Here is a 57,671-nt window from a genome sequence, read left to right on the forward strand (position 1 = left end):
GGAGTGGCGGAATTGGTAGACGCGCTGGATTTAGGTTCCAGTATCTTAGGATGTGAGAGTTCAAGTCTCTCCTTCCGCACCATGTTCTTAATTAGAACTAAAACTCATCCAAATTTAAAGTTGGGATATCGCCAAGCGGTAAGGCACCAGGTTTTGATCCTGGCATTCCCAGGTTCAAATCCTGGTATCCCAGCCACTTTCTAAATTATCCTGTATTTTTCCTCATTAGCATATTTGTGTATAAATTCATTTATATTAACTGGCTTGCTAAAATAATACCCTTGTAAATAATCACAATCCATTAGCGTTAATGTTTGTTTAAGATCGTTATTTTCTATTCCTTCTGCAACTACTTTACAATTAAGCCGTGTGGCTAAAAACAATGTCGACTCAACAATCGCATAATCAGCTATTTGTGTAAGCATATCTTTTATGAATGATTGATCTATTTTTATTTGGCTTACAGGCAACTCTCGCAGTAATACTAAAGACGAAAAACCAGTACCAAAGTCATCTACACTAAATTCAAACCCTCTATTATTTAAATTTTGCATCATTGTGCGAGCGGCTTCTAGGTTTGTCATCATAGCGCATTCGGTTATTTCAAATATAATCGCGTCGCTTAGTGTTGGGTCATGCTTTACTAGCTCTTCAACAAACTCGTAAAACTCTGGGCTTTCTAAATCTTTAGTTGAAAGATTCACGTGCAACTGCCCTATAAAGCCAGCTGCTTTTAACGCTTTTAAATGTTTTATTGTTTCGAGCAGTACCCATTTTGAAATATTCAATATCAGCCCACTTTGCTCTGCAATACTAATAAACACTTCAGGGCTGATAAACGAGCCATCGCTTTGCGGCCAGCGTATTAATGCCTCTGCACCATGTACCTCGTTAGCTTTAGCATCAAAAATAGGTTGCAAGTAAAGCTCAAACTCATGGTTCTGAATCGCTTGTTTAATACGCGAGGTCATATTTGAAAGCTCGTTAGCACGAGCGCTCAGCGCCTCAAAGTAATGTACGTACAGTTGGTGCGTAGCTTTGGCTTCATGCAGTGCTAAGTCAGCTTGTTTTAATAACTCATTAGCATGCGACGAATGATTAGCAAAGGTGGTTATCCCGACAGTAACGTGGACACGTAAGCTGTGCTCGTAAATGTGAAATGGATGCTTGGTTGATTTTTTTATCGCTTCAATGCATAAATCAACAGTCTCATTAGTTGAGTCATCAATAATAAGTGCAAATTCATCGCCGCCCAAACGATATAGCTTAGCTATGCCGATAATATTATGACTGAGAGTTTTCGAAAAAATGCTGAGCAACATATCCCCTACTTTATTGCCGTATGAGTCATTAACAGACTTAAAGCGGTTTAAATCTATCAGCATTAAATAAAACGAAGGCTCGTACTTAACGTGTTTGTTAAGCACTTGGAAAAACTTTTTTCGATTAGGAAGGCCGGTTAAACTGTCGTTTTCGGCAAGGGTTCGTTGGCGCTTTGCAAAGCGGTCTATTTTTAAAATACTTTTATAACTAAGCTGAATAACTAAATATACAAAAGCCCCGCCGCCAAACAAAATGAGTGATACACTCGTTGCAATAAAGCCGTCAATATCGTTATTTACAAAATAATAAAGCACATACCAATAACCCACTATAAAGCTAAAAATAAGCGCTAGTAACAAAATCCACGATACACGGTTAGTTTTTTTACAAATTTTTATTGTAGGCACAATACTAAGCGTTAATAGCAAAGCGCCAACGATGAGTATAAAAATAAAAAAATTATCCACAAACACACTACTTTTATTTGATTAGTAGTTTGAGTATGGCAAAAAAATGTAATAACGGAATAAATTAATAGCAGATGTTCTAGTTACGTCAGAAGGGGAGTGATTGGCTGTGCATTTGTGCAGTTAGCCAATCACTTAAGTTGATTTAATTAAGCTCTCCACTAATGGCATATTTTAATACCCAGTTTTTTAAAGGACCGGTATTGTTAGCCATTTTTAAAAACTGACTACGCGCCCATTTAAGCGGCGTAATGTGATTAGAAAAACCAAAATAACACGCATCCATCATGCTCATCATTAACAGATTAGCCTTACGGCGGCTTCGCTCGTACTCTTTTAGCTTTATCGGGCAGCCAATATCATCAGCACCTTCAAGCTCCTGTGCCAGAGCAACCACATCTTGAAAACCTAAATTAACGCCCTGCCCTGCTAATGGATTAATTGTGTGTGCTGCATCACCCACTAGCACTACTCGCCCATTAGAGTAATTATTTGCATGCTGGCGAGTAAGCGGAAATACCGCATGGCTTTGTACCTCAAAATCGCCAGCAAGGGATGGAAATTTATTTAAAATATGCGCCTTAATTTGCTCAGCCGTTAATCCTTTAAACTTTTGTAAGGTGCTAGCGCTGTCGTACCAAATTAAATTTGCGTAGGGCGCCTGCATCGGTAGAAATGCTATAGGGCCTGTAGGGGTAAATTGTTGCCATGTTTTTACTTGCTGCGGCGCATCAAGCTTTATTAGTACACCCATGCAATGCTGCTGATATTGCCACCCCGTTACACCAATATTAGCTTTTGCACGTAGCTGTGATTGCCCACCATCAGCTGCTATAACTAAATCAGCAGTATAATGGGTATCGCCATAAATAAGGGTGATTGACGCACTATCTTGCTTAATAGCCGTTAAGGGAGCTGATTGCTCAATAACCTCAATGTTATAATGTGCAAACTGCTGCCAAAGGCTTGCTTGTATTAAATTGTTTTCAATTAAGTGGCCTAGGTGCGAGGTATTAATATCATCACAATCAAATAATAGGTTGTCGCCACCACGTTCAAACGCTTCTAACTGCTGATAAGGCGCTAAACGGTTTTGCCTTAAAATAGGCATAGCCCCTAGCTCATCCAGCAAGTTTTCTGAAAAACGATTAATAGCCGATACTCGAATATCTACTTGTTCACTTGCTAAAATAGCGTCGGCGTTTATCAGTTTTTTTTCTATTATTTGTACTGATTTTCCTTGCTGAGCAAGCTTTATTGCCATGGCCGCTCCGACCATCCCTGCGCCTACAACAATCACTTTGTTTTTAGTCATGTTTTTCATCATTTGGTTAATACGTGAAACTGTTTTGATTGTACCGTAACTCACAGGATGTATGCGAGAGTATATAACTATCACGCTATTAAACTGCCTATGTATTGATTTGAGATCACAAACATGAAAACTATACTTGGATCTGGGCGGGTATCCAGCTAAAATACGCGTCCTTTAAGTGAGCAACCTTGCTCCTTAATCCCGTTTTAAGCACATTTTTGTGCCACTACCGAATTGAACACGAGGCTATATTTCAATGAGCAAAAAGCTGCATATCAAAACTTGGGGTTGTCAGATGAACGAGTACGACTCTCAGAAGATGGCTGATCTTTTAGATTCAACCAACGGCTACCAGCTAACGGAAGAAGCAGCAGACGCCGACGTTATTTTACTTAATACCTGTTCAATTCGTGAAAAAGCGCAAGAAAAAGTATTTCACCAATTAGGCCGCTGGAAGTTGTTAAAAGACGACAAGCCAGATTTAATTATTGGTGTAGGTGGGTGTGTTGCCTCACAAGAAGGTGACTCTATTCGCCAGCGTGCCCCCTTTGTTGATGTTATTTTTGGCCCGCAAACTCTGCACCGTTTACCAGAAATGATTAAACAAGTGCAAGGTGACAAAGGCTCATCGGTGGTTGATATTTCGTTCCCAGAAATTGAAAAATTTGACCGCTTACCAGAGCCAAAAGCAGAAGGCCCGTCTGCATTTGTATCAATAATGGAAGGGTGTTCTAAGTACTGTACTTTTTGTGTTGTACCTTACACCCGTGGTGAAGAAGTTAGCCGCCCATTAGATGACGTATTATTAGAAGTTGCACAACTTGCTGAGCAAGGCGTACGTGAAGTAAATTTACTAGGCCAAAACGTAAATGCATACCGCGGTGAAACACACGATGGTGAAATTTGTTACTTCTCTGATTTAATTCGTTACGTAGCAGCAATTGACGGTATTGACCGTATTCGTTACACCACTTCGCACCCGGTTGAATTTACGCCAGATATTATTGATGCTTACGCCGATGTACCAGAGCTTGTAGATCACTTACACCTACCTGTGCAAAGTGGTTCAGACCGTATTCTTAATTTAATGAAACGTGGTCATACAGCGCTTGAGTACAAATCAACAATACGTAAACTACGCAAAATTCGCCCTAATTTAAGCATGTCGTCAGACTTCATTATTGGTTTCCCAGGTGAGAGCAAAGCCGACTTTGAAGCCACCATGAACCTGATTAACGACATTGGCTTTGATATGAGCTTTAGCTTTATTTACAGTGCGCGTCCAGGTACCCCTGCCGCCGACTTGCCTGATGACGTATCAGAGCAAGAGAAAAAAGAGCGCTTATACCTACTACAAAATCGCATTACGCAAATGGCACAGCAAATTAGCCGCCAAATGTTTGATACAGAGCAACGTATTTTAGTTGAAGGTCCTTCTAAAAAGAACCCAATGGAATTACGTGGCCGCACCGAAAACAACCGTGTAGTTAACTTTGTTGGCCCACACACAGTGATCGGTCAGTTTGTTGATGTACGTATCACCGAAGCGTTACCAAACTCTTTACGTGGCGATTTAATTCGTACAGAATCAGAAATGAACTTACGTCGTGATGTTGCTCCTTCAGCTATTTTAACAAAAGCGGCAAGCGTGGAGCCAAAAATCGATACAACCAACGAAATTGGCGTAGCTACTTTCGTACCGTAGTTGTATAAATTCATTGCGCCAGTAACGCTTACTGGCGCACCCGAATAGGAAGTAATTTTGAGTAATCAGTTAAAAACATTAGAGATTTATTTAGAACCTGCCGACAACAAACGCCTTTCTTCTTTATGTGGACCGTTTGACGAAAATATCAAACGAATTGAACGCCGCCTAGGTGTTGAAATAATCCACCGCGACAACTTTTTTAAAGTAACAGGTAAATTGCACTCAAGTGCCGCGGCCGTAGAAATTTTAAAAAACCTTTATGTTGATACTCAGCCTGTTCGTGGTGAAATTGGTGAAATAGAGCCCGATGACGTTCATTTAGCCATTACCGAATCAAAAGCCCTAGAACAAGACGTGCCGCAAAGTGCCTACGGCAAAGAAATGTTTATTAAAACCCGCCGTGGCGTAATTAAACCCAGAAACGATAACCAAGGTTTGTATGTTGCTAATATTTTGCACCACGACATTACCTTTGGTATTGGCCCTGCCGGTACAGGTAAAACCTACCTTGCTGTTGCCGCCGCAGTTGATGCCCTAGAGCGCCAAGAAATTCGTCGAATATTACTTACCCGCCCTGCGGTAGAGGCCGGCGAAAAACTAGGTTTTTTACCAGGCGATTTAAGCCAAAAGGTCGACCCATATCTGCGCCCGCTTTACGATGCGCTATTTGAAATGCTTGGCTTTGAAAGAGTAGAAAAACTGATTGAAAAACACATTATTGAAATTGCCCCACTTGCATACATGCGTGGACGCACATTAAATGATGCATTTATTATTTTAGATGAAAGCCAAAATACCACCGCTGAGCAAATGAAAATGTTTTTAACCCGTATAGGCTTTAACTCTAAAGCAGTAATAACGGGTGATATAACACAAGTTGATTTGCCACGCGGTGCGCGCTCAGGCCTTCGCCACGCAATAGAAGTACTTAGCGATGTTGAAGAAATTAGCTTTAACTTTTTCCAATCGCACGACATAGTTCGCCACCCTGTAGTTGGTCGTATTGTAGAAGCCTACGAGCGTAATGACGAAAGCGAGCGACTAAAGCGTATAGAAAAGCAAAAAGCCAAAGAGCAACTTGCCGCTCAACAGACGCCGTCTACTAAAGAGTAATATTGTGAGCACCGAATTAGATTTACAAATAGCCTGTGAGTTTGACAACCTCCCGAGCGAAGAACAATTTGCACTGTGGGCCGATAAAGCCCTGAGTAAGTTTCGTGATGAGTCGGAGCTGAGCATTGTTATAAGCGATGAAGCCCAATCACAACAATTAAACAACGACTACCGTGGTAAAAATAAACCCACCAATGTGTTGTCGTTCGAATTTGAAGCACCGCCAGGCATTGATTTGCCATTAGTAGGTGATTTAATAATTTGCCCAGCCATTGTATTGGCCGAGGCAATCGAGCAAGAAAAGTCATTTCATGACCACTTTGCCCATATGGTTATTCATGGATGCTTGCATTTACTTGGATTTGACCATATAAAGAGTGAAGACGCTTTTGAGATGGAAAGCATAGAAAAGCAATTACTTGCAGAGCTAAACATAGCTGACCCATACCGGGACGAAATTTAAATTAACGGAGCATTTAGACGCAATGAGCGACGATAACTCGCAATCTAGCCAGGGTTCTTCTGGCAAAACGTGGATGGGCCGCATAGCCCAAATGTTGCAAGGGGAACCCCAGAATAGAGAAGAGCTGGTTGAAGTAATTGCCGACGCGCAAGAGCGTGACGTAATCGACCCAGAAACCAAAGAAATGATTGAAGGTGTGCTTGGTGTATCCAAGCTTAAAGTGCGCGATATAATGATCCCGCGCTCACAAATGGTCACACTTGAGGTCGACAGCCCCCTTGAAGATTTGATCCCCATGATGGTCGACTCTACCCACTCGCGTTTTCCGGTGGTGTGTGAAGACAAAGACCACGTTGAAGGTATTTTGCTCGCAAAAGACTTGCTGCCGCTTATTTTAAATAAAGACGAGCACCTACCCTCACTGCGAGAATATTTACGCCCTGCCATGGTAGTGCCTGAAAGCAAGCGCGTAGATACCCTACTAAATGAGTTTCGCCAGCAACGCTATCACATGGCAATTGTCATTGACGAATACGGCGGTGTGTCGGGCCTTGTCACCATTGAAGATATTCTTGAAATAATCGTTGGCGAAATCGAAGATGAGCACGACGAAGAAGAAGATCAACAAGACATTCGCCAACTTGCTAAGCATGTATACGTAGTACAAGCGCTCACCCCTGTTGATGACTTTAACGAGTACTTTAAAACAGGTTACAGCACCGATGAAGCCGATACCATTGGCGGTACGGTACTACACGCATTTGGCCATATGCCAAGTCGCGGCGAAACAATTGAAATAGACGACTATCAGTTTAAAGTAACTAATTCTGATAACCGTCGTATTTTACAACTGCAAGTCACCGTTCCTAAGGTTGATGAAAACGACAGTGAAGAAACTACTAACTAAACTCACCCTGTTAGTAAAAGATAAAAAAGCATGGCTCGCACTGGTTGCGGGCCTTATTTTAACTTTTGGCTACGCCCCTTACCAAATTTGGCCCATCGCATTTTTTAGCATTGCCGCCATTATTTTTTGTATCAACCCAAACAACACAGGCAAAGCGCACGCAAAAAGCGCCGCTAAATATGGCTTTATATTTGGCTTAGGCTGGTTTGGCGCAGGTATTAGCTGGGTGCATGTATCTATTGCTACTTTTGGCGGCATGCCGCTTATAGCGTCGCTCTCGTTAATGGCTTTACTGTGCTCATATTTAGCGCTGTTTCCAGCACTCGCGTTTTGGGCTGCAACTCGCTTTGCAAGTGGCCCTAAAAGCATGGTTGCACTGCTCATTGCCACCATAGCCATGAGTGAATATTTACGTGGGCACTTACTAACCGGCTTTCCGTGGTTAAGTTTTGGCTATACACAAACAGATGGCCCGCTAAGGCTACTTGCGCCCTTTATTGGCGAATTTGGCTTAACGCTTACCTGTGTAGCCATTGGTTTTGCCTTATACAGGCTCACCCAAAAAGAGTTTAAAACCCCACTAATAAGCGCAGCCGCTTTAGCGTTACTCGTTATTGGCGCATTAAATACCGGTAATAATCGCTACTCTGGCAAAGAAATGTCGACCTTATTGGTGCAAGGTAATATAAAACAACACCTGCGCTTTGAACCCAGCGAGTTTTGGACCACCATGAGTAAGTACCAAGACCTAACGCGCCCACATTGGGATGCTGATCTTGTGGTATGGCCCGAAGCCGCGGTGCCCGAAATAGAAGCCCTGGCCGACACCTATTTAGCCAATTTAGACAGCGCGGCCTCGTTTAATAAAACCGCGTTAGTAACCGGTATTGTTGACTACCAGCTCGACACCAAAACCATTTACAACACCCTTATTGTGGTCGGTAATAAAGAGCACAACGACGAGCACGGCCATTACCGCTACCTAGACAAAAACCGCTACCGTAAGCACCAGTTGTTACCTATCGGCGAATTTGTACCATTTCAGGATATACTACGCCCTATAGCACCATTGTTTGATTTACCTATGTCATCGTTTACCCGTGGCGATAGAGTGCAAAACAACTTACGCGCCAATGGCTTTAACCTGCTGCCAGCCATTTGCTACGAAATCGTGTTTGCCGATTTAGTGCGCGGTAATTACCAAAGCGACTCAGACTTACTCTTTACGGTAAGTAACGATGCCTGGTTTGGCGACTCCATCGGGCCATTGCAACACATGCAAATAGCCCGCATGCGCGCATTAGAGTTACAACGCCCGCTGGTACGTGTTACCAACAATGGCGTAAGCGCCGTATACGACCCAATAAGCCACACACAGCAAACCATGCCACAGTTTGAAGCGGCGACCATGAAAGCCAATATAAAGCTTATACAAGGCGACAGCGTATACAGCCAATATGGCAATGTGTTTGTATGGGGATTTGTGTTGTTATTAGTGATTGGTGGATTTGGGGTTAGATTTAGGAAATAAAATAGGGTTGATAACTGTGTGAAAACAGCTATTGAAAGAAAGGTGTCCTGTTGGGGTTCGCTTCGCTCTACCCAACCTACACAAATTACTTTTTAATCCAACCTATGCTTAAAACATAGCGAGTACCTTGCTCTATTTTTAATACTTGGTGCCGCTCAATATCAGGCCTGAAAAGTTTAACTCGGCTGTAATTCATAATTGGATTTTCACACAAAAACTCACCACCTTTTGCAGCATGCTTCAATACAATATTAAGCCTAAAATGTCTGCCAGTTTTAACTTTATCGGTATGCGGTTTTATTTCACTCCCCTGCGGGAATTTAATTAAGTAAGCATCAAATTTAAAAGGGAAGAGCATGTAGCACAATAACATTTTATCGTAGCCCGACGCTTGTCGACCCCGTTGCCAACTAAATAATTTATTTGCCATAAACTACACTTTCACTTGTTCTTAAAATCCCATAGAAAGAATATCAAAACCACTTAACTTTTAGTTCGGCGAAGTGCACTCTTCTCGCTTGTGGGCTCAGTAAATTACAGTGAATATCAATATAGCTACTCTTACTTGGTTCTATAAACATGTCATCGCTTTTGCCTAAACAATTTCCAACAAACTTTCCGTTTTCATCAAATGTGGACGCAATAACACCACCAGCATAAATGCTTTCGTTGGTTGTATTTTTTAACTCTGCAGTAATTCTTACGCGCCCATTTTCTTTAAAAATATCAGAAAGGGTAAGTTTGTAATCATTACTTAAATCAGACGCGCTATCTAATGCTTTATTAGAAACCAGCTCTTTAAATCCACTATCCACCTCAGCAGCTATGGTAAGCGCGTATACACTGATGACACCTAGCGTTGCTATTACAAACCCTACTCCCCAAAAAAAGCCTTTTAAAGTCTCATTAAAATTAGTACTCATTTAGTTCCTTTTTAATTTTTTACCACTGAATTTCATTAACGATGTATCCAAAGTAACTTTTTTCACCGACTAAGTTTATTCTCTTATTTCTAATTTTTTGTAGCTTGTGCGTATCTAAGTACCATCTAAATGAGCGTTCCTCGCCAGAGGATAAATCAATAAGGTTTAACCTTATACATTGCTGCTCATCATTTATAGTACAGGCACTTACATCGGTTAATAAATATTCTTTAGAGCATGGTTCCCCTAAATTATTTTCAGCATAATATAAGATGGGAACTACGCTTAAATTCCATAACGCTGTATATATTAAACAAGGGTACATCACTATCAAAAAACCTTTTACTAACTTACTGCCTTTAAAAAAGTGATTAGTCATTAAATAATTAAAGTTGTCATCACACCTATACTTTTTAAATAATGTATATATTACTGCCATGGTTAATATAGGTAATACTATCACCTCTATAATATGTAATTTTTTATTTGCAATGAAAGACGGATCGTTAAACTCGTACCACGTAATAAGTAACGCTAGATAACTCGTTAGTACGCATGCAATTAATAAATATACAAAGCTTTTATGAAGCTCTTTATGCTTTACATTTAACAATTAAAGTCTCATTTAATTTTTATGGTGAAATTATCTTTTAAGTATGCTTTTAAACCCATAATACCAGCTAAGCGCTGCGACTGTGCCATGAGTTTCATCTTCAAAGTAGCGTTGATTTATAATTAGATTATCACTTGAGTGTGCTTTTAACTTTTTAGCGAATGCTAAGCCCCACTTGTAATTTGCTTTACCAATTTCGCCAAACGCTTCGCCGTTATTTGCAAAGGTAAAATATACATTGCCATTAAGCGGCTTATTTATAAGCGGCTTATTTATAAGCTGTTTCTCATCAAAATAACGGTTTAGGTAGTTGTTATCCCACAGGTAGGTTGCATCAATAATTAAGTAATCTTTAAATAGCGCATGATTGCTAAGCAATACATAGCTGGCAAACAAGCCGCCAAAAGACTCACCTATTAATACGCGTTTAGTTGATGTGCGGTAATTTTTATTAATCAGTGGAATAAGTTCTTTTTCAAAAAAGGCGCTGTAGTTTGCAGCGTTGCCAATATTTTCAAACTTTTCGAGTAGCATCCCGTTAAATGTCCAATCAACATTGGTTGGGGTAAAATCGCTCTCTCTTATCGCATTTTTACTATTTGGAATGGCGACTATAATTGCTTGCTGTATTTGCTGCTCAAGCCGCTGAGTACTAAGTGCCTCGACTAGCCCGGCTACGGCTTTTAGATGTGTGTGGTCACCATCGAGCAAGTAAATAACTGGGTATACCTGGTTGGGGCTTTGATTGTAGCTTGGCGGTAAATAAACGCTAAAGCTGCGTTGTTCATTTAAAATAACAGACCTAAGCTGATAGGTTTTGGCTAAAGTAATAGGCTCTGAGGCATTTACATTTATTGTAAAAAATAAATATAAAAATATTATTGATAAGACTTTCATACATATCCTTGTATTAAATTAATAGCAAACCAAGAAGAAACGCCCTTCTTTCAACAATCAAAACACCGCTTTTATCACTATGCTATTCCTTAGCTCTTGAGGCTAACTTTTTATATATTGCATCTTTATCGCGTTTACCAATTGCGAGTACATACACCACAACTTCGTCATCAATGACTTCATAAGCAAGGCGGTACCCTGCCGTACGCAATTTTATTTTATAAACATTATCAAAGCCGCGTAGCTTTGAGGCTGGCACGTGGGGGTTATCTAAGCGCTCAGCAAGTTTCTTTTTAAACTGGCTTTTAAGTGATGGCGCGAGTTTTTCCCACTCCTTTAAGGCTGCTGGTAAAAACTTTAACTTATAAGTCATCTATATTAACTTCAACCGCTTGAGATAAATCGCCTCTGCGGCTCTCAACAACTTTAGTTAATTCATAATCATCCAATTGTTCCATTAGTTGCTCATACATTTGTGCAGGCACTAGGTACGCTGCAGGCTTATTATGATTTAATATGGCTATTGCAGCGCCATCTGCTTCATTTAAAAGCGCGGTTGGGTTTTTTTTAAGTTCTGAAATACTTGCTGAACAATCAGCTAAAACCTGTCTCATATAACACCTATAAAGAACTAAATTAAGATCTTATTTTAGCCCTTTTTTTATCTAAAGCTATATATTTTATAATTACTTATTTTCTAAGTAGTTTTTAAAGTCTCTTCTAGCGTTTGTGTATTTACAACCTGGTTCACACTGCCCTGAATAACCACTGTCGCTGATATTTTATCTTGAATGGCTTGCCTGTTTGGGTCCCAATATACTTGTAAAAAGCCTAATAAGCCCGTGGCAAAACCAGCGCCGTAACCGCCGTATCGGCCAAAGCAATCAAGCATACCTAACGGCTCACCGCTTAGTGCTACTACGCGGATATTACATACTTTTTTACCTGGTGTTTGCCCGCGCCATAATAACGAGAACAACGTAAAATAAACGGCGGCCCAACCAAAGCCAAGGCCTAGGTCTTGAATAATGCCTTTGCCCCACTGCAAAATGCTGGTGACAGGTTTGGTTTTCTCGCTTTTAGTGTCTGCTTTTTCAGTGATATTGCTTTTATGAGTTATTTCGCCCGAAATACTCTTTAGCTCTGTCTCATTATTTTTAAAATCATCTGCCGCAACGGGCTCATCATCAGATATGGCCATTAAGTGCAATAATGTGCGTGTAACTTCAATTCCTCCAACATTTTCAATTTCAGCAAGCGTGGGCAATTGGCTAACTAAATTAGCACGAGCAACGCTTTGGCACGCATCATCGCAGTTTTTATTGTCGTCTGTTTGCGTTAAATAGGTGCGTATTATTGCTTTATCATGCACGCTTAGCTCATCGTTTTGCTGTGCTTTTTCTATTTGAGATGTTTGTATAGCGGTATCGCCTTCAAAAAAATCTATCGCTAATGAGAGCACGGTGAGTGCGCTTACAAATAAAAAGCTCGCTGCAAAAAGTTTTAGGGCTCTGCGCCAAAACGATGACATTTTTGGCAGGTATTGCTGCGCAGTGCCTTTATAAAAAGCCATGGCAGCCACAAAGGCAATTAAAGTGGCGCTTAGCTTAGCGGCCATAAATATCAAAGTGACATCAATAGTCATCGCCATTGCACGTTTGCTTGGGCTCGCTAATGGAATACCTAATAACGCTTGGTCAATTTTAAAGGCATATGGGGTGATCACGTCTTTGGTTTCAGAGTCTGATAACGCGAGTTGCTCTATCTCTTTGGTTTTCATTTTTATTTTTATGTTTTTAAAGTGGGTAAGCTATTTAACTTACGCGCTTTTTATTTTTATATCAATCCGCTTAATTAAGTGATCTATTTTGCAGATTGGTATTAGCTCAAGTTAAAAGTATTGATTTACCGGCATAAAAAAAGGGCTGCATACATGCAGCCCTTAAAATACTTTATTTATAAATAATTAAGCGGTTGGGTAATCGGTATAGCCTTGCTCTGCGCCACCAAATAAAGTGTCGGGGTTGTGGCTATTTAGCGGTTTACCTTGCTCTAAACGTGCTGGTAAATCTGGGTTAGACACAAACGGGCGGCCAAAGCCAATCATGTCGGCCCAGCCTTGTGCTAGGGCTTCATCGGCGCGCTCTTTGGTGTATTTACCTGCATAAATTAATACCCCGCTGTACGCTTTACGAATAGCCTGTTTAAACTCCACACTCATTAAAGGGGCGTCATCCCAGTCGGCTTCAGCAATATGCATATAACCTACGCCAGCATCATTTAGTGCGTGTGCCACGGCCAAATATGTTTGCTCTGGGTTATCGTCAACCGTGCCGTTAAGCGTGGTAAGTGGCGCAAGCCTTACACCTACTTTTTGACTGCCAATTTCATCACTTACTGCATTGACTACTTCAACTAAAAAGCGCAAACGGTTTTGTACACTGCCACCATATTCATCAGTACGCGCATTTGATTGCGAGTCTAAAAATTGGTTAATTAAATAGCCATTAGCGGCGTGTAGCTCTATGCCGTCAAAGCCTGCGTCTACTGCATTTATGGCCGCTTGGCGAAATTCGCCTATTACGTGTGTAATATCTTGCTTGCTCATCTCACGCGGTAACTGAGTATCTACAAAGCCAGGCTCGCCGTTAGTATCTACAAATACTTTTACGCCTTTTGCTGCAATGGCCGATGCTGATATTGGCTGCACGCCCCCTGTGTTATCGCTGTGTGTTACTCGCCCTACATGCCAAAGCTGAGCAAACATAACGCCACCAGCGTTATGTACTTTATTAGTTACTTTACTCCAGCCTGCTACTTGCTCGTTTGAATAAATACCCGGTGTCCAAGCGTAACCTTTGCCAAGTTTACTAATTTGTGTGCCTTCGCTAACTATTAACCCAGCACTTGCGCGTTGTGCGTAGTAAGTGGCCATTAAATCGTTTGCTATATCGCCGGGCTGCGTGGAGCGCGAGCGTGTCATTGGTGGCATAACAATGCGGTTTTTTAACGTTTTACCTGCAAGTTCTATTGGTGAAAAAAGTAATGTCATAATGCCTCCTAAGTTTGATGGCGCTCATAGTAACGCGTTTGAATAAATTCAAAAACAACAAAAAATGCAAAATAGTTTTGTCGAATTTGCAATAAAAAACGAACGGTTACTAATCCTCCAAAATTATATCTATTTCCTTACAAGTACCTAGTAAAACTACATTCATTAAAAAAGCATACTACGGCTAGAATATTTAATTGATACAATATAACATACCAATAAATACATATTAGTAAGTAAAATTAAATGATAAATAAACTGCCCGTCACAGTGTTATCAGGCTTTTTAGGCGCTGGTAAAACAACCGTTCTTAGCCACATTCTTAACAACCGCCAAGCTAAAAAAGTGGCTGTTATAGTTAACGATATGAGCGACATAAACATAGATGCCGCCACTATTAAAAACGATATATCGCTCTGTCACAGCGATGAAAAACTCGTAGAGATGAGTAATGGCTGTATTTGCTGCACGCTGCGTGAAGATTTACTGTTAGAGGTAAGCAAACTTGCAAAAGAAGGTCGTTTTGATCATCTCGTTATTGAGTCAACCGGTATTTCTGAGCCACTGCCTGTTGCCGAAACATTTACCTTTGCTGATGAAAATGGCGTATCGCTAGGAGATATTGCCACTCTTGATACTATGGTAACGGTGGTTGATGCGGTTAATTTTTTAACTGATTACGAGCAAGCTAACGACTTACAAGATACAGGTGAATCCCTTGGTGAAGAGGACGAGCGAAGCGTTACCGATCTACTTATTGACCAAGTTGAATTTGCCGATGTAATTTTAATAAGTAAAACCGACTTAGTCACCAAAGCACAATTAAATAAACTCACAGCTATTTTAAACACACTCAATACCCAAGCTGAAATCATCCCTATATCAGCTGGAAAAGTTGATATTAATAAAGTAATTAACACCGGCCTTTTTGACTTTGAACGCGCAAAACAAGCCCCTGGCTGGCTTAAAGAAATGCGCGGTGAGCACATCCCAGAGACTGAAGAATACGATATTAGCAGCTTTAATTACATTGCCCATCGCCCGTTTGACCCTGAAAAGTTTTATACGTTTTTGCACGGTACTGAGCAATTTGGCAAGCTCATTCGCTCTAAAGGCTACTTTTGGCTTGCCACACGCCCGCTATTTTGCGGCCAGTGGAACCAAGCAGGCGGCATTGCCCACTATGGGTTTGCAGGCATGTTTTATAAAGCCATCCCTAAAAAAGACTGGCCAACCGATCCTGAGCTACTTGCCGATATAAACAGCAAATGGGTAGAACCCTTTGGCGATATGCGCCAAGAGCTGGTGTTTATTGGTCAATCATTAAATAAGCAAGCCATGATTAAAGCGCTAGATGACTGCCTACTGCCTGAAGATGCCGTACTTAAAGGTAAAGATTTTTGGAGAACCTACAACGATCCGTTTCCAATTTGGGAGGAATTATAATGAACGCCCTAGCTCCTTTATCAGCGCAAGTAAAACCCACCGAACCACTACATAGACGTGCAGCTATAAATAGTGATGCCAACGTGCTACCGCAAATTTATAACGAAAATATCAACATTGCGGTTTGGCAAAGAAACCTCGAAAGCACATTAACAGAGGCGGTTAATACGCTCATAAATACAAATGCATTAAAACCACTTGAACTTGCACTATCGCCCGATAATGCGTTTGATCAATTAATTAAAGCGCTAAAGCCAACAGAACAAAATTACAATGAAGCTAAAGCGCTATGTGAAGATATAGCCCTACTCATTGAAATGTTTTGCTGCCTGTTTGATTTAAAACGTGTGGGTTTAAGGCTAAAAGTGTTAAACAAGCCCATGTGTCCGCGTTTTCATGTAGACAAAATTCCATGCCGACTAGTAACAACTTATCAAGGGGTTGCAACGCAGTGGCTAAATCACAGCGATGTAGACCGCTCAAAATTGGGGGCTGGTAATTTAGGTAAGCCCGATGAAGAGTCTGGCTTATTTACATCAACCAGCCATATTAATCAGCTAAATCAAGGCGATGTTGCCCTACTTAAAGGTGAATACTGGGACGAAAACGAAGGCGCAGGCTTAGTGCACCGCTCACCACCGGTCGCTGCAAACGAGCAACGCTTATTGCTCACTCTCGATTTTATTTAAAATTTGCTTCGGTGATAAACTAGTGCGCGTTTATCACCCTGGTGATTACATCATACAAGCCTTGCGTATTAACCGGTTTAGAAACAAAGTCATCCATACCTACGCTTAGACAACGCTGCTTATCATCTTCGTAGGCATTAGCAGTAATCGCCACAATAGGGACATGAGCTTTAGTGTTTACCTCATTAGCCCTAATCGTTTGGGTACATTCGTAGCCATCCATATTAGGCATTTGGCAATCCATTAAAATTAAATCAAATCGGTTGCCTTCAAGTACTTTCAGCGCTTCTATACCGTCGGTTGCCATTACTAAGTTTGCCTTAGTGGGCTCTAACATTTTTGCAATTACTTGACGATTTATGGGGTTATCTTCAACTAATAATAGTGTTTTATCGCTCAAATTTGGCAGCGACTGTTGTTGTTTAACGGGCTTTGGTTTGTTTGACTGTGCTTTAGGTGCACTCACGTAAAACTTTAGTATGCTGCCTTTGCCAGGCTCGCTATTAAGGGTAATTTCACCCTGCATTTTTTTTATTAACCCTTGGCTAATCGCTAACCCTAATCCTGTACCGCCATATTTACGTGCAACACCTACATCTGCTTGTGTAAACTCGCTAAATAACAGCGCTTGTTGATCTTTTTCAATACCAATACCGCTATCGGCTACACTTACTAAAAGCTGCCCATTTTCATAATCAAACGATAAACGTACAAAACCGCGCTCAGTAAACTTATACGCATTAGAGAGCAAATTAATAATCACTTGGTTTAAGCGAAGATCATCTACTTTTACGCAATCTGGCAGTCTGTCACTTTGCTCAACAATAAACTCGACTTGATCCGAACTTACAATAGGCGAAAACAACGATTTTATATTGGCAATAAACGGCGCAAGATTAGTAGCCCGCGGGCTCATTTCCATTGCGTTGGCTTCTATTTTAGAAAAATCTAAAATGTCGTTTAAAATTTTCAGTAAATTTTGTGCACTTTTTTGCTGTGTATTTAACAGCTCACGTTGCTCATCAGTTAATGAATTATCGCGCAGTAACACCTCTCCCATGCCCAAAATACCATTCATAGGCGTACGCAACTCGTGGCTCATGTTCGCTAAAAACTGCGATTTAGCTACATTGGCTAAATTAGCCCTATTCACCGCTTTTTTAAGCTCTGTAGTTTGCTCAGTTACTTTGCTTTCTAGCTGCTGATTAAATTCGCTAAGTTGAGTATTTAATCCTTGGTTTCTGGTATTAGATGCTTGCAGGTTTTCTATTGAACGCTGGAGAGCGTTGGCCAATAGTTCAAATTGCTGCTGCAATTGTAATACTTCATGCCAACTGGAGTCTGTATTAAACGTGTGCGTTTTGGTTTTACTAAAACTTTGCATTAACGTAGTTAAACTAGTAATTGGCTGAACTAATAAATTAGCAAGTTGGTGTATAAAAATAACCACTAAAATCATCAGTATCGCACTTAGCAAAATGGTAGGAAGCCACGCTTTTGCCACCGCCATACTTAAATGTTTACGGTTGTAAAAGGTAATAACTTGCCAATTGTTTTGCGAGTCAATATACCGAGAACTATGGTACACCTCGTTTTTAGTTGAACGAAATAAGTTTTTATCACCTAAATTACTGGTGTTAAAGCCTTGTTCGCTAAAATGGCTCAGTATTTTAAATTCATCAATCGAGCTAAATACCACCTTTTGATGCGCATCTAGCACCACTAAGTCGCCCGTGTACTCAAATAAGTTGGGTATAAATCGCTCCAAGCGATCTAGCTTTAAAGACCCTTCTACTACACCATAAAACGTGTTGTTACGATAAATAGGCGCAGAGAGCGCTACAATAGCCTCATTACCTAGGCCGCGCCCTTGAAACACACCACTGGTGTAACCAAGTGGATGGTCCTGCGCTTGGGTAAAGTATGCTCTGTCTTTAACGCTGCGCTGCGCAAGGCTAAGCCCTTTAATTAAATCGTTAGGCGAACTAAGCTCTACAAAGCCATCGGGGTTTGCATACAAGCTGGTGGTAAAACCTGGGAATAAAAACATGAGTCGCTCAAGCTGCATCTTGCTGGGGGTCCCTGCCCCTATGGCATCGCTACTCATAACAATGGCGTTTCTATGAAATGCTAAATAATCATTTAATTGCGTGCTAATAGACTCGGCTTTTTCTTCTAGTTGTGCGTTTACTTCATACTCTAAGCGCGCATGGTGGTCGTTAACTAAAATAACACTGGTTAGCAATACCACTAAAATAATAATGACACTAACCACATAGCTTAAAATTTTTGCCAGCGGCCGCCCCTGATACGCACGGCTAGCGTAAGGTACAAATACGCTAAATAAATCAACCACTGCTAAGCTTATTAGCGCATTAATTAAGTACTTTGATATGGCGACTATGAGCGTTAACCAAGCTAAGCCAATAACAAATTGGCCTATAACCCATACAAAGGGTAAACCTATACATAACCAAAATACGCTGCCCAGAGGAAGGATAGGTTTAGAGCGGCGTAAACAAAAAACATAAAGCCAACAAAGCTCGAGTAAATACACAATACTCGGCCAACAATGGCCCCACCTATAAAGTAAAAAGCCAGAAACAATGGCAAGGCTTAAGCACGCGTAACGCAGTCCAGTAAATACCAAGCTGCATAAAACAAACAATTGCCCAAACAAAAATTCGGAGCTGTCGAAAAAATACAATGGCGAGAGATTTACTAACCCGCCTAATAACCCTAATAAAACAGCGAGTGTCCACTTACTTCTTTGTGGCATTAATTAACCTTGGGGCACTTTGTTAACACTTTACATGTTAAAATTAATGTAATTTTTACATTATTACGTACAAGACAAAGGTTGTCTAGCTGCAATAAATCAGGAACAGGTAAACATTACACCCTATAAAAAACAAACAACCTTAGGTAGCAAAATTATTTAAAAGAAAAGGTGTGCAATTAGCCACCCTCATAAAAGGTAGGATATATGGCGCGCTAAATATTGAGCAATTTAGGCTTCTGAACGCACTCAAAAAGCGTGTTATGTGTTTTTACATTTACTCTTGTTATGGCTTCCACTTAAATTTAACTTAATATCCTTAAGCATAGGTTTAGCATTTGCGATTGCTAAATAGGCATTAGCTAACGTTTCTGGGCCTGCGCAATAGTCTACATCGAGTATTACTGTTGAAACATTTAGTGTTTTTAATTTACCCTCTAACTCAGAAAATGTGAGCTTTACTTTGGAGTTGCTGGTTAAGTAATTCGATTCTTTTACATAAATAGTGATTGTTTCATCTGCTAATGCAGTAAATGGCAAGAATAAAAACAGTGTGAATGTAAAAATGATACGCATAAATCCTCCACGGTGTACAACGGCGCAAAATTAATAAGCAACAACTGACTATAAAACAGGGCGAAGCAAAACCACGACATACATTAAAAAAGCCTCGCATCGAATAAATTACTGTGCCACTATAAACCGAGAAATGTCCATATATCACACTGCATTCATCTTAGCCCTCGGATAAGTACCTGTAAACAACAAGTTATACCAATTCGCATAATTAAGCGATCTATTTTGAGGATGGATAAACGTGTTGATAGCAAGGCAAAAAATTCGCTATTTAGTTGTTCTCGCCAATTGCTCCTGCATTGCTCTACCTTCTGCATCCATGCAGTCGTGAATGAAAATTTTTTAACGCAGATAGCGACACGTTTAGCCCCGCAAAATGATTAAGTATTATTGCGGATTGGTAGTAATTTAGATTCATAAGTTGCTGAGGTAGAAATATACCCAAATGGGAGAGCAGTAATATTAGATAAACAACAATCGTAATACTTAATATTTAACGGTGTTATTAAGGAATAATTTAAAAAGGAATGTATTTTCACCCAAATGTTGTTTGAAGTATAAGTTGACATAACCAAACTCGGTTTTATTAACTTACAGCGTGGTAAGTGAAGTGTATATTGGCATAGTATTGAAGCAATAGATGGCATAAAGCTACCAAATACAGCTTTATAAAACGCAAAGTAAACATGCTACGCGTTGTAAATCACTCTTAAACAGTTTGGAAAATGGTTTACACTGGCACAAAAACTTTGATGAATAAATCATCACCTTTTACTTTAATTGGTAAGTCCATTGAATCTAAAACAGTTCCCGGAAAGTAGAATTTAATCAACGATAGCACCAAGCTGATTTTCACTGCTACTACTTTTTTTTCTCTTGCTATACATGCGACTGACAGAGCAACTAACTTCAGAGACCTATCCTTGTCTGTTATTTTCCATACACCACCTCCACTCATACCTTGAGGCTTTGGCAATGCCATTCCCTTCTCAGCAAGCATTTCATTATAGTAATCCAACTCAATTGTCGTAGGATAGCCTTTCGACTCCCCTCCTTTGGTTGTAATTACAGACATTTTAGGCTTTTTTGTAACATCTCCAGCATGCTTGTTTTTCGAACTAGGATAACCTGTAACGATAAAGCCCAAGGAGTCTTCAATTACATCTAAACTCTTAGCAACATACTCTAGGTTTATAGCTTGTTTCTGGTTTAAATTAGGATACTCAGAAATACGTATTTCAATAATTGCAACGTCAGCATGATGCTTGACGTCTTTACAAGGTATGCAAACAATATCTTCATTAATGGTAGTCTTTACACCATCCGCATGATTCCACAACCATAAAAGTTTATCACGCACATTATGCCTTTCATTGGCCACGTGAGCGGCCGTGACTAGAAAATACCTTCCGCAGACATTTATGAGAACACAAGTCCCGATTAATTCCCACTTTTTACTATTTTTATTAATCCCGACTATCGGATACTGACAACCTAAGATAAGATCTTCATATGTATATGACAACACCAGCCTCCACTCTTATCACATAACCCCGTATAGAAGACTAATTAAGCTTGGCTAAATTAGTGAGGAACGAGCGCCAACCAAGCTTAAGATACTATTCATAGATGTGTTTGTTATCTTTTCTTGTGGATATAGCGCAAAAAAACCATAGCTTGCGATAATGTTTAAAAAAATAATATCGAAGTCTGCCCGCCCCCTAGTACGGTACAAATTATGCCTAAAGCTCAGTGTAAATAGCTATAGGTTCTATGATTATTTCACTTTCAGATTTACCGGTAAAAGTTTGTTCTATTTCATACATATTTTCAGCCATGCCTATCATATGCTGTAGCATACTTGCGCCCTCAGAAATATTTTTTATATCAGCGCTTTGGGTGCCATCAGCATGACTTATGAAACCAATGACGACAAACTCTTTAGCTGTTTTCCTAGAATATTTACGATAAATAGTTTTAAGAGAATCTCTCAGATACTCCTGAGATAAGCATGTTGAAAAAGTTACATTATTAACTTCTTGCTGAAAGCGAACTATAGCATCACCAAAGCTATCTATTATGGTTTCAAAACCTTTTACTGATCTTTTCGGCATCGTAGCACCAAGTTCAGCACTTCTATCTTGAATTACCTTATCTAGCTGAGATTGAAGGCTTTTAACGGCTTGGCTTCTAGGATTTTCGGCCTTTTTCTTTTCAAATTCTTGTAATTCACCTGTTAAAGGTAATATTGCTAATGCATCACTGATATTACTGAAGTTACTAAATAGCGATTTTATTTCAAGCAGGTCAACAAACTTACCTTTAGCTCTAATCCGAATAAATGATTTGTCAGATTTCGCAATATCATTAAATGTTAAGGTCTCGTTAGTTACATCCAACACTCTTTCACTTTCTTCTATTTCTTTTTCAAATAAGTTAAATGAATGATCATGCAAAAACTTTTTAGTTGTAGAAGCTGAAGCCTCTTTAATGACATTTGCAATTACTCTACCAGATGCCAATTTCCCTTTTTGAGTATCATTGTCTTCATGTTCAAAACTATGCCGATCCAAAACATACTCAGTCACCCCCTCAAATAATTGTGATGAAAATGAATATAATTTTGGCTCATCTAAATATATAAAATTCTTAATCATTGTCTTTCCTATTTTTAAAGCGTTCTTTAGCTGCTCTTATTTTTTCTTCTCTTATTTCACTGTACTCTGCAGAAGAGCGCACTCGAATTGTGTCTACTAATGACCAAATAAAAACTGTAATTCCTGAAAGGACAAAAATAGCCACTAATATATATAAAATTAGATTTATGTTCATCGACTTTACCCTCTAACCCTATTTGGTCTGAAAAACACACTCAAACTAGTTAGAAGTGATACGAATGCGGCTATGTATGCAGATACTTTGATTCCATCTAAGTCAATTTCTTTAAAGCCACTTTCGTGTAACATCAGAACACATGAAAAAGACCCATAAATGAAAATTGCAGCAATAGAAATTCCATTTTGAAAGGTTTTCCACTGTCTTTGTCCTATAACGTGCTCAATTTCATTTAAAATTGAAATATGAAGAACAAATCCAAATGCAACAAAGTCACTTATACTAAAAAGGGATATTTTCACTCCCCAAGTAGTCAACAATAACCTCAATAAAATCGGTAATACTCCGATCAAAACAGTATAAATTAACCACTTCGTCCGTATGTCACTATTCACTTATTATCCTTTTAATTATTATTTTATCATTCATATTCCACCTCCGAACTACATAACTTACAATAAACAAAACATGCTTTGCTTCTGAACTGTGTCATATCTTCGTTCCCACAGTGGCATTTCAGCTTTTTATTTTTTGCATTTAGTTCAGTAATTAAACCTTCTTGAATAACTCTTGGCTGTATATATTTATCAGCTACAGATGCGTGAGCAGAGTTACCTCTTAGTCTACTTTTCCTTTTTTCATCTAACCTTTTTCTATAATCATCATTCTCTTGCTGGCGCTGTTTATATATCTGTTCGGCTTCGTCTTTTGCATCAATTTCTGATTGCTGAACATCAAAATAAGTAAGGCTGTTCTCATTAAAGTGTAAGTCGTTCAAACTCACTAATTTAGATTGCTCTGAACTGACAACTTGTACCTGAAAGCCTAAATCATCAATTCCGTATTGTGTATAAAAACACTTAAAAAATAGCTTGCTTTGATCTCGGCTAGTGATTTTTGATTCAAGGTCAAATACGTAAAGATTTTCATTAGAGCTATAAAATATGTCTTTTCGGGTGAAGTTGTTTTTGTCTTGCAGAAATAACCAAAGAACGGTAGCGCCTTGATCTTTAAAAAATCGCTCTCTAGCAACGATGACATCTAGTGGTATTTGGTCTAACACTAACTCAATAGCTATGTCCATATTATGAGCATTAGAGTAAAAGCTTATATCTGGTCTTCGCCATGATTTAGCTAGCCCCGTCTGAAATTGCTCTCGATAAGTTTGTTCTACTCGAATATTTTCATACTCAACTTGGTTTTTAAGCAAATTTGATATACTAGCTTTATAGTCTTTATGTTTTTTACTTTCTTTTATTCCATTGTAACTAATGGCCTGTAGTTCACTATCGGTGAGGCTTGTTGTGCTTTTTACAGGGCAATCTTCTGAACCAATAGGATGTTTAAAATGATGTTTTTGTGAGGGAGTACCGACAAGGGTTAAAGGCTGAAAACATGTAGCACATAATATACTACCAAACCCTTCTGGTTCTCTTAGAAAGCGCCTAAGCTTAAATAGATCTGCTTCATCTAAAGACAGAACTTCATTAGAGGTATAGTGTTTACCCTCGTCAGGTAAAAAGACTTTAGATACTGTAGACATAAACTAACTTATTAATTCCATTTAAATAGCTACTTTCTTGTCAATCTACCTGTCAAAGCACTGGCTAGCAAGCGTTTACTTATCAAGTCTAAAAATAATTACAGCAGCTAATTTTTAGAATTAAGTTATGATTAGATAATCATCAGCTTTTATATTTTGGGAGTTTAATATGGCTAAAACAATAAAAACCAGCAACACCACTGATAAATCGGTGAATTTCGATTGCGACAATGTAAAAGCTGCATTAGATGGTCGGCTGTCCGTAGATGACCTTAGCGCCGCTGAACAAGCTGTATTTATGGATGATTTTGACGAAGCTATAAACTCTAATTTAGAACAGGATTTTTCTAAGCATTTTGAAAAACTGAGCTGTAACGAAAAATTTTATGGCTTAGATGGTAAGGATAAAATTATCTGTGAAACAAGAAATAGATCAAGTATGAATAAACACAAATAGCTCATACCTTAATTAAAGTTGAATAAAAAGACCCCCGCGTTTGCTGGGCTCTTTTTATTTAGCCTCTGCCTTTTCGGCAGTTAAAAGTCACAAGTTGTGGTTGTTTACTTCCTGGCCTAACTTCAGCTGCCTACTCGGCAGTTCACTAAACTTTTCTTGAACGATACTTACCATTTCTATTTCCAGCTACCTACTCGGCAGTTCACACCAACAACGTGTTATAAATGACATTCAAATAATTTCCAGCTACCTACTCGGCAGTTCACTATAAAAAATAGTATACATTTCTATAAATACCAAACTGTTAAGGGATTTTTATATGATTAACCCTTACTTCTAGCTAGTAGCATAACTTATTGGAAATATTATTAATGTTCTGTAACTAATTTTATTGGGTATTCAAAGAAGGAACCGTACCTTGAAATGTTTGATTTGTAGCAAAGCCATAATTATTAAATTGATTTTCTGTCGCATTAGTATTTTCAATTTTTTGTATATGCAGAACATAACTTTGGCCGTTGGCTTTGCTTGATACAGGTATTGAATGAAAATGGCCTATGTCTTTTGCCTCAAATTGATATTCAGGATTATAAACTTCACCTCTGGCTTCAGCTCGTTTTTTAGCGCGTTTTAAACGTCTTTGCTTTTCGCCAACAAAAGCCTTAGCTACTGATTGGTTGCGAATAAACATAACCTCATTTTGGTTTGTTGGTACTTCGAGTATTTTTGATAAGCCAAATAATTTATCCTGAGCCATCATCTCAAAATAGCTTTGCTGAGATAGATTGGTTAATTGCTTTTTATCTGTCGATACAAACGCCAATTCATTACCTATCTCTTGCTCATTCCATTTAGGAAAACACACACCTATATTACTAATTTCACGCGAACTCATAAACCCATGCAATATGCCGATACAACGCCCTGCAAGGAGGCTTACATCACAATTTTTAGGTAAATAAGTAATAGTAAAATAATAGCGCTTCAAGCTTTACTCCTTTGGAACAAGCCGCCTTTGATCAACACTGCTGCAATAAAGTGAACTGCGTTTGATTCTTCACTTTGCTCTAAACCATGCTTTTCCATGTGCTTAATATGCAAGGCAATGCGCGGAAGTAATGAATAAAAGTCTGAATGGCTCTTAGGCGTTCTATGTGCAACTAATATTTGCTTATCTGCACCATACTCGTGAGTGCGTAAAGGTTTGTAACCTCCCTCATACCAATCATCAATAGTTTGAATCGCAGCCCCTACTTTTTGTGAGTTTAAACTGGCTGCTTTTTTATCGCCGACTTGAGTGTATGCAAGTTGTTTAGATGACATGCCTTGTTCAACATTGTCTACAAACTTTTGACTAGGGTGAACCTCTTGGCTAAATGCATTTTTAATTTTTGCGGTTATATCTAAATAACAATAATTTTGAGGATTGCTAAGCCCTTCTTGAATAGCTTCTGATAATGTTATTAATGCTGTTTGATTGTTTTGCCAATTGCCTTGCCATTTTAGTTTTTGTGCACCTTCAACAATGATCGGGGCTGCATGTTCAGTAAGGATTTCAATATCAACATTTGGTGATTGGCGGTTACGCCAAAGCCAGTTCCCCATCAGTATATTTTTAGCATAGCGAGTTGCAACTTCATTAAGACCATTGTGTTTTTTGTAGGTTTCAAAAAACCGTTTTAACCAATAAATAACTTTAGGGTCATCACAAACATGTGGTTCATTGCTATTAGCCTCAACCCTGAGTGAAAAACGGCAAAATAGCTCATTTACTGCTGGAGGTACGTAGCACACATCAATTGTTTGTGGGTTTCCAAACGCTAGATCTTGTGGCGCTAAATTTTTAGCCACATTTTGCTTTTGATACGCATCGCCAAACCCTGACTTTTGCCCAACTAATTTATTTTGCTCTATTTGCAGCGGTTCAAAATCAGACTCCGATGTTTTATAAAAAAATACCGCTTTACTGGGTGAAAGCGAACGCGTGTAACTTAAGTGCCGAGGTAATTGCATTATTCATACTCAAACTTAGACTTTTTCATAAGCATAGACTCTTTTTGAACATCCATAACCCAAAATGCGTCATGGAAGAACTGCTTAGCCCCTGCGTACTTAACTGATGTATTGCTAACACACTCTAAAAGCCCAATTACGGGCTCAGCATAACAATGGTATTCATGTAAGGCTACATCTCGCTTTATGGGTTCTTCAAGCGCAGCAAAACCAATTGCAGCAGGTCTTAAATTAAAGTTACCGTTAAGCGCATCAATCAATTGTTCAAAACTTTTGACTACTTTTTTTGAAGGGTACAACCAACTGCCATTTAACGATTTTGCCTTTATATTTTTAAACAGCTCACTTGGTTTAGTATGTAAATGGCACCAGTCAATATTTTGGTATAACGAAGGTGGATGCATAGTCCCGCCTGCAAACATAGATGGTAGTGCGGGTTTCACAAGCTGACTATTTAACTTATCTAACAGCTTAATGTTTGGTACAAAAAGCCTAAAGACTAAATCGAGTGTTATATCGCATTTAGGTTTATCGATAATTCCTGATCTTATGACATGACTACGGCCAGCAACTTGTTTTAACTTACTTGGTTCAGGTAATGGTTTACCTGTATGTAGTTGATAACTTTCAATGTTAATGGCACTACCAATACACTTAATTGAAGGGTCTATAAAATTTTTTAGCTTACGCTCAAAGTTATGAGCAAGCCCATTTAAAGCTGTAAGTGACGGCATACCTTGAATATACGGATTAGCCATTGCCTCAGCATCAAACACTCGCATATCTTGGCAATGCACATACACTATTTGCTCATCATTTAATGTTTCTTCATCAGGAATACAGTGAGTAAACACATAGTTTAACTGCGTTTTAAACACCCCCATTAAATTAGGGTGATACGCAAAGCGTTTGAGCTTACTTAAATTACCAAGGCTCTCATTTAGTACGTTACTAAATTGGCTAATGCAGTTAGTAATACTCTGATCTAAGTAATGCTTTGCCCACTCAGGGTAAGCTTGCCCTTGAGCGTTATTTTTAGCTTCCAGAATGTTATCCAGCCACAACTGCAAGCTAACACGTACTTGCCTAATAGCCGCTACTCGCGCTAATCGCTTTTGCCTTAACGTATTAAACTGTTTAATACCGACCAATACCAAAAGCGCCTGTTGAAATTGACTGTTTAATAGCGCACGAATTTTAAATGCTTTCTCACTATCATTATTGAATACTTCAGAGCAGTTAACAGCCTTTGAATATGTTTTAGGAAAGTAACGCAGCACTCTAATATTACCACCTACTGAGCTTGCTAAATCGCCAACATTGGCAGGTCTTGAGTGCTCAACTAAACCAAAATTTAACTTACGATCTGTTGTTAATTGCTGAATTTTAGCTAGCATTGCGTGACTTACTACAGGCGTAACCGCAAGGTAGCTTTGCTGAAATGGCATTTGTAATTGTGGTGAAAAAGAGCTTACTTCTAATGGGAGCTCTGCCACTGGCAAAAGCTGTTTTATTTTACCCGCGATGCCTAAAACCGCCTTTTTAGTAAACCCGTATGTCCTTATTAAATTAATCCAAACAGGCTCTTCATTTATTAGTAAATTTGCTAAACAAGTTACTTCACCTTGCCAAGTAAATGAGGTTAAAAATAACTTTGCATGATTAATTTCAGCACTGTTGTGCGACCATCCAAAACTTAAAGGTAATGACCGGCTACAAATACCCGCAATATCTTCACTTACTACCTTACTAATTAAACGTTGATGGCTTACGCGTATATCAGGATATTTTAAATTATGAGTATGAAACCATTTAACTTCGTTAATACATTTACTCAGTAACACTTCATCACGTAATACACTTTTAGCGGTTCTTGTACTTGTTAAATCATCAATCTCACTTCGTTTATAAACTAGGTTAATGAGCACAGTCAGCGCTTGTTCTTCAAAGCCATCTACCGCAACATGAGACATATATGGAGTAAACAACTTTCTAAGTGCTGTGGTTTTTTCTTTTAATGATTCAATTGCAAATGCATCTTGTAAGTTCATAAGTTACCACGGCGCTATAAATTGTTTTTTTGTTTGAGGCGTTTCAGCTGCGAATGCTTGCTGTAGCTCAATCACTTGGCGTAAATAAAAAACATGACTATCAGCTCTGAGCTGTTCGTGCTTTTTTTGTGGGTAAGCGCAGTTTAAAAAGCCTTCTTGATGAAGCCTATAAACTTGCTCTGTGGTGGTGTTTAATAATACTGCGGTATCAAAAGTACAAAGCAGTAAATCTGCAATATTTGGATGTTTAGTTTTAGGATTACTATCAACTAATTCAACAAAATATTTAATTAGTTCATCAAGTACTTTGTTTTTACGGTTACTTGTTGCAGCTATTTGACCATCACGGATCACATTTCCATAAACAGAGTTGAACTTAGTTTTATTAAAAGGGTTAAGTTGCTTGAGGCGCGCATTGTTTGTGAGTAAATCTAATTCAGTAGTAAGGCTTTCAGGCCAAGTACTAAAGTAATCAACAAAAGTACGGTTAAAGTCAGCATCGCTTACATCAAGTTGCTTAACCTTCGCAAACCAAGATATTAACCCCACTATTTTATGGCTGTTACTACTTGCAAGCGCAAATGCAATTTTAAAGTCTGCATCGTTTAACTGTTCACTATTGGTTAGTTTACAACCACAACTGCACTCTAAAAACTCCTCAGAAGCTCTGTAATCAATTAAGTTATGGCATTCCTTACAATGTGTAGTTAATTGTGATTTATGCTTATGGCACGTCTTATAGGGCTTTAAATGCCAATGAAAAGGAACGTAAGAAGATTCAAACAAGCATTCAATGCAAACAGGTATATTATCAGTGCGAAGTAACTCAAGAGGAATTGTCTGCTCATTACGGCTTACTGCTACTAAGTTGCCAAATTTAAAATTACTGCGCCGCCATGCAAGCGCAAGAATATTACCAGCGTTTACATCAGCTAATTGAGCTACCAACTTAAGCGCTCTTATTCTAAAGCTACTCGCTTGCCTAGCATGATAAACATCAACTTTACCCAGCTCTAACGGCAACGCACCTTCAAGATCATGATCTTGCTCTACAAGCCATTGCCATAAAATATCAGCAAGCTCACTATAGCCATCGTATGAGTTATCCCTAGCAAGCCTTAGCAAATAGCTTTCAAGAGCCTCATCAGGATAAAGTTTTGTTTGAACTAAAAAATGCATCGCCAACCTAAACTAAGAAAATCTTAGTTTAGGTTTAGCACATATTTAGAAAATTACTCAATTAAGATAATAATAAGCTGGGTGATAATAAAATTTACCTGAGTAAATTAAGTGCTTATTACACCCAAACTCTTCATTTACTTTAGCATTAGCGTGATCAATTGCTTGCTCTTCATTACGAGCCATTACCTCTATGTAAATAGGATCGTCACCTGTCCCGTAAACATCAAACATGTATATGTTATCAATTCTAAGCCTTGGCTGAATTGAATCTAAAATCTCTTTTGTATCACTGATATATTCAGGGTAAATAATAACTCCGTTTTCATACTCGAAAATGACAAAATCTGATGATGTATCAACTACTCGTATTAATTTTTCCCCCTTGAACTCGCTAACAAAAGGAAAAATAGAGTTAATACCTCCATAATAAGAATCTTCAAAACCTTCCTTATAAATAATAAACTTATACTTGATTCTATCTAGGTCAATTTGTTTTGAAATTCGGGGGGATTTTTTTAACTCATCTATAAAATTAAGATCTTTTCTACTAGCAGCTATGAAAGGGATGTAATAAATCGTTGCTTTTTGTTCTGATGGCAAAGTTTCGAAGCCATCATTCAATAGGTTGAATATTTGCCCAGAAAAATATAAACCTAAACGCCCTTTTCGTTCTTTAATTACATCAGTAATAACTAATGCGTGGCTATCAGAAAAGTTCATATCTATAATTACAGACACAAACCTACGGCAATTTATTAGAATTAAATATTTAAATCTACCTGCATCAAAGTTATCACTAGTTCTATCTAATAAACTTTTTGAAGTGCAGTCGCAGCTATGTGATAAGTCATTTTCTATATACAAACTCGGCATATCAGTGTTTACTACACTAAAGGCTTCCTTCTCAACGCTCACCATAGCAAATTTAAAAGAATCAAACTCTGGGTTTTCACCTGTCAGCAAGTAACAAACATCAGGTTGATAAACTATTCCTTCAGAATTAACTAAAAGCCCTGTATAGGAGCCTCCAACCCCAGCCCCTAGAGTGTAATAATTGATGCCATAACTTTGTAATAAAGCTAATATTTTGACAAAGAAAATTTCATCTCTATCAAAACTGGGTTCTGATTCCCAATACTTTAAACTACCATCAAATAACTCGAGAAACTCTTGCTTTAATCCTTGTAAAGGAGTACCTGTTACTATTGGTTCAAACTCTTCTTTTAAATAGTTTGTTTTCCTCTGGTTGAAAACAGTAAACATTCTAGGTTTAGAATCAAATGTTATGATAATGATTTCTATTTGAGGGTAGCTGGAGAAGTCAGGATAATTTTGAAGTGAAAAATGTATTGCTTCTTCAACTGACCTTTTAAAAATCTCTATTTGATTTATCACATTAGAGACAAAGTCTATTCCAAAAGCTTTATCTCCAGCTATAGAAAAACCACAAGCATCTGTAGAAAAAAGTTTATATGCACCTTCATATGAATATTTATCATCTTCAATAAAACCCTGTTTTTCCATAAACGAACTTGTATTGCTTAATTCTGTATCACTAGCACCTTTGATTTGTGTTACCACGCTATCAGCTATAATAAAAGCTGCACTTTCTGTCTTCCATGCTACACAAAACGTCATATTATTTCTCTTTTGTAGACTCAATATACTCTATTAGTTTGGCAAGTTTTTTTTCATTAAGCTTAGAGATTGAAATAATTAAATCAGCCAAAACATCTTCTTCACAATAAAAGTAAGCTACTGGTACATCTAGCTCTTTAGCAATGCGTTTCATGGTTAAAAAATCAGGGGCATGTTTGCCTTTTTCGTATTGGTTCATGCGAGCACTAGCCGTATTTGGCTCCATTCCTAATGCCATACCTAGCTGTTGCTGAGTAAGGCCAGCTGCTTTTCTTGCAGACTTTAGGCGTGAAGGTGTTGGAGTTTCCATGAGAACCTTAGCTATAAAACATATCTTGCTAAGATTCTCTTAGTATCTAACCTATAAGTGTACTAAGGATATTTTAGTTTTACCTAAATTTATACTTAAATCTAACTTTTTCACTTTTCTTCTTTAAAAAATGCCTAGGATCTAGCAGTCTATGCCTATCGTAAAAAATTGTAGCCTTCTCATATGGAACTTGTTTGTATATATATCGATGAATATAAAGGAATTAAAGATCTTTACGTGAATCTGAATCAAAACTTCATCTGCGACTTCAATAGACCTCACATTCATGTAAAAAAACAGCATTGTCAATTCAAAGAAAAGTATTATCGTGGACAAAATGTAAAACTAATCATTGGTAAAAATGGTTCAGGTAAAACATCAATTTTAGAGTTCATCGAAGGATCTTTTAATGAAATGGTAGGAGTTGGCGCTGCTATCTTTTGGAGTGAAAATGACTCACAGTATTATATAAAGAACAATTCGTTTTTGACCGAATTTTTTACTGATGAACCTCATGTAGAATTTAAAACTGATCGCCGTAATGCAATTCTTTTTGTAAGTAGCCTCTTTGACTTGAATAAATTTTCTTTCGATGAACGAAGTAAAGACCGTAGTAATGTACTCAAACTTTCCGCTAATAAATACCTAGAAAAAAGAATAGCAAAGAAAAAGATTCTTATGGCTGAAGTTGCTAGAGAATTAAAGTATGCGGAATATTTCAACTATGAAAAAAAGTTGTTAGGAACTCCTTTATCATTTAGGTTCCACATCTACCCACCGAGTAAAAATTACCTCGAACAAGCAGTAAATATGTTAACTAATGCTAATGTATCTATATTGTTGAAAAATCGTAATTTCTATCATTTAGTCATCGATGAAACTGAAAAGAACCAAGCTGCTGTATTAGCAAACGAGATAACATTCTCGATAGATAATATTTCTGGAGAAAGGCCGATAACGAGTGCAATAATAAAAAAAGCCTTAAGTAGGTACATACAATCACCCAACAGAAACATCAATAAAAAACAAAGACTCAATGATGATACATTTTGGTATATATATAACTATTTAATAAGTGATTTCTTAAAAAAAGCCTCTTTGAAAATAGGTGAGCCGAATGAAAGGGCATGGTTTTATATAAATGTAATTTTCCAAGCTTCACTTTCTGAAGAGAAAATCCCTGAAATTATCAATCAACACATTGATGAAAATAACCTACTAAGTAAAAGTGCTCCTATTGAAGACATAATTTATGAGTCCGAATCTTTTAGGGATAAATTAGAAGAGATGACTCAATCATTGCTAGATAACGATATAAATATTAACTTTGATACCAAATACATTTCTTTCGATCTTAAAGACAGCCAATTGATAGCCGAGATATCCGAAAAGTTTAACGAATTAAATTATTTTACCGGAGATAACTTTACATATGGTTGGTATGCTCTTAGCTCAGGTGAAGAAGCTAGATTAAAGCTGCAATCTCGTATCTTCTCTGGCATCGATCAGCTAATTTCACAAGGCTATTCAAATATCCAATTACTTGTAGATGAAATAGATGCTTATCTTCATCCTGAATGGCAAAGAAAAATAGTAAGCGAAGTTATTGATATACTTAACCATTTCGAAAATAAAAAAAGATTTAATCGGGCAAGTATAAATACCATCTTAACAACTCATTCTCCAATTATACTAAGTGATTTTTTACCCGATGATATAGTTTCCATTATTAAGGTTGATGGCAAAATAACTCAAGAGAAATCAAATGGCTTCGGGACTAGGATTAACGATTTATACCTTGACGGTATGCACTTAGATTCTACATTTGGTGAAATATCAAGAAACGAAATACTAAGATTTTATCAGGAATTAAAGCAGGGTGAATTATCTAACTATAGTAAATATCTTATAAACCTCATTCCTGATGAAAAAGTGAAAGCATATTTTATGGACGAAAATGATAAAAATAAATGAAATTACTGATGATAATTTTCTAGCTCGTTATAAGAAGCAAGTTATATCAAAGTCTCTATTACCTAAATTTAAAAAGTATTTCAATACAGTTGATTTAGAATACAAAAATAAAATTGAAGCACTTTTTTCAGAAGAGAATTTAATTGAATTAACTTTCTGCGGCTCTTCAAAGTTATGTCAAGTTATTGATAAAATTTATAAACAAGTACCCAGCCTAGCTGAGTTTTATTGCCCAGAGTATTTCTTTGTAAACTTTGAACTTAATTACACAAAGTCTGATATAAATGAACTTGATTTAAGAAAACCAGAAAATTCTGATGCAATAAACGAACTCTTTTATGAAACTAAGAATAACTTGCTTTTAACTCTAAGAGAATATCAGGCCACTTATTTAATAAAATTCCTTTTCACTGAAGATCATAGGACAACCACTGCTCAAAAGAAAAAAAAGTTACTCGACATTTATAAAATTAAAAAAGGTACATTTAAGCTTTCAGAACAAATAGCATTCCCTTTTTGGCTAAAGAATTTTTCAAGTATTTTTGACTATGAGTTAATGTCTAAAGAATTTGGATATGACATAACAAATTTTCTTGGGATTGACGTTTGTCCTTATTGTAATCAGGAAGAAATACCAACAATTGCTGTTGAGGGAGCTAAAACAAGGCCAAGCTTAGACCACTTTTATCCCAAATCTAAATTCCCTTTTTTAGCCACAACCTTGAGTAACTTAGTACCATCAGGTAAACGCTGCAATGAAGATTATAAGAAAGCTAAATCAATGATCGGCTTTGCAAATCCATATCATGATGCTGTAAAAGCTGATAAAAGTTTGTTCTTTTTTAAAGAAATTTTCAGTAAAGAGTTTGAGCTTGAAAATGTAGAAGTAAGTGTTAATACTGATGATAACGCTCTGCATATGAATATGTGCCTATTCAATATTCCACTTTTTTATGATCAAACTTATAAAAGTGATTTTATAGATATGCACGAACAGAAAGAGTTTTTAAAAGAGGTTGGTTTAATAGAAAAGCCCACTGATATTATTAAATTTCCACATAAAAAAATTAAACATTTAGTAGGAGTTGATTTGAAAAAACCTTCAATAAAATATCGACTCAAAAAGTACAAAGTTGACTCTTTGAACCACATATTTGGGAGCCAATTTAAAACTGATGATTAACTGATTTTAAATTACTTCCTCAACAACTGACTAATCGGCATTTGGTCAGTAAACTTAGTCGCTATAAACGGATCTTCATCTTGGGCGCTTTCAAGTTTATAAAGTGAATAGCGCTCAACTTCACTTGCTGTAATTTCTGCAACGGGCAAGGTAAATAGGTTTGGTACATCAGGAAACAGTACTCCAAATGCTTTAACTAGATGCTTGGTTGTGAGGGTTTTCGCGTTATCCATTAATGCATAAAGTACGGCATCATCTAAAAAGTATTTAAGAGTTCTAAAACAGCCTTTTGACAATGAGAACAAAGCAAATACTGTTGCTTGCTCACTTAATTTTGGCTTTTCGGTGAATGGCATACGGTTAGCTAGGCCAATTATTAACTGTACAAAATGCTTTGGGTTTTCTGATAATTTAAAATAAGGCAGCTGCCGCCTTACTAATAAACGCGATGACCACTGGGGTTCGTCTGCTATTTTTTCTGCCCACGGCATACCCACCAATACAATTGATACACCCGCTTCATCGTTAATGTATTTTAATCGATTAGCAATCTCGCGGCGCTTTTTACCTTGGTTGTGCTCAATCAGCTCTTGAAACTCATCAATAATTATAAGCTCTGTGCCACACGTTTTTAGGCATTTTATTAATGATGTCGTTAACCGCGTACCGTTTATTCTCAGCTTGCGCTCTGTACTACCTACTTGCCCTAAGTCTTTAAGAAGCTCGGCTAAAGTAGATTCTAGTGTCGGATTACTAGGTATGCGGCTTACTAATACAGGGTGGTTCATCACTCCATTAATAAATTGCGGTAAATGGCGTTCTTTATACTGTTTTATTAGTGCTGTTTTACCTGTGCCTGTATCGCCATTTAACAGCATGCAGGGCTTTTCGCCCGCTAATCCTTTACCAAGTCTTAATCTGTCAAAGTCGTTAAATACAGTAGTTATTATTGGGTATTCAATAAATACATCGCGAAATTCATTAAGCTTTGCTTTTTGTTTATCGGTCAGCATAATTAAAATCCATCTAGGTCTGAAATAAAGTCATCCCAGCTATCTGTTGGTTGCTCTTTAGGTGTAACCTTTTTGGGTTCTAATGGCTCGCTCTGAGCTATTGATTTTTGTGAGTCACTACTTACATTTTGATGCTTAGCTAATGCTTTACCCCCTTTTACTTTTGAGTGTTTTGGTGCATTTTTTAACTCTTCAAACTCGTTTTGAATTTTATTATGAATAAACATACGCGCTTTTGCTAAGCCTACATTATCGATAGAGCCCGAAATAAAATCGCGATGAATACGTATATTTATTTTATGCTGATTCAAACTTAAATTTTGGGTGTAACCGTTTGGATCTATGCATGGCACTTTTATGTAATGCTCTAGCTTATCGAGGTAAACATATATATAAGAAATATCATCGGGGTTTAATTTAATTAAAACTTCTTGAGATACTTTATGGCTAAACTGTTTTCTATAGTTGGCTAGTTCAGTACTGTCGTAGCTTAAGTTTTCTAGCCGTATTCCACCTTTACGAAGCACCCTATGGTTTGAAATACTGAGCACAACATCCAATTGTTGAAGATCAGCATTACTCAGCACTGTTGGCGGTAACGTATTAAAGCCTTGCTCCCATAGTTGGCTAGGTATGTACTTAAAGCGGCTATCGGCATCTTGATGGTAAACGTCTACTACCCATTTATGGAATAGCTGCATAAAGGTTGTAAAGCGCATGATTGCATCTTTTTTGGGATTGTATTCATGCTTTTGTAAAATGTTAGAAAAGGTTTTACCAGGAACAGGGTCTAATAATTCAGTGTTAATTGTGCCAAACATACGTTCTACAAAGGGTTTTAACCACGGCTTTGCAACAGGGTTATATTGAGTATTAATACCAATTTCTTCACAAGCAAGTTCAAGGCTGTTACTCCAAAATTCAGCGCCATTATCAACAACGAGAGTTTCAATTTTGCCAGCACATTTCCACTCATTTATCGTATCTGGGTATAGTTTTGCCACATCACTTTTAGGTTTCATTGCATTTAGCATTGCTCGCCTTACTGCATCATAGCTAGGCTCGCTGAAGCTAAAGTAGAAGCCAACAATACAATGGCTATACACATCGACTAACATGGTAAGTGTTGGCCTACCAAGCGGGATATGTAGCTCATCATCTAATAAAATAAGATCAAGCGGTGTATGGTCAATTTCAACTTTTTCGAGTACTCGGGTAGGCCGTGTATGCCCTTCTACTTTATTAAAAGCAATATCAGCAAGACGCTTACCATAGCGAGAAACCATCACGTCGTATTGCGGTAAATTATCGATTCTATTTTTAAACGCTTTGTATGTTAAAGGCTTTAAAACACTGCCCACAACGCTGTCGTTTTCAATGATAACTAAGTCTGCGTAATACTTGTAAGCAGAAGCCACTGATGGCTTTTCTTTTACTAAGTAACGCTCAAGTGCTTTTTCAAAAAACTTATCGGTGGCTGTATCGCGCTCCCTGTTACCCTTTTTTTGATGGCTTGGTATTAGCGCCATGATATTTTTATCTGCATTTGTATAAGCGCTATACCATCGTGCAGCTGTTCTCCAGCTAGGCTTTTTTTCACCCTCAACTTCAGGCATTACTTTCAATAAAGGCTCAAGGTTTTTTTGTGTCCAACCACCTTGAATATTAGCCTCAAGCCATTGAATATATTTAAGCTTAGCAAATGTTGTATTTTTAATTTTTTCAGGAAGGGCTTGTAAATCTTTGGCGTAATTTTGAGGTAGTTTGGTTTCTACTTTTGGTAATGGCTGGTTAAACTCATCATCAAACAAACCGTCATTAAACATTGTTAGACCAAATTGCTGTTTCTATTGATATTTCATTTGTAGTTAAGTCGGCAAATAACTGCCCTAGTGATAATAAGCGTAGCACAGTAGCAAGTAGCTCACCGGCAGTTACTTTTAAAAAGTTAACTAACTGGCCCACTTTAATAGAGCCGTATTGCTTAACAAGTTCTAACACCGATGCTTGCAGCTCTGTTAAAGACTGAAAACCAGAATAGCGATGTAAAAGCTTTAAGTTATTGAGTGTTGGGTATACACGGATTTGTTTATCAGTAACCAGTATTAAGTCGCGTCCATCTTGCTTAGCGATGGTTTGCTTTTCAATAAAACGTGCACGAAAGTCTTCGTCAGCAATTTTGCTTTGCGGTTTTACTTCTATAAATTTTTGCGTGCCGTCTGTGTGGGTAAGTAAAAAGTCAGGTGTGTAACGGCAAATACGGTTATCAAACTCATATTCATAACCTAGTGGTTGTGCCTCAAATGCGGCTATTGATGGTGAAAATTCAAAATGAAAACAGGCATCAAACTCTAAAGAGGATTCAACTAAACAGGTAGATTTATTTTTTTGACTAGCAAATTTATGAAGGTTTTTAACACGGGAGTGTTTGAGTTTTCTTCTGTACATGTGAGTCAACCATCTAACCATTTGGTTAAATACTAGACTATGCCACCTTATACTTCCAATTTATGCCATCTTTTAGTACAAATATGTCAACTTATACTTCAAACAACACCAAATGAGGAATTTGGGTGGCAGTCTTACCAGCCACATCTCGGCACACACGTCACAAACTGTGGCTGCTCCCTTCCGGGCCTGACCAGGTTCGCCTGCTAGTGTTGCGAGAGGACCAATAAGACTACCATTGAGGGCCTTGGTTGGCGCGGGAAGGATTATCTCTACTTTTGGAGTGTTATTCAAGAGATAATCAAAAAAGAAAGTGCGATTGCATACTTCATATACAATCGCGGTTAAAAACAGCCTTTAATGCCTATTAATTACGCTCTAACTCGGCTTTAATTTTACGCAGTGCTGCTTTTACTTTTTTCATGTTTTCTGGGCCCATACGTAATAGCTGTTTTTGTGCAGCCGGTAATTGCTCCCATTCAGAAAACGCATACTGATAAGTAACCGAGTCACGCAGTAGCGGTAACTCGCCTTCTGGCTCCGGTGTATCGAGTAATAACTCAATAGCATCTTCTAGGGTTTGATTAAATTCATCATCGCCGTAACCAATTTCACTGTACGCGCTGTTGATTAATGGCTTGTATTGCTCGTACATGCGCACAGCTTGGGCGGCGCTCATGCTCGTAAATACTTTTACATACGGGGTGTAGCGCTCGTAGCTATTAGGGTCAATAGTTAAAATATCTCCTTCGTTCACGCTAAATTCTTCTTCTGGCTTAACTACGGGCGTGTGCTTTTTAGCAATTTTGCCTTTGGCAATGTTATCTATAAATACAACACCACGGCGAATTACATCGTCGGTGACCATTAGGCTCATTACAGAGTCGCTTAGGTATTCATCCATTTTAGCAACCACTACGGTGTCGCTTTCATCAAGGGTTGGTAATGGCTCAACTTCAGGCTCTGGCTCAGCAGGACGCTGCGCTGGAACTGCAAGTTCAGCTGGTTTTTCTGGCTTTACCGAAGGCGCTTCAACCACAGGATCGTTTTCAGGTTTAAGCTCCATTACCGGTTGCTCTTTAGGTGTTTGCTCTACCTCTGTACGAGTTTGCGGCTCATCAGTGGGCGACAGCAAAACGAACGCAGCGGCACACACTAAAATGATTAGAATAATAACGGCGAATAAAAAATTGTTTTTAGGCGGACGTTTTTGAACATCTGACGCTTCTGGTTTATCTGACATACAAACTCCATAAATTTAAATGCATATTATACCAATCCGCAATAATACTTAATCATTTTGCGGGGCTAAACGTGTCACTACCTGCGTTAAAAAATTCTCATTTAGAACAACTAAATAGCAAATTTTTTGCCTAGCTATCAACACGTTTTTCCAGCCTCAAAATAGATCACTTAATTAAGCGAATTGGTATTACTCAGAGTACCCTGAGTGGAAAAAATTCACTATTGGTAATCACTATTACTTTAAATATAGGCTTTAGTATATAAACCTACACTTACTAATTAGAACAACCAGCCATAGTAACTCAGTTATTCTTTGATTCTTCTAGCTTAAAGACTTAAAGTTGATAAATAAAGAAAAGACGTTAAGCAGTTCAAGCATCACTATGAAAATCCAGCAAGTTGACCCACATAAACCTAAAATAGCCCTATTACTTACAGGTGGTGGCGCTCGCGCTGCTTATCAAGTAGGCGTACTCAAAGCGCTTGCCCATAGTATGCCCCGCACCGCACCATTGCCCTTTAGAATTATTAACGGCACTTCTGCAGGCGCGATCAATTCTGCAGCTTTAGCCTGCTATGCCTCGTGTGCGCATTTGGCGGTACGCAAGCTTGAGTCGGTATGGAAGAACTTTTCAACGTCTATGGTCTACAAAAGCGACTTTTTAAGTGTATTTGGCCATATCGCACGCAATATATTAACCAGTTTTCAGTCTGAGCACATAAACCATCCACCTGGCAGTTTGCTAAATAACCGCCCTTTACGTGGTTTATTAAACGAAATTTTAGACCTGCACCGCATTGAACGGAATTTACACCGCAATTATTTAGAAGCGATTTCTATTACGGCTTCAAGCTATACAACCGGTGACTCAGTTGCGTTTTTTCAGTCAAACACTAATAAGCCCTGGCAACGCGCTAAGCGAGAAGGGCGCCCAATGCGCATTAATGTTGAGCATTTAATGGCATCAAGTGCTATTCCTATGGTGTTTCCAAGTGTGAATGTGTTTAACCATTATTTTGGCGATGGCTCTATTCACCAGCTTTCACCACTCAGCCCATCTATTCACTTGGGCGCCGAAAAAATATTTATTATTGGTGTAGACCAGCCAAAAGAGTCTCACCCTGCAGGGTATTCGCCCCACTACCCTGGGCTTTCTGCTGTGGCTGGCCATTTACTCGATAGTGTATTTAGCGACACCATGCAAGCCGACCTTGAGCGCCTTGAGCGTGTAAATCGTACTTTGGGCCTGCTTCCGGCGCGCGACAAACATCAAGAGCTAAAACAAATAGATACCTGCATTATTAACCCATCAAAAAACTTTAACGATATTGCCGCGCAATACTACAGCGATATGCCGTGGGCTATTAAGTTGCTGCTGCGCACAATTGGTGTAAAAAAACATTCGCAATCAAGTTTAACTAGCTATTTATTATTTGAAAAACGCTACACTCAGCACCTTATTCAAATTGGCTACGAAGATGGCATGAAAAAGCTCCCTGAAATACGCCAATTTTTAGAGCTAGACTAAAGCAGTTGCTTTATTCAAGCCCATCAAGAAGGTAATGCTCTACTCGCTCTACCCGCCTTGGTTTACCTTGCAGTACCAGTACATCGTTTGCGCACAATGTGGTGTTGGTTGAGGGGTCGTCTATTTCTTGCCCCTCTCGGCGCAAAGCTTTTACGGTCACGCGGCGTTTAGATAAGTTAAGCTCGTCTATTGTTTTATCCACCGCATAGGCTTGATCCGGCAACGCAACTACGTGTAAGTATTCCAAGCGCTCAGAGGAGGTTTCTTCGCTGTCTTTAAAATAGCCGGCGTAAAAACTTTGCATAAGCGGGTAGCGATTACGGCGCTCTTTACTCACACGGCGCACAATGCGTGTCATTGGGACGCCCGACATCGATAATACATGGGAAACCAACATTAAGCTTGCCTCTAGCGACTCAGGTACCACCTCAGTAACACCGAGCTCTTTTAAGTTGTTTAATTGGCTGTCATCGCGGGTTCTTATTAGTATTTTAACGTTGGGCGCCAGTTGCTTTATGGCATCTATAACCACGTGTGCGTGCTCAAGTTCTGTAAAGGTGATAATCACTAAGCGTGCTCGCTCTACCCCTGCGCACTTTAAAATATCTTTTTGTTTTACATAGCCAAATATTACCGGCTCACCTGCAGCTTTGCCCTCTTGTACCAAAATAGGGTTACTTTCTATGGCAACGTAATCTATGGCTTCGGGTTTTAAAAATCGCGCTATAGTTTGTCCTACGCGTGAAAAGCCGCAAATAACCACATGATCGTTATATAAAGTGCTACTTTTAGGCTCGCTTTCCCTCGCCATACTGGGGTGATCTAAAATGCCTAATTGCTTTAAAATAAGTGGGGTTTTATCAATTAAAAATGGGGTTAGCGCCATCGAAAGCACCCCTAAGGCAATTAAAAATGAGGCTTGCTCTGAATTTAATAACGCATGCTGACTTGCCAAAGCAATAAGCACAAAGCCAAATTCACCCATTTGCCACAGCATAATGCCGCACGCCAGCGAGTCTTGATTGCGCTCATGCATTAATCGGGCACTTAAAGCCAGCACGGTAATTTTTAATATTAATAAACCAAATAACGCACCGATAATCACTACCCCATGAGAAAGCACAAATAAAATGTCGAGCTGCATTCCCACAGTGACAAAAAACAGCCCCATTAATATATCGCGAAAGGGTCTTATATCGGCCTCTAGCTGATGGCGGTAATGGCTCTCTCCTAGCATCATGCCGGCTAAAAATGCCCCAAGCGCCATAGATAAACCAAACATGTAAGTTAAAAAGCCGGCAAATAACGCCACCAAAATAGTAGTAAGTACAAACAGCTCATCGGTTCGTACCTGCGCTATTTCTTTAAATACTTTAGGCAACACCCATTTACCAATCGCCCACAGTAATAAGCACACAAACGCGCCTTTTGTTAGCGCAAATGCCAGCGCCCAACTAATACTTTGCGAGTCGCTTGAGGCAAACAATGGCAAAATAATAAGTAAGGGTACAACGGCAATATCTTGAAACAGCAATACGCCCACCGCCAGCTGGCCACGACGCTGATTTAGCTCGCCTGTTTCTTTTAATAGTTTTACTACCACAGCAGTTGAAGAAAGCGCCATAATTGTGCCAATGGTAAAACTGGTGAGTAAGGAAAAATCTAAGCAATATAAAATAATAATGAAGAGCAAGCTGGTCACACCAACTTGTAACGAGCCCAGACCAAACACAATATTGCGCATAGCCATTAGCCGCGATATAGAAAATTCGAGCCCTAAACTAAACAGTAAAAATACGATGCCCAGCTCAGCAATAAACTCTATTTCGTGAGATTGAGTAAGCCAGCCAATGCCATGGCTACCGGCTAAAACACCCGTTGCTAAATACGCTAAAATAGGCGGCAAGCCGAGGCGCTTAAAAAACCATACAAAAAGTACCGCCGCCACTAATAAGCCAAAAATTTGAGCGTTTATACTTTGCAAACTCGGCCTCCAGCGTCAATAAAACTAGGAAATGAGCCTTAAATATAGCAACCATATGTTTATCAAGCAATTTTAAAATATGGCATAAAAATAGCTTAGTTATTGCAAAGTAACACCCTGGGGGAAGATTTTAATGGAAAATGTCCATATTTTGACACAACGCGTGTCTGGCCGCGGCGATTTTTTGCCGTTTTCAGCTGAGCAAACACACACAAACGAAACAGCGGCAACGCACGACTTAGTTACCGAGCTACAAACAAGCCTTGTAATAGAAGATGTATTGGCTATATATGCAAAATTTGCCAAACAACTACTTAACTTTTCTGGGCTGCAGTTTCAATCAACGCTCGGTACTGCACAAACCTCAGACAGTAACACCAATGCTAGCCCATACTCTTACGATTTAGCTATTGGTCGTGAGCATTTAGGGCAGCTAATTTACTTTAGCCAATACCCTATTAGTAAGGCAATTGAAGCTAAATTACGTGCCTTGCACAGCGCCCTTGTATACCCACTGCGTAACGCAATGATGTATAGCCGAGTGTTAAAGCTTGCTACAAAAGATGCGCTCACCGGATTAAATAACCGCAGTCAATTTAATGACATTTTATCGCAAAAGCTCGAAAACTGTCGCCGTTACCAACGCCCTTTTAGTTTAATGCTGCTTGATTTAGATAACTTTAAACAAGTAAATGACAATTATGGCCACAAAGTAGGTGACGATGTATTGAAAGAGTTTTCGCAGGTACTTTGCAGTAGCATACGTGGCACCGACTCTGTGTTTAGATTTGGTGGCGATGAGTTTTCTTTAATTATTGAAGACCCCGAATTCACTACAAATAAAGTGATTGCTGAGCGCATAATGCACTTAGTCAGAAACTCAAGCTTAATGGCTAAATACAAAGTAACCACCAGCATTGGCTTTACCCTAGCCAATAGCCAAGATTGCGAAACAGAGATATTCGCTCGTGCAGACAAAGGCTTATACAAAGCCAAAGCATCAGGACGTAACTGCGCTAAAGCCTATTAATATTTACGTAGCTGAATTAATAAAAAAGCCTAGCTTCCCCCGCTAGGCTTTTTTATTGCAAAAAACTTCATTCTAAAACGTTGCACTCATAGCTAAAGCCTTACAAATTAGGTTTATTTATATCAGCTGGTTTAACTAATTTATAAATAAGCAATGCTGCACAAAAGCCAAAAAAGAAGCCACTCACTAAATTTAATAATGCCGCAATACTTGCAAGCGGTGTTAATAATACTAATACCAGTGGAATACTCACCCCTAAAATAAAAAATAACCCGCCTTTGCCTAGCCAATAAGCAAGTAATAAAACGGCCGAAACGATGCCGCCGGTTACAGCATAACCAAGCGTAATAATATTTAGCTCTAGCAATACATTGGCTATAACGGCAACTAACGCTGTTATTACCATGCCTATAGGTGCTTTATTAACTAACGATAAGCCTACATGTGGCTGTTGACTCATTTATTTACACTCCCAAAAAATACCATTTTCGTCTTTATGCTTTTCACTTACAAAATATCCCACTACTTGTACAAGTTCATCGTTATAAAATATTAACGGCACACGCCCTCTTAGCCATGGGGCTACTTTTGCATCTTTAAACCAATGTTTAAGCGTATTGCTTCCGGGTTTATTTACTGGCCTTATACGCACACTATTGCAATTAAAACGCACTGTTACTTGTTCATTAGGTAATGGGGCTCGCAGGCCTTTGCCTTGTTGCTTTATTAATACGCGCCCATCATTAAGTAAAAGCTCATTATCTGTTAGCGCTTCATCAGCTAAGGGGGTGTGTGGTGTTACAAAATACAAAAAACCTTGATGGCGACGTATTTGCCCCTCACTTAAATCAACTTGCATTTGCGCATCTGCCTGCGCATTTATGGCTTGATTAATTATTTGCAAAAGCTGCTTTTGTGAGGGCATGACTTGGGTAAATAAGCTAAGCCAAGCACGCACTACATTAGTTATACGCACATCGCTGTAAGTGGTTATTTGGCTAACACTCAATGCTTGTTGGGCGTTTATACTTTGTTTTAAGTCAAGCTCAGTGTATTCATCAAGTAGCGCTTGTTGTTGCTGTAGTAACTCAATGCTGCGCCCTGCACAGTGCTCAAATCCCTTAAAACGCTTTGCAAGTAAGGGGACTACACGTGCACGCAAAAAGTTACGATCAAATCGCTCATCGGTATTTGAGTCATCTGTAATATGCGTAATATTAAACTCTGTGGCAAAGTGCTCTATATCACTGCGCGTTATGTTTAAAAGCGGCCTGTAGCATATTCGCCCGCTAGGTAATTTACGCAATTTTTGCATTGCGCCTAACCCTTTTAAGCCAGAGCCGCGCTTTAAACGCAGTAAAAATGTTTCTATTTGATCGTTTAAATGCTGCCCCAACAAAATAACACTGCCCACGGGGCTTAGCCCATCAAGCGCTTTGTAACGTGCCTCTCGAGCTTGCGCTTCAAGACTTGTTCGTGCTTGTGGGTTGATTGTTACCTGCGCGGCATTAAACGGAACATTTAGCTCAGTACATACGTTTTGGCAAAAGCGCTGCCAGTCATTAGCGTACTGGCTTAAACCATGATTAACATAAATCGCGTTTACGTTTAACGTTGGTATTTCCTGCTTTAGTAAATGCATTACATGAAGCAACACCACCGAATCCACACCACCCGAAAGCGCCACCGTAAAGTTATACTGCTGGTGCTTAAAAAAATGCTCAAGGGCCTGTTTAACGTGCTGATAAATGGGTGAAGCTTGCATGGATACGCTTTAAATTTAATGTTTGCAGTATTTTAAAACAAAAAAGCCGCATAAGCGGCCTTTTTTAATAATAAATGCAATGATTAGCTAATTAGCAGTAACCAAACGACATTAAACGTTTGTAGCGTTGCTCTAGCATCTCTTCAAGCGATAGCGCTTGTAAGTCTGCAAGGTCGCGCTTTAAACGTGTTTTTAAGTTACGTGCCATAGCATCGTAATTGCGGTGTGCACCGCCTAAAGGCTCTTCAACTAAGTTGTTAATTAAATCAAGCTCTTTAACACGCTCTGCTGTAACACCCATGGCTTCTGCAGCTAGTGGTGCTTTGTCTGCGCTTTTCCATAAAATTGAGGCACAGCCTTCTGGCGAAATTACTGAGTACGTGCTGTATTGCAACATGTTTACTCTGTCGCCAACACCAATGGCTAATGCCCCCCCTGAGCCGCCTTCGCCAATAACCGTACAAATCGTGGGTACTTTAAGTGCCGCCATTACTTTTAGGTTACGTGCAATTGCCTCAGACTGACCGCGCTCTTCAGCGCCAACGCCTGGGTATGCCCCTGGCGTGTCGATAAAGGTCATAATTGGCATTTTAAAACGCTCAGCCATTTCCATTAAACGTAAGGCCTTGCGGTAGCCTTCTGGTTTTGGCATACCAAAGTTACGTTTAATTTTTTCAGCTGTATCGCGACCTTTTTGCTGGCCAATAACCATAACTGGCTCGCCATCTAAACGCGCTACACCGCCTAAAATAGCCGGATCGTTTGCAAAAGTACGATCGCCTGCCAACTCGTCAAATTCCGTGAAAATGCGCTCGATATAATCTCGAGTGTAAGGACGCAACGGATGACGCGCTAACTGCGATACTTGCCAAGCGCCTAAATTTGAGAATATTTCCTCTTTTTGCTTAGCGCTTTTTTCTTTTAGTTTGCTGACTTCCTCTTCTAACTCAAGGTCTAATTCGCCAGCGCGGCTTATGCTTTGTAATTCTTCAATTTTTGCTTCTAACTCTGCAATCGGAAGCTCAAAATCAAGATAATTGAGGCTCATGCTCTAAACTACCTAATCAGTTAAATTCTAGTTCTACATCTTGTGCCGCCATAAGTGATAACTTGTGAATTAAGTCGTCGCTGGGCGTAACACACCATTCGATCCCTAGGGTTAATTGGGCCAACGCATCGGGGCGCTGGTAATAAACCTTGATCGGACACGTTCCCATTTTATAAGGTTCGAGTACTTTTTGTAATTTATCGAAGAAACCTGCCTCGATTTGCACCATGTTCAGCGTCATTTTAATCGCTTTGAGGCGTTTTTCACGCGCTTGAGCAATGGTGTTTATTTCTCTGGCGGTCATTGTAATGCCACCGGAGAAGTTATCAAAGCTGACCTGTCCAGATATTACCAAGATATTGTTTACTTGAAGCATTTCTTGGTACATTTCGAACTGTTCAGGAAACAAGCGTACATCAATACGGGCGCTCTTGTCATCTAAAGTTATTAAGCCCCAACGATTTCCTTTTTTATTAATTAAGGTCCGCGCTGAAATGACTAACCCCGCCGCCGTAGAGAGTACATCACGATTAGTTGGCTGTAAATCCACCAGCTTACCGCTGGTGTAATGTCTAAGCTCGCGCCGATACTGATTTATCGGATGCCCTGTTAAATAAAGGCCTAGGGTGTCTTTTTCGCCATCAAGCCACTGGTTATCGGTAAGCGGCGTGGCTTTTATAAAGGCTTGTTCAACTTCATCAGGCTCGGTAGCCAGTAAGCCAAATAAATCGCTTTGCCCAAGTTGCTCAGCTTTGTTGTGCTGATCGGCTGCGCGCATGGCATCTTTTAAACTTGCCAGTAATGTTGCGCGCCCTGCTTGAGTTTTCTCTGGCCCTAGTTGGTCAAGTGCACCGGCGTAAATTAATTTTTCGGTTACCCGTTTATTTAAGCGTTTTAAATCTACACGGGCACAAAAATCAAATAAGTCTTTAAACGGGCCGCCTTTTGCGCGCGCTTCTAAAATGGCCTCTACCGGCGCTTCACCTACACCTTTAATAGCACCAATACCGTAAACAATTTCACCTTTGAGGTTAACCGTAAACTTAAATTCTCCGGCGTTTACATCAGGCGGTAATAAGGTGAGCTTCATGTTTTCGCATTCATCCACCAAGATCACTATTTTGTCGGTGTTATCCATATCGGCCGACATTACCGCAGCCATAAATTCTGCCGGATGGTGCGTTTTCATCCACAGCGTTTGGTACGATACCAGTGCATACGCTGCCGAGTGAGATTTATTAAAACCATAACCGGCGAATTTTTCTACCAGGTCAAAAATTTTAATTGCCAGTTCGCCATCTATACCATTATTGCGAGCGCCTTCTTCAAAGGTTGAACGCTGCTTAGCCATTTCTTCGGGTTTTTTCTTACCCATTGCACGACGTAGCATATCGGCGCCACCAAGCGTATAACCTGCAAGTACCTGAGCAATTTGCATTACTTGTTCTTGGTACAAAATAATGCCGTAAGTAGGCTCAAGTATGGGCTTTAAGCTTTCGTGTTGATATTGGGCATCGGGGTAAGAAATTTCTTCTCGGCCAAGCTTACGGTCAATGAAGTTATCTACCATGCCTGATTGCAGCGGGCCTGGGCGGAACAAGGCTACCAATGCAATCATATCTTCAAAGCAATCGGGCTTTAATCGGCGTACGAGGTCTTTCATGCCGCGCGATTCTAGCTGGAATACCGCGGTTGTTTCGGCGCGCAGCAATAGCTCTATACTTTTTTTATCATCCAGTGGAATGGTGTTTATATCAACGGGGTCTTTACCTTCGCGCTTCATTCGCTCGTTGGTCATATCTACCGCCCATTGCAAAATGGTCAGTGTACGTAAGCCCAAGAAATCGAACTTTACCAGCCCCGCTGTTTCTACGTCGTTTTTATCAAATTGGGTAACCGGAAACTTACCTTCGTCATCGCAATAAAGTGCAGCAAAGTCGGTAATGGTCGTCGGCGATATTACAACACCACCGGCGTGTTTACCGGCATTACGTGTACACCCTTCAAGGATGCGACACATGTCGATTAAATCTTTTACCTCTGAGTCGCCATCGTAGGCTTCTTGTAAACGCGGCTCTACTTCAAACGCTTTGGCAAGCGTCATCCCCGGATCGCCTGGGATCAATTTAGAAATGCGATCAACAAACCCATAAGGGTGGCCAAGTACACGGCCTACATCGCGTATTACCGCTTTTGCAGCCATGGTACCAAAGGTAATAATTTGTGATACCGCGTCCCGCCCATACAATGCCGACACATGGTCAATTACCTCATCACGCCTATCCATACAAAAGTCGACATCGAAATCGGGCATTGATACACGTTCAGGGTTTAAGAATCGCTCAAAGAGTAAGTCAAATTCCAGCGGATCTAGGTCGGTTATTTTAAGGGCATACGCCACTAATGAACCGGCACCCGAACCACGCCCTGGCCCCACTGGAATATTGTTATCTTTACTCCACTGAATAAACTCCATTACGATTAAGAAGTAGCCTGGGAAACCCATTTGGTTAATTACATCTAGCTCTACTTTTAAGCGGGCGTCGTATTCGCCCCGTTTTTCTTGTCGCTCTTGTTCATCAGGGAATAAAAACTGTAGGCGCTCTTCAAGGCCGTCTTGTGAAACTTTAACCAAAAAGTCTTCAATTTTTAACGAGCCTGTGGGGTAATCAGGCAAAAAGTACGTGCCTAATTGCACCGTTACGTTACAGCGTTTAGCTATTTCTACCGTGTTTTGCAGTGCTTCAGGAATGTCGCTAAATAGTTCCGCCATTTGCTCAGGCGTTTTTAAATATTGCTCTTGTGAAAAGCGCTTAGGGCGGCGTTTGTCATCAAGGGTGTAGCCATCAAAAATAGCCACGCGAATTTCGTGCGCTTCAAAGTTCTCAGGTTTTAAAAATACCACTTCGTTGGTGGCAACAACTGGCAGCTGCTCTTTGTGTGCCAGCTCTACCGCCATATGCAGGTAGTCTTCTTCAAGTGGACGGTCGGTACGGATAAGCTCTAAATAGTAATGATCGCTAAAATGCTGCTTATAAAAGCTCACTACAGATTCAATAACGCCTGGGTTATTTTTTAATAAGGCTTTACCTAAGTCACCATCTTTTGCGCCTGAGAGAATAATAAGCCCTTCTTTGTGCTTAATTAGCCATTCTCGGTCAATCACTGGGCGATGAAATATATGCCCGCGTTGATACGCTTCGGATATTAATAAGGTAATATTTTTATAACCGTCGTTGTCTTTAGCTAGCAACGTAATGCGACAAGGCTCGTCTGGAAATTCTGGGCTGCGCAGCCAAAAATCAGCGCCGACAATCGGTTTAATGCCTGCACTGTGCGTGGCACCATAAAACCGTACCAAACCACAAAAGTTCATTTGATCTGTAATTGCCAGCGCTGGCATTTCGAGCTCCTGCGCTTTAGCAACAATAGGTTTTGTTTTAGCTAGGCCGTCGACCATCGAAAAGTCTGAATGAACGCGTAAATGTACAAAATCTGGAGCGGCCATTATTTATGCCTCTCCTTTTGCTTGCATTAACACACGTTGTACCGGCTTAAAGCTTTTACGGTGCTCATTTATAGCACCGTATTGCTCAAGCGCTGCAAAATGCGCTTTAGTTGGGTACCCTTTATGCCCTGCAAACCCGTATTGCGGGTAACGTTTGTCAAGCTCGAGCATTTCCTCATCACGCGCTACTTTAGCTAAAATAGAGGCTGCTGAAATCTCGGCTACTAAGCTGTCGCCTTTCACAACAGCCTGAGCAGGCATTACTAATTTAGGCAAACGGTTACCATCTACAAATACAAACTCTGGTTGTGTGCTTAGCCCTTCAACTGCGCGCGTCATTGCAAGCATCGTTGCGTGTAAAATATTTAGCTCGTCAATTTCAGTTGGGCTGCAACGACCAATAGCGTAGCACAGGGCTTTTTGTTTTATTTCTATAGCCAGTGCTTGGCGTTTTTTATCGGTAAGCTTTTTAGAGTCAGCTAAACCTGCAATCGGGTTGGCTGGGTCAAGTATTACCGCAGCGGTAACAACATCGCCGACAAGTGGGCCACGCCCTACTTCATCTACTCCGGCAACAAAGGTTACGTTAGGTCGTTCAATTTGCATTTATTAACTCCGCCACAGCTTTGGCTGCTTGTTTGCTGGCATCTAATCTAATTTGTTCGTGAATAGCTAAAAAACGTGCCTTTAGTTCTTTATTATCAGTATTTAGCATAGGTGTAAGTGCGCTTGTTAAATTAGCCACATTGCATTCACTTTGTAAAAACTCCGGCACGAGCTCTTCATCGGCTAATAAGTTTGGCAGCGAAAAATATTTAATGTTAAAGGTAAATAAAGTTTTAAAAATCCAATAGCTCATTGGCTTAATTTTATAACCCACAACCATAGGCTTTTTATATAACATGCCTTCAAGTGTGGCGGTGCCCGATGCAAGTAATATGGCATCTGCCGCTTGCATGGCTAGTTTTGACTGCCCATCAAGTAGGTTTACATTTAAGTTTGGCGCTGTGGCATTTAAAATATCACTAAATTGCGCTTTACGTTTTTCATTTACCAATGGCACCACAATTTTAAGACTTGGGTCTTTCGCTTGTAACTGCGCTGCTGTTTTTATGTAGGTTTCGCTTAATAAGCCCACTTCTGATCCGCGGCTACCTGGCAGTAATGCCAGTACTTTGGCATCAAGGCTTAGCCCTAGTTCTGCACGCGCTTGGCTATCGTCATGCTCAAGTGCTATATCGTCAGCTAAGGTGTGCCCAACAAATGTGCACGGTACTTGGTGCTTATCGTAAAATTCTTTTTCAAACGGTAGCAAAGCAAGCACCAAGTTAGTAGCAGCACTTATTGTATGAATACGCTTTTCACGCCATGCCCACACTGATGGGCTTACGTATTGAATGGTTTTAATGCCTGCATCTTTTAAAGGCTTTTCTACGCGTAAATTAAAATCGGGCGCATCAATGCCGATAAATACATCGGGTGGGTTATCAACAAAATGTTGTACTAACTGTTTGCGTATTTTAAGTAAACGCGGCAATCGGCCTAATACTTCAACCAGCCCCATTACCGAGAGCTCGTCCATGTCGTAAAGGGTTTTACAGCCTTGCGCCTGCATTTTTGGCCCTGCAATGCCTTCAAAAATAGCATCAGGAAAGTGCATTTTTAGTGCTTTAATTAGGCCTTCGCCTAAAATATCGCCCGACAGCTCACCGGCCACAATACCAATACGTAGTTGTTTTTTCTCTTTATTCATTCGACTTTGTTTATCAGGCGTTCATAGCGGTTAGTTTACCGTGTTTTAGAGTTTGATTAAACGCTTTAAATAGATGGTTTTTGCAACCAAAATAGACACAAGCAATTGTATGTTTTTAATACTGATGTAGCATGGTGGATATATATTAACTTTTTCTAATATGTTTATTGACAAAAATTGTGCAAACATCAATAATATTCCAAACTTTCAGTAATTACTGAAAGTTCATTATATTTAACATTACCAATTATTGATTGCCTTGTTAATCCGTCACCCTCAAGGAGCCAAAAATGATAGATGAAACCTTTGTGGATCTATCGCGATTACAGTTTGCTGTTACCGCACTCTTCCATTTTTTATTCGTGCCTTTAACCATAGGTATGACCTGGATTTTAGTTATTATGGAATCGGTTTATGTGATGACCGGTCGCGAAATTTATCGTGATATGACTAAGTTTTGGGGAAAGTTGTTTGGTATTAACTTTGCTATTGGGGTGGCAACGGGCCTGACCATGGAATTTGAGTTTGGTACTAACTGGTCTTATTACTCGCATTACGTGGGTGACGTGTTTGGTGCGCCGCTCGCTATTGAAGGCTTAATGGCATTCTTTTTAGAATCAACCTTTGTGGGTATGTTCTTTTTAGGCTGGGATAGGCTAACTAAACGCCAACATTTGGGCGCTACATTTTTAATGGCGCTAGGTACCAATATGTCGGCGCTGTGGATTTTGATTGCTAACGGCTGGATGCAAAACCCAGTGGGGGCAGAGTTTAACTACCAGACTATGCGCATGGAAATGACTAACTTTGCTGAGCTTGTATTTAACCCTGTAGCACAAGTTAAGTTTATTCATACGGTATCGGCAGGTTACGTAGCCGCTTCTATGTTTGTGCTGGGTATTAGTAGTTGGTACATATTAAAAGGTCGCGATTTAGCCTTTGCTAAACGCTCTTTCTCGGTGGCATCGGGCTTTGGTTTAGCATCAATATTGTGTGTTATTTTATTAGGTGACGAATCAGGCTACGAAGTAGGTGAAGTTCAAAAAGTAAAATTAGCCACCATAGAAGCAGAGTGGCACACCGAAGAAGCGCCTGCTGCGTTTACCGCATTTGGTTTTCCAGACTCTGATGAGCAAGTAACCCATGCAGCAGTTAAGATTCCCTATGCATTGGGCATTATTGCTACCCGCTCTTTAGATGAGCAAGTGATTGGTATTTCTGATTTAGAGAAAAAACACGAAGTACGTATTCGTAACGGCATGGAAGCGTACGAATATCTCGAAAAACTTAGAAATGGCGATGACAGCGAAGAAAACATCGCTAAATTTGATGCTCTTAAAGATGACTTAGGCTATGGCTTGTTGCTCAAGCGCTATACGCCTAACGTGGTAGATGCCACAGAGGAGCACATTCAAATGGCAGTAAAAGACTCCTTCCCTAAAGTGGGGCCTATGTTTTGGTCATTTAGGATTATGGTGGCCTGTGGTGTAGCCATGTTAGCAGTATTTGTATTGGCATTTTATTACAACGCCCATCGTATTATTGAGCAAAAACGTTGGCTGCTGTGGGCTGCGGTATTGAGTATTCCGCTACCATGGATTGCAATAGAATTTGGTTGGATCGTTGCCGAATATGGCCGTCAGCCTTGGGCTATATCAGAAATATTACCGACCTTTTTAGCCACGTCGTCACTGACGGTAAATGATATTTTAATTAGCTTAACTGGATTCATTATTTTTTACACTGGCCTTGCCATTGTAGAAGGCTGGTTAATGCTGCGCTTTATTAAACAAGGCCCAAGCTCGTTGCATACCGGTAAGTATCACTTTGAGTTACCAAACAAAGCAGATAAAGACGCAGGAGAGCAATTATGATTTTTGATTATGAAACATTAAAAATGCTGTGGTGGTTGCTCATTGGCATACTGCTAATAGGCTTTGCTATCACCGATGGCATGGATATGGGCGTAGCTATGCTGCTTCGCCTAGTGGGTAAAACAGACTCAGAGCGCCGCACGGTAATTAACACCATTGGCGCACACTGGGACGGTAACCAAGTATGGTTTATTACCGCAGGCGGCGCTTTATTTGCAGCGTGGCCTATGGTGTATGCCGCTGCATTTTCGGGCTTTTACTTTGCCATGATGCTGGTACTGTTTGCGCTATTTTTTAGACCTCTTGGCTTTGATTACCGCTCAAAAATAGACTCTAAGCGCTGGCGTAATAACTGGGATTGGGGCCTATTTGCAGGCAGCGCTATACCCGCTTTAGTATTTGGTGTGGCATTTGGTAACCTATTTTTAGGGGTACCGTTTAACATTGATAACTTATTACGTGTAAGTTACCAAGGCTCATTTTTTGGTTTACTCAACCCATTTGGCCTACTGGCCGGTTTAGTTAGTATAGCCATGTTAATTGCCCATGCGGGTATGTGGCTACAACTGCGCACAGCAGATGCGGTTGCACAGCGCTCGGCGCAATATGGTCGCTATGCCTTAGTGGTATTTATTGTATTGTTTGCAGCTGCGGGTTTTTGGGTGGCAAACATAGATGGCTACCAAATTGTGTCTATGCCTGACCCGCAAAGCCACGCGGACCCGTTGGCAAAAGTAGTCAGCACAGCGCAAGGGGCATGGCTTAATAATTACAGCGAGCGCCCATGGACAATGACCTTTCCTATTTTAGGCTTTGTTATGGCACTCAGTGCACTACTTTTCTCAAAATTAAACAAGCCAGCGCTTGGGCTTATTTCAACCAGCATAATGTTAATTGGCGTTATTATGACGGCAGGTGTGTCGTTGTTTCCATTTATTATGCCATCTGTTAATAACCCTGATATTAGCTTAACTATTTGGGATGCCGTGTCGAGCCACAGAACGCTTAATATTATGTTTGTTGCTGTTGTTATATTTATTCCGTTAATACTGGCCTACACCACCTGGTGTTACGTAAAAATGTGGCGCAGAGTAACGGTAGACGAAATTGAAAATAACACGCACGGTAGCTACTAAGGAGACTAAATTATGTGGTATTTCGCTTGGATTTTAGGTGTACTTTTAGCCTGTACCTTAGGTGTTATAAATGTAATGTGGTACGAGTTTCATCAAAATAAAAACAGCATAGCTGATGATGAACAACCGATGCACGATTTACTAAACGAAGCTAACAACACAAAAGATGACGACTAACCCCCGACCAAATCGCGCGCAGCAGCAATCTCTGCGCGCTTTTTTAAAAAAGCAAAGTAAGCCTGCGGGTGCATGGTTAAAGTTAAGTATTGCGCTGGGCACATTTAACGCTATTTTAATGATTGCAGGCGCGTATTTACTGGCTCACACTATTCATAACGTTATGTTTGCAGGTGCAAGCCTTAGCCAAGTAACTCACTTACTTTGGCCGCTTGCGGGGATTATTTTACTCAGGGCTCTATTTTTAGCTATTAGCGAAAGGCTCAGTGCTTATGCGGCACTTAAAATAAAATCGGCTATGCGCCAAACCTTATTAACCAAATTGACGCAACTTGGCCCAAGTTATATTGAACAACACGGCCAAGGCGCTACACTCAACACCTTACACGATGGCGTTGAAGCACTGCACGATTACTACGCTAAATATTTACCTGGCGTTGCTTACAGCGCGCTTATTCCGCTAGCAATATTAGTGGTTATATTCCCTACCGATTATAAGGCTGGCTTAATCTTTTTATTAACCGCCCCGCTTATTCCATTTTTTATGATTTTAGTTGGTCATAAGGCTGAAGCACTTAATCAACAGCGATGGAAACAACTTGCCGTACTTGGTAATTACTTTTTTGACCGCGTACAGGGGTTAACACAACTTAAATTGTTTAACGCAACGCAAAAAGAGCTTAAACAAATAGCCAACATTTCTGATGACTTTAGGCACGCCACACTCAGTGTTTTAAAAATTGCCTTTTTATCATCATTCGCACTGGAATTTTTAGCCACTATTAGTGTGGCACTGGTGGCGGTAATTATTGGTTTTAGGCTGTTTTTTGGCACGCTTGATTTTGCAACTGGCTTTGTTGTTTTACTACTCGCTCCAGAGTTTTATTTACCCCTGCGCCAATTAGGCAGCCACTACCATGCCCGTTTGCAAGGTATTAGTGCCGCAGCCGATATGATCGCTATTTTAAATGCCCCACTTCCTGAACAATCACAGCAAAATGAAACAACGTTTGCGGCGCCTTTAAACTCAATAAGCATAAACAACTTAAACTTTACTTATCCCAATAGTCATGAAGGCATCAAAAATATAAACCTTACGTTACCCGGTAAAGGGTTAGTCGCTTTAGTGGGCGCAAGTGGCTCAGGTAAAAGTACTTTATTTGATTGTTTATTAGGGTTTCACCCACAGGTGATTGAGCAGATAAGTATTAATAATAAACCACTTGATGCGACAAGCATTAATACATTACAAAATTCAATCGCGTGGATACCCCAAACACCCACGCTATTCTATCAAAGCATTAGCGATAATATAAAAATAGCCAAACCAGATGCTACACAATTAGAAATTGAGCAAGCAGCACGCCAAGCTGGCGCTTTAGATTTTATAAACACATTACCAAATGGCTTTAATACATTGATAGGTGAGCAAGGTGAAGGGCTTTCTGGCGGGCAAAAACAACGTATAGCCCTTGCTCGGGCGTTTTTAAAACAAGCCCCTATTTTAGTGCTTGATGAACCCACAGCCCACCTTGATAGCCAGACCGAACAGCTTATTCAGCAGGCTATAACACATTACGCTAAAAACCATTTAGTGTTGGTTATTGCTCATCGGCTAAATACGGTGAAAAACGCGAATAACATCCTTGTTATGCAAAATGGCGAAATAGCACAGCAAGGCACCTACTGCCAACTTGAGCAGCAACAAGGCGCATTTAAATCACTCCTTAATTTGCAAGCGCAAGGAGCAAACAATGACTAATTTTATTAGGCTATTAACGCTTTGCCGCCCGCATTATAAAGCCATGCTTCTGGGTACTTTTTTAGCAACGCTAACGGTACTTGCAAACGTGGGCTTATTAGCCATATCGGGGTGGTTTTTAGCCTCTATGGCGGCAGCGGGTATTGCTGGCGTACACATGAACTACTTTACCCCTGCAGGAACCATTCGGTTTTTAGCGATTGTACGAACTGCATCACGCTATGGTGAGCGCTTAGTAACGCATAACGCGACATTTTTACTACTTAGTGAAATACGCGTTAATATGTTTGCCACGCTAAGCAAGCTAAATAATGTAGATTTAGCAATGAGTCGCAGCGCCGATTTAGTCAACCGCTTACAAAATGACGTAGATGCGCTCGATAAATTTTACTTAAACATACTACTGCCAAT

At 39.6% G+C, this 57,671-nt stretch carries 51 protein-coding genes, 1 tRNA gene and 1 other RNA gene (1 of these 53 running past the window's edge); 18 read left to right on the forward strand and 35 right to left on the reverse strand.

Going from position 1 to position 57,671, the window contains the following annotated elements:
- Positions 1-121: 121 nt before the first annotated feature.
- Positions 122-196 (forward strand) — tRNA-Gln (locus AN393_RS12360).
- Positions 197-200: 4 nt separating this feature from the next.
- On the opposite strand, the gene AN393_RS12365 is transcribed toward AN393_RS12360, so the two are convergent.
- The gene (locus AN393_RS12365) at positions 201-1,790 is read right to left on the reverse strand and encodes a bifunctional diguanylate cyclase/phosphodiesterase (protein WP_055016127.1); all 1,590 of its coding nucleotides are present in this window, start codon (positions 1,788-1,790) and stop codon (positions 201-203) included.
- 145 nt (positions 1,791-1,935) lie between these two features.
- Positions 1,936-3,117: an FAD-dependent monooxygenase gene (locus tag AN393_RS12370; protein WP_055016176.1), complete on the reverse strand. Its 1,182-nt coding sequence runs from the start codon at positions 3,115-3,117 to the stop codon at positions 1,936-1,938.
- A 244-nt stretch (positions 3,118-3,361) separates the two neighbouring features.
- Between AN393_RS12370 and miaB the strand changes: the two genes are divergently transcribed.
- The 5 genes from miaB to lnt are packed head-to-tail and all read left to right on the forward strand — an operon-like array spanning position 3,362 to position 8,827.
- Positions 3,362-4,810: a tRNA (N6-isopentenyl adenosine(37)-C2)-methylthiotransferase MiaB gene (miaB, locus tag AN393_RS12375; RefSeq protein WP_055016128.1), complete on the forward strand. Its 1,449-nt coding sequence runs from the start codon at positions 3,362-3,364 to the stop codon at positions 4,808-4,810.
- 57 nt (positions 4,811-4,867) lie between these two features.
- A complete protein-coding gene (locus AN393_RS12380) occupies positions 4,868-5,926 on the forward strand; it encodes a PhoH family protein (protein WP_055018219.1) in 1,059 nt (352 codons plus the stop codon).
- Between the two features lie 4 nt (positions 5,927-5,930).
- Positions 5,931-6,389 (forward strand): rRNA maturation RNase YbeY, encoded by a 459-nt coding sequence (ybeY, locus tag AN393_RS12385; RefSeq protein ID WP_024033864.1) that lies wholly within the window; start codon positions 5,931-5,933, stop codon positions 6,387-6,389.
- A 22-nt stretch (positions 6,390-6,411) separates the two neighbouring features.
- Positions 6,412-7,296, forward strand: a complete 885-nt coding sequence (gene corC / locus AN393_RS12390; RefSeq protein WP_004589463.1) for a CNNM family magnesium/cobalt transport protein CorC — start codon at positions 6,412-6,414, stop codon at positions 7,294-7,296.
- Positions 7,277-8,827 (forward strand): apolipoprotein N-acyltransferase, encoded by a 1,551-nt coding sequence (gene lnt, locus AN393_RS12395; protein WP_200909043.1) that lies wholly within the window; start codon positions 7,277-7,279, stop codon positions 8,825-8,827. Before corC ends, lnt begins: the two co-directional genes overlap by 20 nt.
- A gap of 85 nt (positions 8,828-8,912) precedes the next feature.
- Here the strand turns inward: lnt and AN393_RS12400 are convergent, their stop codons facing one another.
- The 8 genes from AN393_RS12400 to AN393_RS12435 all read right to left on the reverse strand — a co-directional run bounded on the left by AN393_RS12400 (position 8,913) and on the right by AN393_RS12435 (position 14,312).
- Positions 8,913-9,257, reverse strand: a complete 345-nt coding sequence (locus tag AN393_RS12400) for a hypothetical protein (RefSeq protein ID WP_055018221.1) — start codon at positions 9,255-9,257, stop codon at positions 8,913-8,915.
- Between the two features lie 43 nt (positions 9,258-9,300).
- Positions 9,301-9,750 (reverse strand): hypothetical protein, encoded by a 450-nt coding sequence (locus AN393_RS12405; protein WP_055018222.1) that lies wholly within the window; start codon positions 9,748-9,750, stop codon positions 9,301-9,303.
- 19 nt (positions 9,751-9,769) lie between these two features.
- On the reverse strand, positions 9,770-10,363 hold the full coding sequence (locus tag AN393_RS12410) for a hypothetical protein (RefSeq protein ID WP_055018223.1): 594 nt from the start codon (positions 10,361-10,363) through the stop codon (positions 9,770-9,772).
- A 30-nt stretch (positions 10,364-10,393) separates the two neighbouring features.
- Positions 10,394-11,260 (reverse strand): alpha/beta hydrolase, encoded by an 867-nt coding sequence (locus AN393_RS12415; RefSeq protein WP_055018224.1) that lies wholly within the window; start codon positions 11,258-11,260, stop codon positions 10,394-10,396.
- An 82-nt stretch (positions 11,261-11,342) separates the two neighbouring features.
- Positions 11,343-11,633 carry a type II toxin-antitoxin system RelE/ParE family toxin gene (locus AN393_RS12420; protein ID WP_055016135.1) on the reverse strand — a complete coding sequence of 97 codons (291 nt, stop codon included), beginning with the start codon at positions 11,631-11,633 and terminating at the stop codon, positions 11,343-11,345.
- Positions 11,623-11,874 carry a type II toxin-antitoxin system Phd/YefM family antitoxin gene (locus AN393_RS12425; RefSeq protein ID WP_055016136.1) on the reverse strand — a complete coding sequence of 84 codons (252 nt, stop codon included), beginning with the start codon at positions 11,872-11,874 and terminating at the stop codon, positions 11,623-11,625. The genes AN393_RS12420 and AN393_RS12425 overlap by 11 nt, the downstream gene beginning before the upstream one ends.
- 83 nt (positions 11,875-11,957) lie before the next feature.
- Positions 11,958-13,040, reverse strand: a complete 1,083-nt coding sequence (locus tag AN393_RS12430) for an RDD family protein (RefSeq protein WP_055018225.1) — start codon at positions 13,038-13,040, stop codon at positions 11,958-11,960.
- Between the two features lie 186 nt (positions 13,041-13,226).
- On the reverse strand, positions 13,227-14,312 hold the full coding sequence (locus AN393_RS12435) for an alkene reductase (RefSeq protein ID WP_055018226.1): 1,086 nt from the start codon (positions 14,310-14,312) through the stop codon (positions 13,227-13,229).
- A gap of 246 nt (positions 14,313-14,558) precedes the next feature.
- On the opposite strand from AN393_RS12435, the gene zigA reads away from it, so the two are divergent.
- Both zigA and AN393_RS12445 read left to right on the forward strand, forming a co-directional pair.
- The gene (gene zigA, locus AN393_RS12440; RefSeq protein ID WP_055018227.1) at positions 14,559-15,758 is read left to right on the forward strand and encodes a zinc metallochaperone GTPase ZigA; all 1,200 of its coding nucleotides are present in this window, start codon (positions 14,559-14,561) and stop codon (positions 15,756-15,758) included.
- Positions 15,758-16,447, forward strand: coding sequence for a DUF1826 domain-containing protein (locus AN393_RS12445; RefSeq protein WP_055018228.1), 690 nt, complete (start codon positions 15,758-15,760; stop codon positions 16,445-16,447). Before zigA ends, AN393_RS12445 begins: the two co-directional genes overlap by 1 nt.
- Positions 16,448-16,466: 19 nt before the next feature.
- Here AN393_RS12445 and AN393_RS12450 read toward each other — a convergent pair whose 3' ends face one another.
- From AN393_RS12450 to AN393_RS12480, 7 genes are all read right to left on the reverse strand, one after another.
- Positions 16,467-19,226 carry a response regulator gene (locus tag AN393_RS12450; RefSeq protein WP_055018229.1) on the reverse strand — a complete coding sequence of 920 codons (2,760 nt, stop codon included), beginning with the start codon at positions 19,224-19,226 and terminating at the stop codon, positions 16,467-16,469.
- Between the two features lie 261 nt (positions 19,227-19,487).
- Positions 19,488-19,802 (reverse strand): hypothetical protein, encoded by a 315-nt coding sequence (locus AN393_RS12455; protein WP_055018230.1) that lies wholly within the window; start codon positions 19,800-19,802, stop codon positions 19,488-19,490.
- A gap of 730 nt (positions 19,803-20,532) precedes the next feature.
- On the reverse strand, positions 20,533-21,162 hold the full coding sequence (locus tag AN393_RS12460; RefSeq protein ID WP_161804169.1) for a hypothetical protein: 630 nt from the start codon (positions 21,160-21,162) through the stop codon (positions 20,533-20,535).
- A gap of 382 nt (positions 21,163-21,544) precedes the next feature.
- The gene (locus tag AN393_RS12465; protein ID WP_055018232.1) at positions 21,545-22,459 is read right to left on the reverse strand and encodes a hypothetical protein; all 915 of its coding nucleotides are present in this window, start codon (positions 22,457-22,459) and stop codon (positions 21,545-21,547) included.
- The gene (locus AN393_RS12470; RefSeq protein ID WP_055018233.1) at positions 22,452-22,634 is read right to left on the reverse strand and encodes a hypothetical protein; all 183 of its coding nucleotides are present in this window, start codon (positions 22,632-22,634) and stop codon (positions 22,452-22,454) included. The genes AN393_RS12465 and AN393_RS12470 overlap by 8 nt, the downstream gene beginning before the upstream one ends.
- Positions 22,635-22,639: 5 nt before the next feature.
- Positions 22,640-23,032 (reverse strand): hypothetical protein, encoded by a 393-nt coding sequence (locus AN393_RS12475; protein ID WP_055018234.1) that lies wholly within the window; start codon positions 23,030-23,032, stop codon positions 22,640-22,642.
- A 26-nt stretch (positions 23,033-23,058) separates the two neighbouring features.
- Positions 23,059-24,180 carry a hypothetical protein gene (locus AN393_RS12480; RefSeq protein WP_055018235.1) on the reverse strand — a complete coding sequence of 374 codons (1,122 nt, stop codon included), beginning with the start codon at positions 24,178-24,180 and terminating at the stop codon, positions 23,059-23,061.
- Positions 24,181-24,349: 169 nt separating this feature from the next.
- On the opposite strand from AN393_RS12480, the gene AN393_RS12485 reads away from it, so the two are divergent.
- Positions 24,350-24,637 carry a hypothetical protein gene (locus AN393_RS12485; RefSeq protein ID WP_055018236.1) on the forward strand — a complete coding sequence of 96 codons (288 nt, stop codon included), beginning with the start codon at positions 24,350-24,352 and terminating at the stop codon, positions 24,635-24,637.
- Positions 24,638-25,025: 388 nt separating this feature from the next.
- On the opposite strand, the gene cas6f is transcribed toward AN393_RS12485, so the two are convergent.
- Genes cas6f through AN393_RS12515 form a run of 6 tightly spaced genes read right to left on the reverse strand, consistent with a single transcriptional unit; the run spans position 25,026 to position 31,831 of the window.
- Complete coding sequence (gene cas6f / locus AN393_RS12490; protein ID WP_055018237.1) at positions 25,026-25,625, reverse strand: type I-F CRISPR-associated endoribonuclease Cas6/Csy4; 600 nt, start codon at positions 25,623-25,625, stop codon at positions 25,026-25,028.
- Positions 25,622-26,650, reverse strand: coding sequence for a type I-F CRISPR-associated protein Csy3 (csy3, locus tag AN393_RS12495; RefSeq protein ID WP_055018238.1), 1,029 nt, complete (start codon positions 26,648-26,650; stop codon positions 25,622-25,624). Before csy3 ends, cas6f begins: the two co-directional genes overlap by 4 nt.
- Entirely contained in the window at positions 26,650-28,701 is a 2,052-nt protein-coding gene (locus AN393_RS12500) for a type I-F CRISPR-associated protein Csy2 (RefSeq protein WP_055018239.1), read from the reverse strand. Before AN393_RS12500 ends, csy3 begins: the two co-directional genes overlap by 1 nt.
- A gap of 3 nt (positions 28,702-28,704) precedes the next feature.
- Positions 28,705-29,880, reverse strand: coding sequence for a TniQ family protein (locus tag AN393_RS12505; RefSeq protein ID WP_055018240.1), 1,176 nt, complete (start codon positions 29,878-29,880; stop codon positions 28,705-28,707).
- A gap of 57 nt (positions 29,881-29,937) precedes the next feature.
- On the reverse strand, positions 29,938-31,521 hold the full coding sequence (locus AN393_RS12510) for a hypothetical protein (RefSeq protein WP_055018241.1): 1,584 nt from the start codon (positions 31,519-31,521) through the stop codon (positions 29,938-29,940).
- A 1-nt stretch (position 31,522) separates the two neighbouring features.
- A complete protein-coding gene (locus tag AN393_RS12515; RefSeq protein WP_055018242.1) occupies positions 31,523-31,831 on the reverse strand; it encodes a helix-turn-helix domain-containing protein in 309 nt (102 codons plus the stop codon).
- Positions 31,832-32,014: 183 nt separating this feature from the next.
- Here AN393_RS12515 and AN393_RS12520 point away from each other — a divergent pair, with 183 nt between their 5' ends.
- A complete protein-coding gene (locus tag AN393_RS12520) occupies positions 32,015-33,805 on the forward strand; it encodes an AAA family ATPase (RefSeq protein ID WP_055018243.1) in 1,791 nt (596 codons plus the stop codon).
- The gene (locus tag AN393_RS12525) at positions 33,789-34,988 is read left to right on the forward strand and encodes an HNH endonuclease (RefSeq protein ID WP_055018244.1); all 1,200 of its coding nucleotides are present in this window, start codon (positions 33,789-33,791) and stop codon (positions 34,986-34,988) included. The genes AN393_RS12520 and AN393_RS12525 overlap by 17 nt, the downstream gene beginning before the upstream one ends.
- An 11-nt stretch (positions 34,989-34,999) precedes the next feature.
- On the opposite strand, the gene AN393_RS12530 is transcribed toward AN393_RS12525, so the two are convergent.
- The 5 genes from AN393_RS12530 to AN393_RS12545 all read right to left on the reverse strand — a co-directional run bounded on the left by AN393_RS12530 (position 35,000) and on the right by AN393_RS12545 (position 39,692).
- Entirely contained in the window at positions 35,000-36,001 is a 1,002-nt protein-coding gene (locus AN393_RS12530; protein ID WP_055018245.1) for a TniB family NTP-binding protein, read from the reverse strand.
- A gap of 2 nt (positions 36,002-36,003) precedes the next feature.
- Complete coding sequence (locus AN393_RS12535) at positions 36,004-37,827, reverse strand: Mu transposase C-terminal domain-containing protein (RefSeq protein ID WP_055018246.1); 1,824 nt, start codon at positions 37,825-37,827, stop codon at positions 36,004-36,006.
- Positions 37,820-38,449: a TnsA endonuclease N-terminal domain-containing protein gene (locus tag AN393_RS12540; protein WP_036981971.1), complete on the reverse strand. Its 630-nt coding sequence runs from the start codon at positions 38,447-38,449 to the stop codon at positions 37,820-37,822. The genes AN393_RS12535 and AN393_RS12540 overlap by 8 nt, the downstream gene beginning before the upstream one ends.
- A gap of 132 nt (positions 38,450-38,581) precedes the next feature.
- An RNA gene (ffs, locus tag AN393_RS20095) (signal recognition particle sRNA small type) lies at positions 38,582-38,678 on the reverse strand.
- A gap of 138 nt (positions 38,679-38,816) precedes the next feature.
- Complete coding sequence (locus AN393_RS12545; protein WP_055016144.1) at positions 38,817-39,692, reverse strand: DUF3014 domain-containing protein; 876 nt, start codon at positions 39,690-39,692, stop codon at positions 38,817-38,819.
- 385 nt (positions 39,693-40,077) lie between these two features.
- Here AN393_RS12545 and AN393_RS12550 point away from each other — a divergent pair, with 385 nt between their 5' ends.
- Positions 40,078-41,223 (forward strand): patatin-like phospholipase family protein, encoded by a 1,146-nt coding sequence (locus AN393_RS12550; protein ID WP_055018247.1) that lies wholly within the window; start codon positions 40,078-40,080, stop codon positions 41,221-41,223.
- A 10-nt stretch (positions 41,224-41,233) separates the two neighbouring features.
- Here the strand turns inward: AN393_RS12550 and AN393_RS12555 are convergent, their stop codons facing one another.
- Positions 41,234-43,207: a monovalent cation:proton antiporter-2 (CPA2) family protein gene (locus AN393_RS12555; RefSeq protein WP_055016146.1), complete on the reverse strand. Its 1,974-nt coding sequence runs from the start codon at positions 43,205-43,207 to the stop codon at positions 41,234-41,236.
- Between the two features lie 133 nt (positions 43,208-43,340).
- On the opposite strand from AN393_RS12555, the gene AN393_RS12560 reads away from it, so the two are divergent.
- Complete coding sequence (locus AN393_RS12560; RefSeq protein WP_055018248.1) at positions 43,341-44,237, forward strand: GGDEF domain-containing protein; 897 nt, start codon at positions 43,341-43,343, stop codon at positions 44,235-44,237.
- Positions 44,238-44,337: 100 nt separating this feature from the next.
- Here AN393_RS12560 and AN393_RS12565 read toward each other — a convergent pair whose 3' ends face one another.
- The 6 genes from AN393_RS12565 to lpxB form a co-directional block, all read right to left on the reverse strand.
- Positions 44,338-44,697 (reverse strand): hypothetical protein, encoded by a 360-nt coding sequence (locus AN393_RS12565; RefSeq protein WP_055016148.1) that lies wholly within the window; start codon positions 44,695-44,697, stop codon positions 44,338-44,340.
- Entirely contained in the window at positions 44,698-46,002 is a 1,305-nt protein-coding gene (tilS, locus tag AN393_RS12570; protein WP_055018249.1) for a tRNA lysidine(34) synthetase TilS, read from the reverse strand.
- A 91-nt stretch (positions 46,003-46,093) separates the two neighbouring features.
- A complete protein-coding gene (gene accA / locus AN393_RS12575) occupies positions 46,094-47,050 on the reverse strand; it encodes an acetyl-CoA carboxylase carboxyl transferase subunit alpha (RefSeq protein ID WP_055016150.1) in 957 nt (318 codons plus the stop codon).
- Positions 47,051-47,066: 16 nt separating this feature from the next.
- On the reverse strand, positions 47,067-50,558 hold the full coding sequence (dnaE, locus tag AN393_RS12580; RefSeq protein WP_055016151.1) for a DNA polymerase III subunit alpha: 3,492 nt from the start codon (positions 50,556-50,558) through the stop codon (positions 47,067-47,069).
- Positions 50,559-50,561: 3 nt separating this feature from the next.
- Positions 50,562-51,164 carry a ribonuclease HII gene (gene rnhB / locus AN393_RS12585; protein WP_055016152.1) on the reverse strand — a complete coding sequence of 201 codons (603 nt, stop codon included), beginning with the start codon at positions 51,162-51,164 and terminating at the stop codon, positions 50,562-50,564.
- A complete protein-coding gene (gene lpxB / locus AN393_RS12590) occupies positions 51,154-52,311 on the reverse strand; it encodes a lipid-A-disaccharide synthase (protein WP_055018250.1) in 1,158 nt (385 codons plus the stop codon). The genes rnhB and lpxB overlap by 11 nt, the downstream gene beginning before the upstream one ends.
- 290 nt (positions 52,312-52,601) lie before the next feature.
- On the opposite strand from lpxB, the gene AN393_RS12595 reads away from it, so the two are divergent.
- The 5 genes in view from AN393_RS12595 to cydC are tightly spaced (at most 12 nt apart) and all read left to right on the forward strand, a layout consistent with a single transcriptional unit that may run on beyond the window.
- Positions 52,602-54,185 carry a cytochrome ubiquinol oxidase subunit I gene (locus AN393_RS12595; RefSeq protein ID WP_055016154.1) on the forward strand — a complete coding sequence of 528 codons (1,584 nt, stop codon included), beginning with the start codon at positions 52,602-52,604 and terminating at the stop codon, positions 54,183-54,185.
- On the forward strand, positions 54,182-55,321 hold the full coding sequence (cydB, locus tag AN393_RS12600; RefSeq protein ID WP_055018251.1) for a cytochrome d ubiquinol oxidase subunit II: 1,140 nt from the start codon (positions 54,182-54,184) through the stop codon (positions 55,319-55,321). The genes AN393_RS12595 and cydB overlap by 4 nt, the downstream gene beginning before the upstream one ends.
- A gap of 12 nt (positions 55,322-55,333) precedes the next feature.
- On the forward strand, positions 55,334-55,498 hold the full coding sequence (gene cydX / locus AN393_RS12605) for a cytochrome bd-I oxidase subunit CydX (protein WP_004586934.1): 165 nt from the start codon (positions 55,334-55,336) through the stop codon (positions 55,496-55,498).
- Entirely contained in the window at positions 55,488-57,260 is a 1,773-nt protein-coding gene (gene cydD / locus AN393_RS12610) for a thiol reductant ABC exporter subunit CydD (RefSeq protein WP_055018252.1), read from the forward strand. The genes cydX and cydD overlap by 11 nt, the downstream gene beginning before the upstream one ends.
- A protein-coding gene (gene cydC, locus AN393_RS12615; protein ID WP_055018253.1) for a thiol reductant ABC exporter subunit CydC crosses the window boundary here: on the forward strand, positions 57,253-57,671 show its 5' end (the start). 1,324 nt of this gene lie beyond the right edge of the window; only the first 419 of its 1,743 coding nucleotides appear in the window; it begins with the start codon at positions 57,253-57,255; its stop codon lies beyond the right edge, outside the window. Before cydD ends, cydC begins: the two co-directional genes overlap by 8 nt.

The organism is Pseudoalteromonas sp. P1-25 (assembly GCF_001401805.1).
Lineage (GTDB): Bacteria > Pseudomonadota > Gammaproteobacteria > Enterobacterales > Alteromonadaceae > Pseudoalteromonas.

What these genes read in the sequence shown, in the direction of transcription:
- cydX (WP_004586934.1), top strand. Translation starts at nt 55,334, where the DNA reads ATGTGGTATTTCGCTTGGATTTTAGGTGTACTTTTAGCCTGTACCTTA.
- dnaE (WP_055016151.1), bottom strand. Translation starts at nt 50,558, where the DNA reads ATGGCCGCTCCAGATTTTGTACATTTACGCGTTCATTCAGACTTTTCG.
- AN393_RS12455 (WP_055018230.1), bottom strand. Translation starts at nt 19,802, where the DNA reads ATGCGTATCATTTTTACATTCACACTGTTTTTATTCTTGCCATTTACT.
- AN393_RS12485 (WP_055018236.1), top strand. Translation starts at nt 24,350, where the DNA reads ATGGCTAAAACAATAAAAACCAGCAACACCACTGATAAATCGGTGAAT.
- AN393_RS12530 (WP_055018245.1), bottom strand. Translation starts at nt 36,001, where the DNA reads ATGCTGACCGATAAACAAAAAGCAAAGCTTAATGAATTTCGCGATGTA.
- AN393_RS12560 (WP_055018248.1), top strand. Translation starts at nt 43,341, where the DNA reads ATGGAAAATGTCCATATTTTGACACAACGCGTGTCTGGCCGCGGCGAT.
- AN393_RS12520 (WP_055018243.1), top strand. Translation starts at nt 32,015, where the DNA reads ATGGAACTTGTTTGTATATATATCGATGAATATAAAGGAATTAAAGAT.
- cydD (WP_055018252.1), top strand. Translation starts at nt 55,488, where the DNA reads ATGACGACTAACCCCCGACCAAATCGCGCGCAGCAGCAATCTCTGCGC.
- AN393_RS12400 (WP_055018221.1), bottom strand. Translation starts at nt 9,257, where the DNA reads ATGGCAAATAAATTATTTAGTTGGCAACGGGGTCGACAAGCGTCGGGC.
- AN393_RS12515 (WP_055018242.1), bottom strand. Translation starts at nt 31,831, where the DNA reads ATGGAAACTCCAACACCTTCACGCCTAAAGTCTGCAAGAAAAGCAGCT.
- AN393_RS12540 (WP_036981971.1), bottom strand. Translation starts at nt 38,449, where the DNA reads ATGTACAGAAGAAAACTCAAACACTCCCGTGTTAAAAACCTTCATAAA.
- AN393_RS12415 (WP_055018224.1), bottom strand. Translation starts at nt 11,260, where the DNA reads ATGAAAGTCTTATCAATAATATTTTTATATTTATTTTTTACAATAAAT.
- AN393_RS12505 (WP_055018240.1), bottom strand. Translation starts at nt 29,880, where the DNA reads ATGCATTTTTTAGTTCAAACAAAACTTTATCCTGATGAGGCTCTTGAA.
- lpxB (WP_055018250.1), bottom strand. Translation starts at nt 52,311, where the DNA reads ATGAATAAAGAGAAAAAACAACTACGTATTGGTATTGTGGCCGGTGAG.
- AN393_RS12535 (WP_055018246.1), bottom strand. Translation starts at nt 37,827, where the DNA reads ATGTTTAATGACGGTTTGTTTGATGATGAGTTTAACCAGCCATTACCA.
- AN393_RS12465 (WP_055018232.1), bottom strand. Translation starts at nt 22,459, where the DNA reads ATGATTAAGAATTTTATATATTTAGATGAGCCAAAATTATATTCATTT.
- zigA (WP_055018227.1), top strand. Translation starts at nt 14,559, where the DNA reads ATGATAAATAAACTGCCCGTCACAGTGTTATCAGGCTTTTTAGGCGCT.
- corC (WP_004589463.1), top strand. Translation starts at nt 6,412, where the DNA reads ATGAGCGACGATAACTCGCAATCTAGCCAGGGTTCTTCTGGCAAAACG.
- AN393_RS12420 (WP_055016135.1), bottom strand. Translation starts at nt 11,633, where the DNA reads ATGACTTATAAGTTAAAGTTTTTACCAGCAGCCTTAAAGGAGTGGGAA.
- AN393_RS12545 (WP_055016144.1), bottom strand. Translation starts at nt 39,692, where the DNA reads ATGTCAGATAAACCAGAAGCGTCAGATGTTCAAAAACGTCCGCCTAAA.
- AN393_RS12430 (WP_055018225.1), bottom strand. Translation starts at nt 13,040, where the DNA reads ATGAAAACCAAAGAGATAGAGCAACTCGCGTTATCAGACTCTGAAACC.
- miaB (WP_055016128.1), top strand. Translation starts at nt 3,362, where the DNA reads ATGAGCAAAAAGCTGCATATCAAAACTTGGGGTTGTCAGATGAACGAG.
- AN393_RS12510 (WP_055018241.1), bottom strand. Translation starts at nt 31,521, where the DNA reads ATGACGTTTTGTGTAGCATGGAAGACAGAAAGTGCAGCTTTTATTATA.
- AN393_RS12565 (WP_055016148.1), bottom strand. Translation starts at nt 44,697, where the DNA reads ATGAGTCAACAGCCACATGTAGGCTTATCGTTAGTTAATAAAGCACCT.
- AN393_RS12370 (WP_055016176.1), bottom strand. Translation starts at nt 3,117, where the DNA reads ATGATGAAAAACATGACTAAAAACAAAGTGATTGTTGTAGGCGCAGGG.
- AN393_RS12405 (WP_055018222.1), bottom strand. Translation starts at nt 9,750, where the DNA reads ATGAGTACTAATTTTAATGAGACTTTAAAAGGCTTTTTTTGGGGAGTA.
- AN393_RS12435 (WP_055018226.1), bottom strand. Translation starts at nt 14,312, where the DNA reads ATGACATTACTTTTTTCACCAATAGAACTTGCAGGTAAAACGTTAAAA.
- AN393_RS12595 (WP_055016154.1), top strand. Translation starts at nt 52,602, where the DNA reads ATGATAGATGAAACCTTTGTGGATCTATCGCGATTACAGTTTGCTGTT.
- AN393_RS12480 (WP_055018235.1), bottom strand. Translation starts at nt 24,180, where the DNA reads ATGTCTACAGTATCTAAAGTCTTTTTACCTGACGAGGGTAAACACTAT.
- AN393_RS12470 (WP_055018233.1), bottom strand. Translation starts at nt 22,634, where the DNA reads ATGAACATAAATCTAATTTTATATATATTAGTGGCTATTTTTGTCCTT.
- AN393_RS12450 (WP_055018229.1), bottom strand. Translation starts at nt 19,226, where the DNA reads ATGCCACAAAGAAGTAAGTGGACACTCGCTGTTTTATTAGGGTTATTA.
- accA (WP_055016150.1), bottom strand. Translation starts at nt 47,050, where the DNA reads ATGAGCCTCAATTATCTTGATTTTGAGCTTCCGATTGCAGAGTTAGAA.
- AN393_RS12445 (WP_055018228.1), top strand. Translation starts at nt 15,758, where the DNA reads ATGAACGCCCTAGCTCCTTTATCAGCGCAAGTAAAACCCACCGAACCA.
- AN393_RS12525 (WP_055018244.1), top strand. Translation starts at nt 33,789, where the DNA reads ATGATAAAAATAAATGAAATTACTGATGATAATTTTCTAGCTCGTTAT.
- rnhB (WP_055016152.1), bottom strand. Translation starts at nt 51,164, where the DNA reads ATGCAAATTGAACGACCTAACGTAACCTTTGTTGCCGGAGTAGATGAA.
- cydB (WP_055018251.1), top strand. Translation starts at nt 54,182, where the DNA reads ATGATTTTTGATTATGAAACATTAAAAATGCTGTGGTGGTTGCTCATT.
- csy3 (WP_055018238.1), bottom strand. Translation starts at nt 26,650, where the DNA reads ATGCAATTACCTCGGCACTTAAGTTACACGCGTTCGCTTTCACCCAGT.
- AN393_RS12425 (WP_055016136.1), bottom strand. Translation starts at nt 11,874, where the DNA reads ATGAGACAGGTTTTAGCTGATTGTTCAGCAAGTATTTCAGAACTTAAA.
- tilS (WP_055018249.1), bottom strand. Translation starts at nt 46,002, where the DNA reads ATGCAAGCTTCACCCATTTATCAGCACGTTAAACAGGCCCTTGAGCAT.
- AN393_RS12550 (WP_055018247.1), top strand. Translation starts at nt 40,078, where the DNA reads ATGAAAATCCAGCAAGTTGACCCACATAAACCTAAAATAGCCCTATTA.
- AN393_RS12500 (WP_055018239.1), bottom strand. Translation starts at nt 28,701, where the DNA reads ATGAACTTACAAGATGCATTTGCAATTGAATCATTAAAAGAAAAAACC.